Source organism: Litoribacter ruber (assembly GCF_018500185.1).
In the GTDB taxonomy this organism is placed as follows: Bacteria; Bacteroidota; Bacteroidia; order Cytophagales; family Cyclobacteriaceae; genus Litoribacter; species Litoribacter ruber.
In genome coordinates this window covers 112,367-170,037 of sequence record NZ_JAHBGI010000005.1, presented here as the reverse complement: position 1 = coordinate 170,037, position 57,671 = coordinate 112,367, and the positions used below count along the sequence as shown (strand labels likewise).

Here is a 57,671-nt window from a genome sequence, read left to right as displayed (position 1 = left end):
CCTTTGCTGGATATTTTCCTGCTGACAATCCGAAGTATTCAGCGATTGTGGTGATTGATAGCCCTAAAGGTTTCAATGCTTATGGTGGGGATGTTTCTGCACCTGTGTTTAAGGATATTGCCGATAAGATATTTGCTCAAGACCTGAGTTTGAATACAAAAAAATACAAAAATCTGGTGGAGGTAGACCAAAACCAGTTTCCGATGATACAGGCTGGTCTAGCCGAAGAGCTTCAGATGATCTGCTCCAAGTTTGGGCTGACCAACAAATATGAAGGTGGCGAGCGCTGGGTGAAATCTTCGGTGGCCAATTCAGCGATCTATTGGGCACCAAATAATGTAGATGAGCCGATTGTGCCGGACGTGACAGGGATGTCTTTGAGAGATGCGCTGTATGTGTTGGAGAACAAAGGGCTGCGGGTTCAATATTCAGGCAAGGGTAGGGTAAAAAGCCAGTCGCTTTTGGCTGGAGGCAACGTGCCCACAAATGGAATAATAAAATTGACACTGGGTTAATGAAAGTACTTAAGGACATATTATACAAAGCATCGCTTACTTCGGCCATAGGTGATATGGATGTGGAGATTAGCGAAATTGTATTTGACAGCCGCAAGGTTTCTCAAGATTGCGTTTTTGTGGCCATCAGAGGAACCCAGGTTGACGGACATGCCTTCATTGCAAAAGCCATTGATCAAGGGGCAAAAGCCATTGTGTGCCAAGAAATGCCTAGCGAGCATGCTGCCGGCATCACGTATGTGCAGGTGGCAGATTCTGCGAGAGCCCTTGGAGTGATGGCTGCCAACTATTATGAGAGTCCATCTGATAAGTTGAAGATAGTAGCTGTGACCGGTACCAATGGAAAAACCACCACAGCGACCCTTTTACACCAGCTTTTCATGGAGTTGGGCTATGTTACCGGATTGCTGTCAACAGTTGAAAATAAGATAAACGAGGAGGTAATACCATCTACCCATACCACTCCGGATGCCCTGGCCATTAATCAGCTTTTGGCCAAAATGGTGAAGGAGGGATGTACGCATTGCTTCATGGAGGCAAGCAGCCACGCGATTGTGCAGCATAGGATGACCGGGCTGAACTTGACCGGAGCTGTGTTTACCAACATTTCCCATGATCACTTGGATTATCACGGCTCATTTGATGAGTATATCAAGGCCAAAAAGCAGCTTTTTGATGAGTTGCCAAAAGGCGCTTTTGCGCTGACCAATGCTGATGACAAACGTGGTTTGGTGATGCTTCAAAATACAAAAGCAGAAAAGCATTCCTATGCATTGAAATACCCTGCTGAATTCAAGGCCAAAATCCTGAGCAACACGCTTCAGGGGCTTGAGCTGGATATAGATGGAAAGCAGGTATGGCTCAGGATGATTGGTGAGTTCAACGCCTACAATGTTCTGGCGGTGCTGGGTACAGCGGTATTGCTGGGAGAGGAGACGGATGAGGTGCTGATGCAGCTTTCCAAAGTGAGAGGCGCCACCGGGCGTTTCGATCAATTTATCCATAAGGGCATCACCGTAATTGTGGATTACGCCCATACGCCTGATGCGCTGGAAAATGTATTGAAGACCATCCAAGGTGTAAGAGATGGCGGAGAAAATGTAATCACAGTAGTGGGTTGTGGCGGAAACAGAGACAAGGCGAAAAGGCCAGAAATGGCCAAAATAGCCTGTCAGTTCAGCGATAAAGTTATCTTGACTTCTGACAACCCAAGGGATGAGGTTCCAATGGACATCATCCGTGATATGGAAAAAGGAGTCAATCCGATCAACTTCAAAAAAACCATGTTGATCGAAGATAGAAAAGAGGCCATTAAAACGGCTGCCATGTTTGCCGTAAAAGGTGACATTATTCTCATTGCCGGAAAGGGCCATGAAACTTATCAGGAGATTAAAGGCGTGAAATACCCATTTGATGATAGGGAGATCGCGGAAAATTTATTAAAACAGATACACCAAGATTAAGGAATGTTATACCATCTATTTGACTATTTCGACACAGCATTAGATCTACCGGGCGCAGGGGTGTTTCGGTACATCTCATTCCGTGCGGGTATGTCAGCGCTATTCTCATTGATCATCACGATTACCTTCGGACACCATATCATCAACTGGATCCGTAGGCAACAGATCGGAGAAAGCATCCGTGATTTGGGGCTTGAGGGACAGCAGGCCAAAAAAGGCACACCGACCATGGGTGGGTTGATGCTTATGGCCGCTATCATCGTTCCGACATTGCTTTTCGCCAATATTAACAACATTTATATCATTCTTTTGCTGATCACCACTGTGTGGCTGGGAACGATTGGATTCATTGATGACTACATTAAGGTCTTTCAGAAAAACAAGGATGGCCTTGCAGGCAAATTCAAAATCGCCGGCCAAATTGGTATCGGGGTGATTGTGGGAGCTACTCTTTTCTTCCATGAAGATGTGGTGGTTAGAGAGTTTGAAACACCTGTCTCCATTGAGGAAGGCGTGGTGGACACACCGGCTTTTAGAGATGTAAAAGTTGCCAAAACCACCATCCCATTTGTAAAAGGAAACGAGCTGAATTACGAAAGGCTTTTAGGTTTCCTTGGTGATGACCTTACCCCTTACCTATACATTTTGCTCGTGATTTTCATTATCACGGCAGTGTCTAACGGGGCAAACATTACCGATGGGATTGATGGTCTGGCCGCCGGGACCTCGGCCATAATAGGCCTAACCATCGCCATTTTTGCTTATATCAGTGGTAACGCCATTTTCTCACAGTACCTGAATGTGATGTTTATCCCTAACTCAGGCGAGTTGGTGATTTTCTGTGCGGCTTTTGTAGGGGCCTGTGTCGGCTTCCTTTGGTACAATGCTTATCCCGCCCAGGTTTTTATGGGAGATACGGGAAGTTTGATGCTGGGCGGAGTGATTGCGGTGCTATCACTGACCTTAAGAAAAGAGCTTTTGATTCCTGTGCTTTGCGGGATTTTCGTGATTGAAAACCTATCCGTGATCTTACAAGTGTCATATTTTAAATATACAAGAAAGAAATACGGTGAGGGAAGAAGGATATTGTTGATGTCCCCGCTTCACCACCATTATCAGAAAAAGGAAATCCACGAATCCAAGATCGTAACCCGTTTTTGGATTGTGGGGATATTATTGGCCATCATTACATTGGCAACTTTGAAGCTTAGATGATGAATAGGATAGCAATACTTGGAGCAGGTGAAAGCGGCATTGGCGCGGCTCTTTTGGCAAAAGCCAAAGGATACGAGGTCTTTGTATCCGAATTTGCCCTTATCAGCGAGGAGCGCAAGGCTCTGCTCGATGCGAAAGGTATTGCCTATGAGGATGGGGGACATTCTGCGGAAAAGCTCCTTACTTTCCCCGAAGTCATAAAAAGCCCAGGGATTCCTTATGCTGCTCCTATGGTGAAGCAGATTATGGAGAAAGGGATTTCACTTATTGATGAATTGGAGTTTGCTTCCAGGTTCAGCAATGGAAAAGTCATTGCCATCACCGGGACAAACGGAAAAACCACTACCACACTGCTTACTTACCACCTGATGAAAGAAGCGGGAATGGATGTGGGGCTGGCGGGAAATGTCGGAGATAGCTGGGCAAGACAGTTGGTGGATGGTGATCGTGCCTGGTGGGTTTTGGAAGTCAGCAGTTTTCAAATTGATGGATTCAAAAAGCTGAAGCCCCAAGTGGCGGTCATTCTTAATATCACGCCTGATCATTTGGACAGGTATGAGTATAGACTTGAAAATTACATCCATTCTAAGCTCAACTTGGTCAAAAACATGGATAACCAAGGGCATCTGATCTATTTTAAGGAAGATCAATATATTTGGAGAGGTCTAAAGGAGCTTTCTGTACAGGCCAATATCCATCAAATTTCCATTGCTCAAAAAGTGGAAAATGGTGCCTATTTCGATGGTAGCCAGATTCATTATTCCACAGGGAAGGGTTTTCAAATAATTGATACAGCATCTCTTCCCTTAAAAGGGCATCACAACATGGTTAACGTGATGGCTGCAGCTCAGGCGGTGATTGCCGCGGGAGCTGATGAAGAGCGGGCTATGAAGGGGTTGACTACCTTTAAGAATGCCGCCCACAGAATGGAAAAAGTAGCCGAGCTCAACGGGGTGGAATTCATCAATGACAGCAAGGGGACAAATGTAAATGCAACCTATTATACTCTTGCGGCCTACCAGTCAAAGCCAATTATCTGGATTGCTGGAGGTGTGGACAAGGGCAATGATTATAATGAATTGGCAGAAGTAGTGAAAAGCTCGGTAAAAGCTTTGATCTGCCTGGGCAAAGATAACGAGAAACTGAAGTTTGCTTTTGGGCAAATGGTACCTCAAGTTATGGAAACCCAAGAGATGCGCCAAGCCGTGCAAATGGCACAGCAAATAGCACAAGCAGGTGATGTGGTACTATTATCACCAGCCTGCTCCAGCTTCGATCTGTTCAAAAACTATATGGACAGAGGTGAGAAGTTTATTGAAGCGGTAAAGGAAATGGAAACGGTGAAGTGATGGGAACAGTAAAAACATGGATCGACAATAATTTGAAGGGTGACCCTATAATCTGGGGTATAGTAATCCTGTTGTCCATTATCAGTATTCTGGTAGTGTATTCCGCTACTGGTACCCTTGCCTACAAAAAAATGGGAGGCAACACAGAGGCTTACCTGATAAAGCATTCATCGTTGATTCTGGCCAGTTTGTTTGTTATGTGGGGTGCGCACAAGTTGCCATATAAATATTACGCCAAGCTTTCCCTGTTTGCTTTGTGGATATCCATTCCATTGCTAGCATTTACCTATTTCTTTGGCTCCAACGTGAATGAGGCTTCCAGATGGTTGACCATTCCGGTGATCAACCAGGCTTTCCAGCCATCTGATTTGGCCAAACTTGCTTTGATTGCGGCGGTAGCCAGAATGCTTGCCAAAAGGCAAAAAAATATTGAGGATTTCCAGAATACTTTCCTTCCCATCATGATTTGGATAGGAATAATCTGTATGCTGATTGCGATGGCTAACATGTCCACAGCGGTGCTTTTACTTTGTACTTGCCTTTTGTTAATGTTCATTGGCCGGGTGCCTATGAAGTTCATCATGGCGGTGCTTTTGATCGGGGGCTTGGCCCTTACATCGGCCATTTTCCTAGGTCAGAGGGGAAGTACGTTCTTCAGCAGGATTGAGAATTTCGTGACCGGGGATGAAGTTCCCTACCAAGCCGAGCAGTCCTACATAGCCATTGCAAATGGTGGGGTTTTCGGTCTTGGACCGGGTAACAGTGAGCAACGTAACAGACTGCCTCACCCTTACTCCGATTTTATCTTTGCGATCATTATCGAGGAGTACGGATTGGTAGGCGGTGCCGGGGTATTGTTTCTCTACTTGGCCTTGCTCTATAGAGGAATGCGGGTGGTAGCCATCTCTAACAGACCCTTTGGTGGCTTGTTGTCCGCAGGCTTGAGCTTCGCGCTTGTCCTTCAGGCCATGGTCAATATGGCTGTTGCGGTGGGTATTGGGCCGATTACAGGCCTTCCATTGCCACTGTTGAGTATGGGGGGGACATCATTGATATTTACAGGGATTTCCCTTGGAATTATATTGAGTGTAAGCCGTGGAGACCATGAGGATGCCTTCCCGGTAGAAATGAGTACAGCTAGAAATTTTGCCAAAGTAGCCTAAATGACAGAAGCAAGAACATATAGAATCATGATTAGCGGTGGTGGCACCGGCGGACATATCTACCCTGCCATTGCCATTGCCAATGCCTGGATGGAAAAGCATCCCGGGTCAGAGATTCTGTTTGTGGGTGCTGAAGGCAAAATGGAAATGGAGAAGGTGCCTCAGGCGGGATATAAAATCGAGGGCTTGAAGATAGCCGGTCTGCAGCGGACATTGACCTTGGCGAATCTGGCTTTCCCTTTCAAAGTGCTAGCTAGCCTCCAAAAAGCCAAGAAACTGGTGAAGGATTTCAATCCGGATGCGGTGATTGGAGTTGGGGGGTATGCCAGTGGGCCAGTTTTATATGCTGCCCAGGGCAAAGGTATCCCAACCTTGATTCAGGAACAGAACAGCTATGCTGGATTGACGAATAAGATCCTTGCCAAAAAAGCCAATACCATATGCGTGGCTTATCCTGAAATGGACAAGTTTTTCCCATCGGGAAAAATCACCTACACAGGAAACCCGGTAAGAAAAGATATACTCTCCTTGGAGGGAAAAAAAGATAAAGGACTGGAAAACTTCGGTCTCGAAAAAGGCAAGCCTGTAATCCTAGTATTGGGCGGTAGCCTTGGAGCCAGAACGATCAACCAATCGGTGCTTGGGTCTCTTCAGCAGTTTGAGGAACTTGGGTATCAGGTTTTGTGGCAGAGCGGGAAATTTTATTTCGAGGAGATGTCCAAGGCAGTAAAAGGTTCCAAGTTTAAAAATGTGAAGGTTTTTGCCTTTCTCAAGGAAATGGACCTCGCCTATGCTGCCGCAGATATCGTGATCTCCAGAGCGGGTGCGCTATCTGTGTCCGAATTGAGCTTGGTGGGCAAGCCGGTGATTTTTGTACCCTCTCCGAATGTGGCCGAAGATCACCAAACCAAAAATGCCATGGCCTATGTGTCGCAAAAAGCAGCCCTAATGCTGGCAGACAATGTAGCAGTGGAAAGACTTGGGGAAACGGTCGCCAACCTGATCGCCGATAAGGCTGAAATGGCACTCTTGGGGCAAAATATCAAGCGCTTGGCAAAGCCAGAGGCTACCAATACCATTGTAGAAGAAATTGAACAATTGATTAAATGAATTTGAAGAACCTACATAGCGTCTATTTCCTCGGCATAGGAGGTATCGGGATGAGCGCCATTGCCAGATGGTTTGCACATCAAGGTATTGCCGTGTCCGGATATGACCGCACCTCTTCGGCTTTGACCCAGCAGTTGGAGCAGGAGGGGATTAAGGTTCATTTTGAAGATAGCCAGGCCACTTTGCCAAGTGGATTGGATAAAGAAAACTCCTTGGTGGTTTGGACTCCGGCTATACCAGCCAACAGCTACCAGCTGAATTATTTCCGCCAAAACGGCTTCCAGTTGAAGAAGCGGTCTGAGGTATTGGGAATGATCACGGAGGGGTTCAAAACGGTGGCCGTGGCTGGCACGCACGGGAAAACTTCAACATCCGCACTTGTAGCCCATTTGCTGAAAGTCGGAGGGTTGAATGTGACGGCATTTTTGGGTGGGATCACCCAGAATTTCAATAGCAATCTGTTGCTTTCCGAAGGTGATTCCGATGCGCAGGTGATTGTGGTAGAGGCTGACGAATTTGATCGCTCTTTCCTTACCCTTCATCCAAATATTGCCATTGTGACTTCTTTGGATCCTGACCATTTGGATATTTATGGAGATGCCAACGAGCTTGAAAAATCATTTGCCGACTTCATTAATTTGATAGACAAAAAAGGTAAATTATTTATTCAAAAAAATGCTGTTGAAAGGTTAAATAGGAATAATTTTGGCTCTTTGGACCTAGAAATATATGGGTTGAATGGCGCGTCTATTCAAGCCCTTGATATTCAGTCCGGAATACGTTCTTTTGAGTTTACCTATTCAGGAAAAAATCAGAGTTTAGAGAATCTAGCTCTTCATGTACCGGGATTCCACAATGTGGAGAATGCCCTGGCTGCCATTTCTGTTGCTTTGGAATTGGGAATCGATGCCGATTCGATCAGAAAAGGACTGGAGAGCTATAAAGGAGTAAAGAGAAGATTTGAAATCAGGTATCAGCAAAATGGCCGGGTATACATTGACGACTATGCCCACCACCCCGAGGAGATTAAAGCCTTTCTTGGTTCGGTGAAAGCCATGTACCCAGACAACAAGCTGACCGCAATTTTCCAGCCTCACCTGTTTTCCAGAACCAAAGATTTTGCGAAGGAATTTTCAGAAAGCCTCTCCCTTGCGGAAGAAGTGCTGCTATTGGATATCTATCCTGCCAGAGAACTACCTATCGAGGGTGTGACTTCCCGGATGTTATTGCCGGGGATTACCTCTGGGAGCAAAGCTGTATTGGCAAGAGAAGATGTGATTCCGTTTTTGGAAAAAAACAAGCCGGAGGTCCTGGTGACTATTGGAGCCGGAGATATTGACCGGATGGTGGAACCGATCACTAAATGGATGGAGGGAAATGATGAGTAGGTTAAGAATTAAAAACAGCGTAGTGTTTACCCTGCTCGTGGCGGTGCTGCTGGGCTTTATTGCATTTGTGGAAAAGAAGGAAGACAGCAAGGTTTTCCATAAACTTGAAGTAATTGTTGCCAGCATAAGCGACGTATACTTTGTGGATGAAAAGGAAATCGTGAAGATTCTGGAAAATGAATTTTCTACCCTTAAGCCAGGTACGCCAATCCATGCTATTGACTTGAAAAGCGTGGAGAAAAAGGTGGGCAAGCATCCTTTTGTAAAGGACGCAGAAGCATTTAAGGACCTTAAAGGAAATGTGGTGGTGAAAATCAACCAGCACAAACCTATTGCGAGAGTGGTAAGACCGATGGCTGCCGATGGATATATTTCCTCAGAAGGAATTGTTTTGCCGACTTCCCAGAAATACACTTCAAGGGTGCTTTTGATTGATGGGCCAAATGGTGAAGCCTTGTTGGGCAAAAAGGATATCAGTAAGACTGATAAAGAGCTGCTTGAACTGATCCATTTTATCGTAAATGATAAGTTTTGGAACGCACAGATTTCCTCCATGGAAATCAATCAAAAGGGCGACATTACCCTATACCAGCAAGTAGGCAAGCAGACGATTGAGTTTGGCAAGCCTACTGAGATTGAGGAGAAGTTCAAAAAGATAGAGATTTTGTATAAGGAGATTTTACCCAAGCAAGGCTGGAATGCCTACGACAGGGTGAATGTCAAATATAAGGACCAGATTATTTGTGAATAATTGATTATAGCTATGGAAAATGACAAAATAGTAGTTGGGCTGGACATTGGGACCACCAAGATTTGCGCCATCATCGGCCGCAAAAATGAGTTTGGCAAGTTGGAAGTACTCGGTATGGGCAAGGCTGTTTCTGACGGCGTGATCCGCGGCATTGTGACCAACATTGACAAGACAGTGAGTGCTATTGAAAAAGCCGTAAACGAGGCTTCGGAAATGGCGAACGTGAATATCGGCGAGGTGATCGTGGGTATAGCAGGTCAGCACATCAGAAGTTCCATCCACCATGGCGTAATCATCAGAAATACTAAAGAAGATGAGATTACCATAGAGGACGTAAGAAGGCTTTCCAACGACATGGAAAACATCGTAGTGCCTCCGGGAAACACCATCATCCACGTGATGCCTCAGGATTACACTGTCGATTATGAAGATGGGATCAAAGATCCGGTAGGTATGTCTGGTGCCAAGCTTGAAGCTGATTTCCATATCATCACCGCCCAAACCACAGCTATAAACAACATCAACAGATGCGTGAAAAGAGCAGATCTTGTTTCCAGGGATTTGATTCTTGAACCATTGGCTAGTTCACTTTCGGTCCTGAGTGATTTAGACAAAGAAGCAGGGGTATGTCTTGTGGACATCGGAGGTGGTACTACCGATATAGCTATATTTTATGACAACATCATCCGACATACGGCTGTCATTCCGTTTGGTGGAAATATCATAACCACAGATATCAAGGAAGGATGCATGGTAATGCAGACTCAGGCGGAGTTGCTGAAAACCAAATTCGGTAGGGCAATCGCTGAGGATGCCAATCCAAATGAAATAGTATCCATCCCGGGCCTTAGAAACAGGCCTCCAAAAGAGATTTCCATCAAAAACCTGGCTTCCGTAATTGAGGCCAGAATGGAGGAAATTATTGAAATGGTACAATCAGAAATCATGGCCAGCGGTCTATATAAGAAATTGGCAGGCGGAATTGTGCTCACCGGCGGTGGGTCACAGCTCCAAGGTGTAAGCCAACTTTTTGAATACATGACTGGTCTGGATACGCGAATCGGTTACCCTAATGAACACCTGGGTAAGACAGTTGTAGAAGATGTAAAGAGCCCTATGTACGCTACTAGTGTGGGCTTGGTGCTAGCAGGTTTTAAAGCGCTGGACGACAGAGAGGATCTTTACAGACAGAGACAAACGGTATCCGTAACCCCACGCACACAGCCGAAAGTGGAAGCTGGCGCCAAAGACATCTTCGGTTCCATCCGAGACAGGCTCAAAGGGTTCATTACGGATGATATAGGCGACGACACTTGGAAGTAGTTCCATTTTACTAGGGCTTTATCAAATAGGGAGTCTTAAGGCCTTGCCTTAAGCTTCCCTCCCAAGTTCACTTTAACGATTACATATTTTTAGATTTTAAATTACAGTTCACCAAAAATTGAGGAAAAAATGTCAGACAACAAAGATTACAGATTTGACCTTCCGAAAAACCACAAGTCTATCATCAAAGTGATAGGAGTAGGAGGGGGTGGTTCTAACGCAGTGAACCACATGTTCAACCAAGGTATAAAGGATGTGGAGTTTGTGGTAGTCAATACCGACTCCCAGGCACTCAAATGCAGTCCTGTACCCTTGAAGGTGCAGATCGGCGCCAACCTTACAGAAGGTCTTGGAGCCGGTGCCAATCCTGAAAGAGGAAGAAACGCTGCTATTGAAAGCAAGGAAGAAATTAGGGAATTACTTTCCGATAATACCAAGATGGTATTTATCACTGCCGGTATGGGCGGTGGAACCGGTACAGGTGCCGCACCGGTGATTGCCAAGATTGCCAAGGAGATGGATATCCTTACCGTGGGTATCGTCACTGCTCCGTTTGGTTTTGAAGGCAGAAAGAAAATGGGAGCAGCCCAGCAGGGGATCGAAGCCCTTCGTGCAAGCTGCGACACCGTGCTTGTTATCCTAAATGACAAGTTGCGTGAAATATACGGCAACCTGGCCATCAGATCTGCTTTTGGAAAGGCCGACAACATCCTTTCTACTGCTGCCAAATCCATCGCTGAAATCATTACCGTACACCAGGATGTAAACGTCGATTTTGAAGATGTGAAAACTGTGATGTATGATGCTGGGGCAGCCGTGATGGGTTCTGCAACAGAGGAAGGCGAAGGCCGTGCCATCAAAGCCGCTGAGAAAGCCATCGCATCTCCATTGCTCAACAATGTGGACATTCGAGGTGCGCAGAAGATTTTACTTTCCATCATGTCTGGTGAGGAAGAGGAGCTTTCTATGGACGAATTGAGCGAAATCACTGAATTTATCCAAGAGAAAGCTGGAGAAGAGGCAGAGGTTATCTTCGGTCAGGGTATCGATCAGGATCTTAAGAAATGTATCCGTGTCACCGTGATCGCTACAGGTTTTGAAGCTGATTCATTAACTAAAGAAGAAGATGAGAAGCGTGCGAAGCTGGAGGCGGAGAAAAAGAAGCAGGAAGAGGAAGAGGCTGAAAAAGCTAGAATTGCAGCAGAAAAAGCCAAGTTAGAAGCGGAAAAGCAAAGATTGGAAGAAGAAGCCAATGCTACCAAGATCATTGATTTGGAGTCAGGCAAAACTTCTAAAGTGGAAGAGACTGCAGAAGCGGGGTCTACCTTTACTTTCCCAATCAACATTCCGGGTTCTCCAATTAATCCTGCCAGACAGGAAAATGTAAACTATGGTTACCAGCAGCCGCAAAGGCAGCAGGCGCCATCTGCTCCACAGCAACCTGAGAGAAAAGTATATACTTTGGATGGAACCGAAAAGGATACACCATCAAATAAATATACTTTCATCAAGCCTAATGATAACCAGCGTGATGAGCGTGAACCAGAGCCTCAGTCTAGATATCAAGAGACTAAGGAAGAAGAGGTGAGCGGTGCCTATACTACTGACCATTACGAGCAGTACAAGCAAAAGGCGATCAAAAGAGCCCACGAAAGATTTGAAAGATTAAGCCAGATGAGGTCTGTAAACCAGTCTCAGGAAGATTTCAAGGAAAAACTGGAGACTCCAGCTTACTTGAGAAAAAATGTGAAGCTTCAGGATGTTCAGCACAGTTCTGAGCAGAACATTTCTAAGTTTAACCTGAATGATGACAACGAAATACTTGGCAACAACAGGTTTTTGCATGACAATGTTGATTGATTAAAAATCAATCAACATTTCAGCTTGGGTTTGCAATAAGTCAATGTAGAATCTGTTGGTGAGCAGATTGTCAGACATATTTTCCTCAATTTTGGCCAGTTTTGGCTTGTTGGCTAATACATGCATTCCCAAATAATGGAAGATGTCGGTGAGGTGGCTCAAAGCGATGCCACCCCCGCCAATTCCTGAGGAAAGCCCCACCAAAGCGCACTTTTTGTTCCTAAAAGTGTTGGGATAACTCATTCCATCGATGAACGACTTCAGTATTCCCGGAAATGAGCCGTTGTATTCCGGTACGATAAATACAAATTTCATCCCTTCTTTGACCTGGTTGTGCACCCGGTTATACTCCTTGTTTTTGCCATTGTGCTCATATAGAGCCGTAAATATGAAATCATTTGGCAGGTCCATTAGGTCAATGATCTCAGCTTCCTGATTCAAGTCCTGCAGGATTTCCAAATACTGCTGGGCAATCTGGCTGGAAATGGAATTTCTCCTGTTTGTGCTTACTATAATTTTTATCATCTCAAAATGGTCCTGTTAGGATTATCTTGTTTATGGTTTGAAGTTTAAAGTTTAAAGCCTACGGATAGACTGCCTTGGTGTCCTTCTATTTAAGCTTGGTGCAATTTTGTGACCCGTTGCTAATATTGGTTTAATTCGGCTGAATTAAATACACCAAAAGCTACCTTTAAGTTTCTGGGCCCTGAATTTAGGCAATGCACAAATGATTCCTGTGGATTTTCTATTAAATTTGGGCAAAAACCAAGTTATCATGAGCGAAATTGACTATTCCAGCCGCATTGAGCAGGCGGTGAGCCATATAAAAAACCACATTCAATTTAATCCTCAAGTAGGGGTGATCCTCGGGACAGGCTTGGGCCGATTGATTGACGATATCGAAATCGAAGGGGAACTGAACTATGCGGATATCCCTCATTTTCCTGTTTCTACTGTGGAAAGCCATTCGGGCAAACTGATTTTTGGCAAGATCAATGGAAAGTCCATTGTGGCCATGAAAGGGCGCTTTCATTACTATGAGGGTTATGACATGAAGGAAGTGACTTTCCCTGTTCGTGTCATGAAGCAACTTGGGGTTTCCTGTCTGATTGTCTCCAATGCTGCAGGCGGGTTGAACCCTTCTTATAAAATCGGGGAAGTCATGATTTTGAATGACCACATCGACCTCTTTCCTGAAAACCCGTTGAGAGGGAAAAACCTAGACCAGTTCGGCGTGAGGTTCCCCGATATGAGCGAGCCTTATTCTTCTGAGTTGATCGAAAAAGCCAGGAAGATTACCCAGGAAGAAGGAGTAATGGCCCATGAGGGTGTATATGCTGGCGTGCAAGGTCCTAACTTGGAAACTAAGGCTGAATACAAATACCTGCGCACCATCGGCGCTGATGCCGTGGGGATGAGCACCATTCCCGAAGTGATTGTAGCTAGGCATATGGAATTGCCGACATTTGCGATTTCTGCCATCACAGATCTTTGCTCGCCGGGCAATATCAAGAAAGTAAGCATCGCCGAGGTACTTGCCGCAGCGGCCAAAGCTGAGCCGGGAATGGCGCTGATCATTAAAAAACTTATCGGACAACTTCCCTAAGATGGCTTTGATGAGAGAAAACTTTACCGAAACCTTGGATTTCCTCAGGTCCAAATTCCCCACATTACCTAAAGCCGGGATCATTCTTGGCTCGGGTTTGGGCAATTTCAGCAGCAGGATAGAAGGTCCGATTGAGATTCCCTATTCCGAAATCCCCAATTTTCCTCAATCCACCGTGGAGGGCCATTCTGGAACGTTGATATTTGGAACGCTCAAAAACATACCCGTGGTTGCCATGAGTGGGAGGTTTCACTTCTACGAAGGATATGAGATGGATAAGGTGACTTTTCCGGTCAGGGTGTTGAAGCTCTTAGGAATAGATTTTCTTGCAATCTCCAATGCTGCCGGAGGGCTGAATCCCAGTTTTCAGGTGGGTGACCTCATGATTATCCAGGATCATATTGATTTGTTCCCCTACAATCCACTTCGTGGAAAGAATGAAGATGACTTTGGTGTCAGATTTCCGGATTTGAGTGAACCCTTCGATATGGCGCTTCGCAAAAAGGCTCTGGAGATTGCAGTCAAAAACAATATTTTGGCCCATTCAGGTGTATATGCAGGTGTGCAAGGACCTAAACTAGAGACAAGGGCAGAAATGAGGTATTTGAGGATCATCGGTGCCGATGCCGTGGGGATGAGTACGGTGCCAGAAGTGATCGTAGCCAGGCACATGGACTTGCCGGTGATAGCCGTAAGTGCCATCACCAACCTCTGCATACCCCAAGAAAAGCAACACTTTTCTCATGATGGTGTGGTGGATGCTGCCCAAAAGGCTGAGGCTTCCCTGAGCAAATTGGTCGAGGAGCTGCTTCAGAGCTGATTCCCTTCCATGGCATATTTCTTGACAATTTTAGGTTGTTTTTAAACCCTAAATTGACAGAATATGGAAAAGGTATTAATTATAGGAGCCAATGGGCATACGGGAAGAATCATAGCAACCAAATTAAAGGATGCTGCTTCGTATATCCCGGTAGCCATGATACGGGATGCGGGTCAGAAGGATTATTTTGAGGAAATGGGCGTACAAACCTGCATGGGAGATCTAGAGGAAGAATTTGAAAGCTGCTATAAAACTGTGGATAAGGTCATCTTTGTCGCGGGGTCGGGATCTTCCACAGGCAAGGATAAAACCGAGTCGATTGATAAAGATGGCGCCCAGAAAAGTGTAGACTTAGCCAAAAAGCACGGGATTAAAAAGTATGTAATGCTCAGCTCTATGGGGGCTGAAGACCCGGATCCGGATTCCGGAATGCACCATTACCTTTCGGCAAAAAATCTTGCCGACGAGCATCTGAAAAAAAGCGGAGTGCCCTATGCCATCGTACGACCTGGCGCACTGACCCACAAAAACGGGACAGGTAAGATCAAAGCAGCTTTTCAATTGGAGGAGCAGGGAGAAATCCCACGGGAGGATGTGGCATCAGTGATGATTCACTGCTTGGATAGGGACTATGGTACAGGGTTGACTTTTGAGATTCTCTCTGGCGATCAGGATATTCCGACAGCTATTGAAGGATTGAGGCAGGTTTGAAAACCTGCTTTTTTTTATGGGTTTAGGTTGCTTTGTATTTGAAAAAAAGATTAAATTTAGTAACATTTAAACTTTTTTAATATGAAAATACTTTTTCAGGATTCCATCAAATCCTCCCTTAAGCGCAATCTTATTAATCTCGGTTTTCATTATGATTTTAAGCCTACTGTAGGGCAGATGAAATTCGGAGATTTCAAAAGATTAACTCCCATTAGCGATGTATTTGGTTATGATAGGGGAGGCCCTATTGACCGCTATTATATCGAGAATTTTTTAACAAACAACGCTGAATGCATTCAAGGGCGTTGTCTCGAAATTGGAGACAATGAATATACCATGCGGTTTGGCGGAGACAAGGTGCTGCGCAGTGATATCCTGCATGTTCATGAGCGGAATCCACAAGCGACAATCATTGGTGATATCTCGGATTTGCCGCAGGTGGAGGATGACAGTTTTGATTGTATTATTTTGACACAGACTCTTCACCTGATTTACGATTTCAAAAAAGCATTGCAAAGCACTATTCGGATATTAAAGCCAGGAGGATTCCTTTTGCTAACTGTACCCGGTATTACTCCAATTGCAAAAGATGAATGGGGGGAAAGCTGGTACTGGTCATTTACCTCCCGAGCGATGCAGAAGATCATGGAGGAAGTGTGTCCCCAAGGAAAAACTGAGGTTGAGAATTTTGGAAATGTGTTTTCGGCTTCCAGTTTTTTATATGGTTTGGGGTGGCAGGAACTTACGCATGAGCAGCTGGATTACCAGGACCCAGATTTTCAGGTGGTGGTGACCGTAAAGGTTCAGAAATTATGAGGAAGTTTATCAATAACCTACTTAAACCCTCCACAGCTATAGTATTGATGTACCATAAGATCGGCTCACCCAAGACCGACCCCTGGCTTCTTGCTGTTTCCGAGGAGAATTTTGATCAGCAAATGGCCTGGTTGTGCAACAATCTTCGGGTTGTTGCCCTTGGCCAGCTTATAGGGGAATTAAAGGCTGGAAAAATCATCCAAAACTCCGTAGCCGTTACTTTTGACGATGGGTATGAAGATAACTATATATTGGCTAAACCAATCTTGGAGAAGTACGGGATTCCAGCAACTTTTTTTATTACGGATAGAAACCTTGAGGATGGGAAAAGCTTTTGGTGGGATGATTTGGAAGAAATAGCCTTGCATTCCGGCCAGCTCCCCGCTTCCATACATGCCAATGGGTCGGAAATAGACCTTGGTGATGAAATGACAATTGCTGCCAACCATTGGGATGGAAATGCAAGGTTTTACGCCATGGAGCCGATTAACAAAAGATCAGAACTTTATTACATGCTATGGCAGGAATTTGGTCCCTTGAAATGGAGGGAGCAGGACATCCGACTCGCAGAGGTTAAAGCGTGGGCAAACAGAAACTCTTATGATGTAGACAAATGCATGAGTAAAGAGCAGCTAAAGGATTTGTCCAGTAATGAGCTTTTCACGATTGGGGCTCATACCCATTCACATCCCGCTCTTGAGGCCCATTCTATCGAGACTCAGTTTTTTGAAATCAAGCAAAACCTGGATTATCTATACAAACTGACTGGTTCCATCCCAGAATTTATAGCCTACCCATCAGGAAGTTACAACGAAAATACCCTTGAGGTAGTAGATAGACTTGGGCTGGAGGCTGGACTTACGACGGTTCCCGTGCCAATTTCCAAAAAGACTAAGCCTTTTGAAATGGGCAGGTTTCAGGTTATGGACTGGGGAAGGGAGGATTTTTCTTACAAATGTACCCAGTGGTTGGGTCAGTAATCAAAAAGGAAGCTTTATGAGACCATTGGTATCTGTTGTAATCTGCTTCTTTAATGAGGAGAGATATTTGGGCGAAGCAATCCAAAGTGTTTTGAGTCAATCTTATCCCAACCTTGAAATTATTCTAGTTGATGATGGCTCCACCGATGCAAGTCGCGGGATTGTGGAAAACTTTATGTTAGCCCACAAAAAAAAGATCAGGTTGGTGGAACACGCCAACGGTGAAAATAGAGGGTTGAGCGCCAGTAGAAACCGTGGGATTCATTTTGCCAGAGGGGAGTATGTTGCTTTTTTAGATGCAGATGATGTGTACCTTCCGAACTATGTCAGTACTCAGGTTGAAAAGATGCTGAACCATAAAGTATCCTATATATGTGAGGCCACATTGTATTGGGAGGGGAATGATAATGACCAAATTGTATACGTGGGAGCTCCAAGTGAGCAGGTTTATAATCCACAAGAATTGAATCAAATCCTATATCCCCTCAAAACCCATGCAGCTCCTTGTATGTGTGCCGTAATGGTGAAAAGGGAGTCTATATTAAGAAATGATGGTTTTGAGGAGTCCTTTACTGGAATGTATGAGGATCAAGTGTTTTTAAGCAAGTTATATTACAATGAGGTGGGATACATTTCCTCATCATGCAATAATTTTTACAGGCAGAGGAAAGATTCCATGATGTCCACAGTAGCGGATAGGGCTAAATATATAGACATCAGGAGGAAGTTTTTATATTGGTTTAAATCCTATTTAAAGGAAAAGAGAAATGAAAACAGAATCATTTCTACCCTTTTGAGAAAAGCAATCTTGTCCATAGATTATCCCCGCTTGTATTCGGCCTACAACAAGCTACAAGTGAAATTCAAATTGGCTTAACAAAAAAGGCTATCCCAATTTCTTGGATAGCCTTTTCGCTTAATTCTGCTCCATAAATTCCAAAGTCAAATACGCCAAGGTCCTCATGCCGAGCACAAAACCTCCTTCATCCAGGTAGAGGTCAGGCGTGTGGTGGGAGGCCACCTCGGTAGGGTCAGCGCCTTTGGGCATTCCGCCGAGAAAGAAAAACAGCCCCGGGGCCTCTCTTTGGTAATAGCTGAAATCTTCCGCTCCTGTGATGGGATCTGAATAGATCACATTTTCTTCACCTGCCACTTCTTTTAGGGTGGCTTCCATTCTAGAGGTCAGGTCAGGGTCATTTACCGTGGATGGATAGATTTTTTCAATGGTTACTTCTGCTTTTGCCCCTGCGCTTTCGGCGATCTTTTCGGCAATTTCTGCAATGCGCTTGTGCACCAATTCCTGCTGGTCGTCTCCAAAGGTTCTAACCGTCCCGATCATCTCCACTTCCTCGGGAATGATATTCTGGCGCACCCCGCCCTTGATCGCGCCTATGGTGACCACAGCTGGGCTTTCGGTGATGTTGACGTTTCGGCTCAGGATGGTCTGGAGGCCCGTCACAATCTGGGCTGAAGTCACGATGGGATCTACAGATGCCCAAGGAGCGGCCCCATGGGCCTGGCGGCCTTTGACCAGGATTTTTAAATTGTCGACCGCTGCCATGGCGGGACCTGAACGATAGCGGATCTTGCCAACCTCGGTCTGGGAGTTGATGTGCAAGCCAAAAATGGCGTCAACTCCTTCCATTACACCTCCTTCCACCATCTGTTTGGCTCCCCAAGTTTCCACGTCAGGTGAAAAAACACCTTCTTCTGCAGGCTGGAAGATGAACTTTACGGTTCCTTTCAGCTCATCCTTCATTTCAGCGAAAACTTTGGCAACCCCCATCAGCATGGCCACGTGGGTATCGTGACCACAGGCATGCATCACGCCGGTTTCCTGTCCGTTATATTCGGTTCTTACGGTAGATTTGAAGGGGACATCTGTCCTTTCCGTCACTGGAAGGGCATCCATGTCAGCCCGGAGGGCTACGGTTGGGCCAGGTTGCCCGCCTTTTAAGATGCCAACCACTCCGGTCACGGCCACCTCCTCCTGAACCTCCATCCCCAAAGACCTCAAGTGGTCGGCCACGATTTTGGCCGTGCGGGTTTCTTGATTACCTAGCTCAGGGTGTTGGTGAAAGTCGCGCCTCCATTCGATTACCTGGTCCTCGATAGAGCTTGTTTTTTCATCCACCGTGGACTTTAAATCACTCTGCCCCAAGGCTAAGTGGGACATCATGCAGAGTAAGATTGGTATTGCTTTCTTCATAATTTTGTTAGTTGTGTGATGGTTATTTTTTAAAAATACAAAATTTCCATTTCTTATTCATTGCAAATATAGGAATGGAATAAAGATTGCATGGTTAGACCAAACATCATTCTTAATGAGGTATTTCTTTTTGCTGATCTTTTTCATTTTTATAAGCAGCATTACTGGTTTAGCCCAAGAAAAAGACACCCTTTATATAAAGAACCAATCACCCCTTGTCGGCAAATTGGAGCGGATTCAATTTGGCGTGGTACGCTTCAATGCCGACAATGTGGGCCGGGTGGAAGTGGATGTTACCAATGTAAAAACCTTTCGAACTTACGGGTTCGGCTACCGCGTGCAGACTGCCAACAGGGAGTTTTACATCGGGATTTTCAAAACTCATGAAGAAGAGGGCCGGGTCAGGATTTTGACGGGGTTTGATGAAATTGATATTGCCATTAGGAATCTTAATGAGGTAAACCTGCTGAGAGAAAACTTTTTGGAAAGAGTGCAGGGAAGGGCAACTGCAGGGTATACCTTTTCCCGATCCAGTAACATTGGGCTTTGGAACGGTTCGCTCGAACTCGGATATGATACCGAAAGGCTCGACATTGACCTTACGGGTTCCATTATCGTCAGCCAAGAAGAAGGGGGATTCAGCCGGGATAGGGAAAATGTCCTGCTGATTGCTAATTATTATCTCAGCCCGAGTTGGCATGCCTGGGGGCTTGGGAATTATCAGCGGAATTTACAGTTGGGCATACTGAGGCGTTTGCAGCAGGGGGCAGGTTTGGGTATCTTTGCCATACAGGATAAGCGAACTATCAGCAGGTTGGCCAGTGGGCTTGTGATTAATCAGGAGGTCAATATTCAAAGGCAGGTCAATTCCCCACTCTATGAGGTGCCGGTGATTTTAGAATTCACCTTTTTCCGCCTTAGAAAACCCCAGCTGAACTTCAGAACGACACAAAGTCTTTTTGTCAGCCTAACCCAGCAGGGCAGGATCAGAAACGATGGGGATACCCGCTTGTCCTGGACGGTAATCAATAACTTTGAAATAAACTTGAACTTTTATAACAACTTTGACAACCAGCCCCCTTCAGAATTAGGTTCTACTTTTGACTACGGATTGGTGTTCGGTGTTGGATACAGATTTTAACAAACCATATGGAAATTGAAGGAAAATTAGCCATCGTGACGGGAGTCAGCAAGGGCATTGGTTACCAGGTGGTGACCCAACTTTTGGAAAAAGGTGTAAAAGTGGCCGGTTGGGGCAGGAGCCATCCCGACCTTTACCACGACAACTTTACCTTCTTCCCTTGCGATGTGTCCCGCGAAAGTTCTGTTGAGGAAGCCTATAAGTCTACCAAGGAAAAATATGGTAAAGAGATCCATATCCTGATCAACAACGCCGGGTATGGACAAGCTTCTCCGATTGATGAAATGAAATCAGAGGATTGGGAGAAAATGTTCCAGACCAATGTCCACGGGATATATTATGCCACCAAGAGAATAGTGCCCCATATGAAAAAAATGGAAGAGGGCCATGTTGTAAACATTTCCTCCATTGCCGGGCTGAATGGGCTGGCTAATTTTTCCGCCTATTGTGCTACCAAACATGCTGTGAGGGGTATTTCCCATTCACTTTATATGGAATTGAGGGATTTTGGGATCAAAGTCAGCACAATTTATCCAGGTTCTACCCAGACGCAGTTTTTTGATGATATCGATGGAATGGAATCGAGTGAAAACATGATGCGACCGGAAGATGTGGCCACCACCATTGTGCAAATGCTGGAAACCCACCCCAATTTCTTCATCGCCGACGTAGAGTGCCGCCCACTCCAGCCAAAAGGCAAGAAGAAGTAGGATTGAGGTTTCTTCGGTCTTCGGTCTCTCATTTGGGTATGTAAAGCATTCCCTGTATTTTTACGCACTAACCGCTGAACTATGTCTTTGGAAGTAATCAACCTTTCTAAAACTTACGGGGAGCAGAAGGTGCTCAACAAAATTTCCTTTGAAGCCAAGGCCGGACAGGTTCTGGGCTTTTTGGGGCCAAATGGTGCTGGAAAGTCTACGACCATGAAAATCGCCACCGGATACGTGCTTCCCGATGAGGGAGAAGTTAGGGTGAACGGGGTTTCAGTTTTGTCCGATCCCAAGGAAGTCAGCAGAATGATAGGTTATCTGCCTGAGCATAATCCTCTTTATCTGGATATGTATGTTAAGGAATTTCTTGCCTTTATAGCAGGACTATATTCCATGGGGAAAAGCCATCATGAAAGCAGGGCCAAAACAGTAATTGAACAGTGCGGCCTAGGCCCGGAGCAGCATAAAAAGATCGGGCAGCTTTCCAAAGGCTACCGCCAAAGGGTAGGGCTGGCCAAAGCGTTGATCCACGATCCTTCTGTGATTATCTTGGATGAGCCCACCACCGGGCTTGACCCCAATCAATTGGTAGATATCAGGAAGCTGATCAAAGACATCAGTTGGGATAAAACGCTTATCCTCAGTACCCACATCATGCAAGAGGTGGAGGCCATTTGTGAAAAGGTGGTCATCATTAATAAAGGTCAAATTGTCGCCCAAGACCTTTTGGCTAACCTCAAATCCGAAGCGGGTAAAAGCTCAATCTTGCTCCAGATAGAAGAAACCATGGATCTGGAGCTGTTTAAAAACCTGCCTTTGGTGAATAGCCATAAGCTGGTTGACCAGCATACGGCACTTTTTTATACTTCCGATCCAAAGCTTTTGAGAAAACAGCTCCTGCAGTTTGTCCAAGACAAAGACCTTACCTTGGTGCGGATACAGCAAGAAGAAAAAAACCTAGAATCCATTTTCCATCAGTTGACCAATCAGAATGGGTAGTTTATTAAAGAAAGAGATCAACAGCTTTTTCAACCAACTCACAGGATATTTAATTGTCATCATTTTCCTCATTTCTATAGGTCTAATAGTGTGGGTTTTTCCGGATACCTCAGTTTTGGAGTACGGTTATGCAGATTTGGACCCGCTTTTTACCTATACTCCCTTTGTGTTTGTGTTTTTGGTGCCGGCTATCACCATGAAAATGATCGCCGAGGAAAAGAAAACCGGGACATGGGAATTGCTCATGACCTCCCCCATTAATCCTTTTCAGATCGTATTAGCCAAGTACCTAGCCGCTGTGCTTTTGGTTTTGATAGCCGTTTTGCCCACCCTGATTTACCATTTTAGCATTTCCCAATTGGGGAGCCCGGTGGGGAATATAGATAGTGCAGGTTTTTTTGGGTCGTTCATAGGACTGGTTTTCATAGGTGCTGTCTTTTCCGCCATTGGGATTTTCAGTTCTGCTCTTACAGATAACCAGATCGTTGCATTTGTGATCGGGGTATTCCTAAGCTTTTTCCTTTATTTTGGTCTCACAGCCGTCACCGACCTGATGGCCTTGAGCCAATTTAGCCTTTGGCTGGAAAATGTGAGTCTGAGCTATCATTATCGCAGCCTAAACAGAGGGGTGATCGTATCATCCAACCTGCTGTACTTTTTTGCCTTGATCACGGTATTATTGGGTGCCACAGCTTTAATCATCCGCAGAAAATGAGAAACACCAACAAGAGCATATTCAAGTCTATCGGAATTCTTGCGGGATTGCTGGTGCTGTTTTTTATTTTGGAAAGTCTATTTCCATTTAGGATTGACCTGACTGAAGATAAAAAGTATTCCCTGCATCCCGCAACAAAGGAAACACTAAAAGAGCTCGACGAGCCGCTTGAAGTGGAAATTGTCCTTACCGGCAAACTACCCGGTGGTATGCGCCGACTTCAACTGGCCATCGAGGAGACGATAAGGACATTCAATGCCTACAGTTCTCATAGAATCACTTATCATTACCAGGACCCGCTAGAAATTGAAGGAGAAGAGCAGCGTGATTTTATCTATTCACTTTCCGAATATGGAATTAGCCCAACAAATCTTCATGCTACGGTAGACGGGGGGCAGTCTTCCAGACTTATATTTCCCGGTGTGGTGATTCGTGACAGTGAGTTTGAGACCGGAGTGCTGCTCCTAAGAGGAGAAAGAGGGATGGGCCCGGAGGAAATCCTCAACCTTTCGATTGAAAATCTGGAATATGAGCTTATCAATGGGATAAAAAAACTGATTACCAAACAGCAGTATGCAGTAGGTATGGTGATGGACCATGGGGAGCTGGATGATGATGACGGTTTTGGGATGGTGGAAGCCTTGGTGGAAGATTATGAGGTATATAAGGTGCCTTTGGCAGACGCCACCTCTGTGGAAGATATCCTGGGATTCGATGTAATGCTGGTGGCCGGTCCAAAGCAGGCGTATTCGGAAAGAAGCAAGTATCTGCTGGATCAGTACTTAATGAGAGGTGGGAACATTATATTCCTGATGGATCAGATGCAGGTGGATCTGACCGAAGCCGGAGGTGGTGGCACCACGGCTTTGCCGATGGAAAGCAATTTGGATGACCTGCTCTTCCGCTATGGAGTGCGCGTCAATCGGGATTTGATCCAGGATCTCAGCTTCGGCTATCATCCTGTAATGACCGGGCAGTTTGGGGATCAGCCGCAGATAACGCCTTTGCCATGGCCATTTTATGTAGTGGCGGGGAGAATGGAAAACCACCCCATCACCAAAGGATTGGATCAGGTTCAATTCCAGTTTATCAGCTCCATTGATACGGTAAAGGCTGAGGGGGTGACCAAAACTCCCCTGATTTTCTCAAGTGACAATAGCAGAGTGATGGCCTTCCCGGTTAGGGTGGCTTTTGAGGATATGGCTCAGGAGCCGGAGGTGGAGAGGTTTAACGAAAGGCATTTGCCTCTTGCATATCTTTTAGAAGGCAATTTCACTTCTTTTTACAAAAATAGGTTTCTCCCTGATGGGGCCAATAAGGAAGAGTTTATCGAGGAAGGCAGCCAAGGAAAAGTGGTGGTGATCGGGGATAGCCAGGTGTTTAAAAGCGACTTTGATCTCAATTCCAGAGAGCCTGTACCTTTGGGAATGGATCCTTTTACGGGCAGTGAGTATGCTAACCGATTGTTTCTTCAAAACATGGTCAGCTACCTCATCGAGCCCGACGGCATCATTGCCACTCGGACCAAACAGTTCCAGATTAGACCTTTGAATAAGGTAAAAATCCGCAATCAGAAAACTTTCTGGCAAGTGATGAATATTGGAGGTCCCGTGTTGTTGATCTGTTTGATTGGCTTGGTAAAAGTCTACCTGCGAAAAAAGCAGTATGGTTAACCCCAAAAAAATGAAGATTATTCGAAATATTTTGCCATAAATCTCCCAGCAAGGGGAGCTTTTATAATTTTATTTCTAAATTTACCCTGTTATAACTACAATAGAAAAATTAGTCGACCGTATGAAATTCATTGTTTCCTCTTCTGCACTTTTAAAGCAGCTTTCTGCTATCAATGGGGTAGTGACCACAAACCCGGTGGTGCCTATTCTTGAAAATTTTCTTTTTGAAATTAAAGAGGGTAAACTGACCATTACCGCCTCTGATCTTCAGACTTCGATGATGACTGAAATTGATGTGGAGGCAAAGGAAGATGGCAACATCGCCGTTCCTGCCAAAATTCTTATCGAAACCTTGAAAAACCTTCCGGAGCAGCCGGTGACATTCAGCATCGATAGTGAAACCTACAGCATTGAAATCAGCTCGGATAACGGTCGTTATAAACTGGCTGGTGAGAACGCTACCGACTTCCCAAAAATCCCTTCAGTAACCAATGCCACTACTGTGGATATGTCCACTGAGGTCCTTAGCAGTGCCATCAACAATACCATCTTTGCAACCAGCAACGACGAGTTGAGACCGGCGATGACTGGGGTGTATGTGAATCTAAGCAGTACCAATGCGACATTTGTGGCAACCGACGGCCACAGATTGATCAGATATAGAAGAGTGGATGTGGCTTCTCCTGATGCGGCAAGCATCATTATCCCTAGAAAAGCCCTAAACTTACTTAAATCAACCTTGCCTTCTGAAAATGTGCCGGTGTCAGTTGAATTCAACAGCAGCAATGCTTACTTCAACTTCAACAACATCAGGATGATCTGTAGGTTGATTGATGAGCGTTTCCCTGATTACGAAAACGTAATTCCAGTGGACAACAACAACGATATGACCATCGATAGAGTAGAATTTATGAGCTCTATGAAGCGTATCGCCATCTATGCAAATAAAACTACCCACCAGGTAAGATTGAAATTGGTAGGAAGCGAGCTTCAAATTTCTGCTGAGGATCTTGACTTCTCTAACGAAGCCAATGAGCGCCTATCTTGTGAGCATGAAGGAGAGGATATCGAAATCGGCTTCAACGCCAAGTTTTTGATCGAGATGTTGAATAACATTTCTGCCAAAGAAGTAACCTTGAAGTTCTCCGCTCCTAACAGAGCTGGTCTAATTGTTCCTTCTGATAAGGGAGAGAACGAAGATATCTTGATGTTGGTGATGCCTGTTATGTTGAATAACTACGTATAAGAAGTAGACATTAAAATTTATAATGAAAACGCCTCAATATTTAGTATTGGGGCGTTTTTTTTGTGGCCTAAAAATTATTCGATTGTACAAACAATGCAGGGTTACGCCTGTTTAGGAATAAACAGATAATTAAACCACAAAACCTAAAACACAATGTCTAATTTACAAGGTAAGAAAGTAGCTATATTAACCGAGACCGGATTTGAGGAGAGCGAATTGCTCAGCCCAAAGGAAGCCTTGGAGAAAGAGGGTGCCACTGTGCATGTAATATCCCCAGCCAAGGAAATCAAAGGCTGGAAAGATGGCAACTGGAGCAAAGAGGTGAAAATCGACTTGGCTCTAGATAACGCCAATGCTAACGACTACCATGCGCTGGTAGTGCCGGGTGGGGTGATCAACCCTGACAAACTAAGAATGAATGAAAAGGCAGTGAGCTTTATGAAAGCTTTCTTTGAAAAAGGTAAGCCGGTAGCAGCCATTTGTCACGGCCCACAGGCCTTGATCGAGACTGGTGCGCTGGAAGGCCGAGAGATGACTTCCTGGCCATCAATCAAAACAGATCTCAAAAACGCCGGTGTCAACTGGGTGGATGAAGAGTGTGTATGCGATTCAGGCCTCGTGACCTCCAGAAAGCCAGATGATCTTCCAGCTTTCAACAAAAAGCTGATTGAGGAAATCAAAGAGGGGGTTCACGAAGACCAGAAAACTGTCTAGTATAATTTTGCCATCTAATTAAAGGGCTGTTTCATTTAAATGAAGCGGCCCTTTTGAATTATAGCAGTCTAAGATCATCCTGTATAGAGATTGGATTCATTATAGCAATTTGGTAATACTTATACCAGTATTAAACCAATCTTTAACCAGTGTTAAGCCAGTGAAAAAACAATCTGATATTGGTTTAATATTGGTTTAAAACATGTTGATTGTAGGTTAATGACTAGTTTAATCTTTGGTGATAAGTGGAAGGTTGATTGTTTTAGTTCTGTTTTGAGATGTCGAAGTGTAGGGCTAACGCAGAAGCTTGTAACCAGCTTTGCAATATTGGTCAAAATGAACCAAAACGGCATCTTCCTGTTTTTTATTACGATGAAGAAATATGTGTCTTTAATAGCAATTACTCTTTTGATGGCCTGTAATGGCACAAGGGTAGACAGGTTTTTGGGTGAGAGAAGCCCGTATGAGAAGTATAAAAACGGACTGGAAACCTCTTCCTTGGAGCATAGTGCCATGGTCAGGGATTGGGTGAGGATCGGGGAGAAGGTGCTTTCTGACAGCCTTAGTATCAACCTGCCCTATCAAGAGGTGGGGTATTTTGATCCTAAGGAAGCATCTGCCTTGTTGCTTCGATATGAAGTGAAGGAGGGGCAGCGGATCAACGTGAAAGTGGAGCCTGTATCTCAAGTGGATTCCCAATATTTTGTAGATGTATTTGAAGTAGGCGCGGATGGGCAGCTTGCTCAGAGGCACTATGCGGAAGAGGAGCTGAGTATATCCTATGAGGTTAAAAAAGATGGCCTACATGCCGTGCGGGTGCAGCCAGAACTTTTTAGAGGGGGAGTGTTCTCGCTTCAAGTGAGCAACGAGGCTACATTAGCTTTTCCTATTCCTGAAAAAACTAGTAGAAACATAGCCAGCTTTTATGGAGATGGCCGTGATGCAGGCGCCAGAAAACATGAAGGCGTAGACATTTTTGCACCAAGAGGCACACCAGTGGTGGCCGTAAGGGATGGTAGAGTCAGACGAGTAGGAAACAATCGATTGGGTGGAAAAGTGGTAAACTTAAGTGGGCCTGGCTATTCCTATTATTATGCCCATTTGGACAGCCAATTGGTAGATGTGGGCCAAGCTATAAAACTCGGAGATACCTTAGGTTTGGTAGGCAATACAGGTAACGCCAGCACCACGGCGCCACATTTGCATTTTGGGATTTACAGAGCGGGAAGAGGGGCTGTTGATCCTTTTCATTTCCTGCACTCTCCCGATGAGCTGGCTGAAATGGAATTGCAGGATACTACCATGATCGGAAATTTCCATAGAGTGGCCAATGCAAGAATTAACCTTCGAAGCCTTCCATCAACCTCTGGGGATATAGTGCGGGAGCTTAGCCAACATGAGGTGCTGAGAGTGGAGGCACAAACCAAGGACTGGTATAGAGTGACCTTGCCGAATCAGGAAAAAGCCTATGTTTTTGCTTCACTTGTCGAACCAGTTGAAAACCCTCTGGAAACGGTAACCCTCAGCCAATCGGATTTGCTGAGGGAAGATAGAGAAGGGGCGGCTTATTTTGAAAACACTTTGGAGTCAGGTGAAGCGGAAAGGTTGGGCCATTTCGAAAACGAGCAACTTCTCCGGACAGCTTCAGGTAGACTGCTTTGGAAGGCACCCGTGGAGGATTAGACCTTTCCTATCCTAGCTAAGATAGGAAAGGAAACCTTAACTTCTTTTCTTTCACCAAATGCTTTTTTCAGTTCCTCAGTGACTTGTGGCATTATGTCTAACCCAGTTTGGTTTTTATAATTTTTGACGGCTGACCAAGTTTGGAGGTACCCGGTCAGCTGCTCTAGATTCCAAGAATAGGCTATGGTGTGGATGGAAAAGTCCACTTCCTTGAAAGGAAACGGAATGGTCTGGTAATTTTCATCGATCCATTTCCGCTCAGGGTCCCAATAATTGCCCAAAATGTCAGAATAGAAATGGCCAATTATCAACTCAACACTTGGCTCGCTTTGAATCAACCCGTATCCCAAGATCGCCAAAAGCCCATTTGGCTTCAGGAGCCTTCTTACCTCAGCATAGAAGCTATTGAAATCGAACCAGTGGACCGCTTGTCCGACCGTAATCAAATCAAAGGAATGATCTGCAAAACTGCTTTCTTCGGCAGGCTGAATGGAGTATTCAAGGTTTGATGCCTGGTACGCATTCTTGATTTGTTGCTTGCTGATGTCGGTTGCTTTGACCTGGCTGAATTTTCTCGCCAAATGCCGGGCAACTTGCCCATTGCCTGTGGCTACATCCAGAGCGGCATCGAAAGACACACATAGCCCAAAGAGCTCCTTAAATACGTTTTCGGGATAATGTGGTCGAAAATTAGCATAACCGGCGGAATCATGTGAAAACCTGTCTTTCATTGTAGGATATAAAAAAACACCTTCCGATAAAGAAGGTGTTTCATATATTTTAGTCGATTCTTACAATGTCAGCTCCCAAGGCATTAAGACGCTGGTCTATATATTGGTAGCCTCGATCAATTTGCTCAATATTGTCAATGACAGAGGTGCCTTCGGCGGAAAGGGCGGCGATAAGCAAAGATACGCCGGCTCTAATGTCCGGAGAGGTCATTCTGATGCCTCTCAGTGGATATTTCCTGTCCAAACCTATCACAGTAGCCCTGTGCGGATCGCATAGGATGATCTGTGCACCCATGTCGATCAGTTTATCGACAAAGAACAAGCGACTTTCAAACATCTTCTGGTGCACCAAGACAGTGCCTTTAGCCTGCGTGGCAGTTACCAACACAATACTCAAAAGGTCAGGCGTGAAGCCAGGCCAAATGGCATCGGCGATCGTCAATATTGACCCGTCGATGAATGTCTCGATCTCGTAATGTTCCTGGCTGGGGATATAGATATCGTCTCCTTTGATTTCAAGCTTGATACCCATGCGGCGGAAGGTTTCTGGGATGATACCCAGCTTTTCCACCTGTACGTTTTTGATGGTGATTTCAGATTTTGTCATGGCAGCTAGGCCAATGAAAGAACCGATCTCGATCATATCCGGCAGCAAAGTGTGCTCAGTTCCATTCAGCTTTTCCACTCCTTCGATATTCAGCAAATTGGAACCGACACCGGTGATCTTCGCGCCCATTCTGTTGAGCATATCGCAAAGCTGCTGTAAATAAGGCTCGCAGGCAGCATTGTAGATGGTGGTTTGGCCTTCTGCCATCACGGCGGCCATCAAAATATTGGCCGTACCGGTGACCGAAGCTTCGTCAAGAAGCATATAGGTCCCCTTAAGATTGGTGCCGTCGATTTTGTAGATTTCCTGCTTGCTGTCGTATTCGAACTTGGCGCCCAATTTTTGAAATCCAACGAAGTGGGTATCCAATCTTCTTCTTCCAATTTTGTCTCCTCCTGGCTTGGAAAGTCTTCCCGTTCCAAACCTGGCCAATAGTGGCCCTAGGATCATGACGGATCCCCTAAGGGCTGAAGCCTTCTTTAGAAAATCCTGTGTGTCAAGATAATTCAAATCCACCTCATCCGCTTGGAAGGTATAGCTCTCTGGGCCCACTTTTTCCACTTTTACACCCATGTCGGCCAATAGCTCTATCAGTTTATTGACATCCCGGATGTTGGGGATTTTGTTGATGGTGACTTTTTCTTCTGTTAGCAATACTGCACAAAGTATCTGCAACGCCTCGTTTTTGGCGCCCTGAGGAGTGATTTCACCTTTCAGTTTCAATCCCCCTTTTACTCTAAATGAAGACATTAATTTCTGCGTTTTTTGTAGTTTCCTCCGTTGTTTCTTCTCTTATGGCCATTGCCCCCGGAGTTTTGGGAGTAATTTCTGCGGCCACTGCTTTGGTTTTGGGAGTCATTGTTAGATTGGGAGCCGGGTTTGAAGTCCCGTCTCATGCTGGTTTCAAACAGGCCGTTTTCCTTCACTTTTTCCAGGTCAATATGAAGCCGACCTTTTGAAAGGGTCTTGATATCGTCCAAGATAATGCCGTCGTCGAAGTTTTCCTTGTTCCAGGTGGAATGGAAACTTCTCATCAGCTGACCGATAAAAATAATGGCCGCTTCCTGCTCTTCATCGTCCTCGATCTCAATGGCTTTTTCGATGAGCTTTTCGATGTTTCTGCCGTAGTGCTTATATTTCACCTCACCTTCCGGATAGCCGATCATCTGAGGTCTTTTTCCAAGCAGCTCTTTTTCCGGCATCGGAAAAGGGGCATCCACGTCCAGCTCAAAGTTGGACATAATGTAAAGATCATCCCAAAGCTTTTGATCACTTTCAGATTTCAACTGTGGATTGAGTTGTTTCATCAGGTCCACCAGGGTGTAAGCATAGTCGGTACGCTTCTGCTTATCGGGCACGGTCTGGACATAGTCCACCAGCTTCTGGATGTTTTTGCCGTATTCTTTCAAGATTACTGAGTGTTTGTTCTTTTCATTTATCTCCATACCTCTGCCTGCTTAGTTTGAAATGACACTATAATTTACAAAAAATATGTCACTTAACCGGAGAATTGATCAATGCATTTAACAGCAGGAGGTCAATATATTTATGGGGAAATAATGAATTAAGGAAATATTGAAATACTGGATTAAACCTCTATTTCACTATTTCTAATATTTCACTATTTCATTATACCTATTTTATTCTAATATTCTGAGCTTTGCAAAGCTAAGTAATAAAGTCTTTTCGCCAAAATTATCAAATTTTATTGAAGCTTTTCTATTTGCCCCTTCTGTTTCGATTTTCATCACGTCACCAAATCCAAATTTTGGATGCTCCACCTTTTGGCCTTCCTGTAGATTGTTGGTGTTGGAAGGCTTGAAGTCTGGGCTAGGTGTATGAATCTTGGCAGTGGTGCCTGTGCGCATTGCCGGCTTTTTGAGGCCTATAAACCCACTTTTACCCTCACTGCCATAGTCTCGGAAGCTGCTAGCAATGGCTGAGCTCATCCGTTTGTTAACCTTCACATAAGTGGAGTCGACTTCTTCCAGGAACCTGCTTTGCTCGCAATTTAATAGCCTACCAAATCTGTACCGAGATAGTGCGTAGGTCAAATAAAGTTTTTCCATTGCCCTTGTGGTGGCTACGTAAAAGAGCCTTCTCTCTTCTTCCAAATCCTCACGGCTCTGCATCATCATCTGCGAAGGGAAGAGGTCTTCTTCCATTCCAACCACAAAAACCTGCCTGAACTCAAGCCCTTTTGAGGAGTGGATGGTCATCAAGGTGACCGCATCGCTTTGGTCTTTGTCGCGGTCATTGTCGGTCAGCAGGGCGATCTCCTGCAGGAATGCCCCCAAGCTTTTGTCCTCATTTTCAGGATTGTCGACGTATTCCTTGATCGCATTCAGCAATTCCTGCACGTTTTCGTACCTGTTGAGTCCCTCAATGGTTTTGTCCTCATATAACTCTCGGAGCAATCCAGACTGCTTGGCGATTGAGGTAGCGGCCTCAAAGGCATCCTTTCTTTCCACCTCTAGTTTGAAGCTCTTGATCATGGTGGCAAAATCATCCACAGAGTTTGCCGCACGGCCAGCAAGGAAGCTGGAACCATTGGTCACCACTTCCCATAGCGGTATGTCGTGCTCATAGGCCGCAATCATCATCTTCTCCACTGAAGTGTCACCAATGCCACGTTTTGGATAATTGATGACCCTCTTGAAGGCCTCTTCGTCAGCCGGATTGACCGTAAACCTCATGTAGGCCATCAAGTCTTTGATTTCCTTCCTCTGATAAAACGACAATCCCCCCACAATCTTGTAAGGTATGTTCATCTTTCTCAGGGCCTCCTCCATCGCCCTGGATTGGGAGTTGGTTCTGTAGAGGATGGCAAAATCGCTATTGTTTAGTTTTTTGTTGTTTCGTTCCTCAAAGATGGTGGAGGCCACCAAACGCCCCTCTTCATTATCAGAGGCAGCCTTGATCAACTCGATGAGGTCCCCATTTTCATTTTGGGTCCACACATTCTTTTTTAACTGGGCTTTGTTTTTGGAAATAATGGAATTGGCTGCCTCTACGATCGTTTTGGTGGAGCGGTAGTTTTGTTCCAGTTTTACCACGAATAGATCCGGGTAGTCCTTTTCAAAATTAAGGATGTTTTGGATATCCGCTCCGCGGAAAGCATAGATACTCTGGGCATCGTCACCCACCACACAGATGTTTTGGTGCACTGCCGCCAGTTTTTTGGTAATCAGGTATTGGGATAGGTTGGTATCCTGAAACTCATCCACCATTACATATTTGAACCTCTGCTGATATTTATTCAGCACATCAAGGTGGTCCCTGAAAAGCACGTTGGTGTTGAAAAGCAAATCGTCAAAATCCATGGCTCCCGCCTTGAACAGCCTTTCCTGGTAAGTTTTGTAAATCTCCCCGATTTTGGGTTTCATGGCAGTTTCATCATCAGCCTTGATATAGGGGTCATTTTGATAAGTCTGCCAGGAGATCAGCCTGTTTTTTGCACCGGAGATTCTGGCCAATACCGTGTTTGGCTTATAAACTTTATCATCCAGTCTCTTTTCCTTCACAATAGTACGGATAAGCGACTTGCTATCATCCGTATCGTAAATGGTGAAGTTGGAAGGATAGCCCAACCGGTCGGCTTCCACCCTTAGGATCTTGGCAAAAGTGGAGTGGAAAGTTCCCATCCAGGTATTGCGGGCCTCCAGACCCACCACCTGCTCGATCCTGTGTTTCATCTCCGCAGCTGCCTTGTTGGTAAAGGTGAGCGAAAGAATGTTGAAAGCATCCACGCCTTTGGAATAAATCAGGTGGGCGATCCTATAGGTAAGTACCCTGGTTTTACCTGATCCTGCGCCGGCGATGATCATTACCGGACCTTCGGTTTGTTCTACAGCTTGTCTTTGTGGTGGGTTGAGTCCTTCTAAATAATCCATATTGCTTATAATCACCATGCCTGGGCGATGGTTCAATCCTTTGGTTCTTTGAATGTTTACAAAGGTAAGGAATTGAACAGGATATGCGTATTCGGACTCATAGATGTTTTTGGGAAATGAGGCTTTTAGGAAAAAATAGGTGAACAATGGACGGAAGACGGAAGACCGAATAATTGGAGCAATTGGTCGCTAAGGACACTAAGTGAAAAAGAAGTAGCACAAAGAATCTTTCAACTTAACAAAGAGCTAATCTTGCTTTTAGACGATATTACTCCATAGCGGCTATAACTAATGGGTTGTTAATTGTAAGTTTTGCTACTAGGTTTTTAATTTTTCTTGGTTAATTTTACTGGAAATGATACTAGCCGTCTGCGGTATACAGGTCCCATTAAAATGTGCAATTACACCAACCTTTTTATATGAAACACCTATTCACTCTCCTGATTGTTTTGATGGTCAGCAATGCCTTTGCCCAAGATGGGTTTGTAGAGACAAAGTACTCTCGCAATTTCAGTTTTGCAGGCACAAACCGGATTCAGCATAGTGTCAATGAAATTGATTTGGATGATGAAAGTTTAAGTGAGCTTTTTCAGGGGAACGCTCTTTCCTACAATCTTTTGGAAAATGGAAGAAGGGACAAAAGGATTGGGGTGCCATTGAATATTGTTGGAGGCGTTGGATTGATTGCAAGCTTGGTATTGATAAATCGAAACAATATAAATTCGAACGAGACCAGTTTTCAAACGCATGATTGGGTTTTCCTGTCTTCTGTTTTTGTGGAGACAATGGGCTCTCTTTATATCAATTCTTATTTGAGAAATAGGCTGCGAGCAGTTAATAATTATAACCGAACCCAATTTGAAGAAATGGGGGCGGGCAATATGGGGTCCTTCATCGAGCTGGAATATGGGCAAACCCCATTTCGTTATTTTTCTTATATCCAAGATGGCCACCGGATGAATAACCGTGAGCTTACTGATATTCTTGCAGAAGATGCCAATTTAAAAGACATAATATCAAAAGCCAACCGCCAAAGGGGAATAGGAGTAGGATTGGTAGCCACCGGTGGAGTTGGACTTGTTGCCGGTACAGTTTTGCTGTTTGAAAATGAGAGGGCAGGACTGGTTGTAGGCGGAGCTTCTTTTGTGTCATTGATCTCCGGATCCATCCTTCTCAATGCCTCCCGGGCCAATCGGCAAAGTGCAGTCAACCTCTATAACCGACAGCTGTTTCAATCCGCCTCCGGCATGAGTAATCTTCACCTAAACCTCAATCCCACAAACGGGGGACTGGTTATGAGTTTCTGATTGTTGAGAGGGAATTAGATTTCTTCTACTTCCTACCTCTCACCTTTCTCCCTCTTCTCCTTCCATCTATTATGGCTCCAAAGGTAAAGAGCTGGCTCCTGGCGGATGTTCTCTTCCGTGAGCTCCACAAACCGGTCTGTGATACTGTGGTCAGTGCTATCATGTGGGGCATCGGAGATTAGCTGGTAGGTGAAGGTATAATGCCCACGCTTCGGCTTGGTGGTAAAGCCAAAGATCACTGAGCTGTCAAACCTCTTGGCGATCTTTTCAGCCCCTTCGAAAAATGCAGTCTCTTGGTTCATAAAGCTTCTCCAATACCTGATATCCGAATGGGTGGGGCGCTGATCCGCGGCTAGGACGATCAGCCTGGGTTCGTTTCTTTTTTTGATGAAATTCCGCTGGAAATTGCCCCGTTCTACCAAGTCGCAGCCAAAACGGCTTCTGATTTGGTACATGAGGTTTTCGAAAAACGCTTCATTTACCTTCTGATATACAGTCTCCACTGGAATGGACCAAGTGGCGGTGCCGGCGAGCAAATGGGCCTCCCAGTTGAAGAAATGAGGGCACACCCCGATAACCAGTTTGCCGGCCTCGACTCTTTCTCGGATGATCTCATAATTGACCAGCTTGACCCTTTCCAAAAGCTCTTCCCTGGAAATAGTGAGGAACTTGACGGTTTCTACAATCGAATCGGTGAAGTTGCGGTAAAAATCTTTTTTGATTTTTTGGATTTCCTTTTCCGGTTTTTCCGGAAAGGCATTGCGGAGGTTGATCACGATGACTTCTTTTCTGTATTGCAATACATGGCAGGCCAGGAAATATAGAAAATCGGACAGGATATATAAAACCGACAGCGGAAGCCGGGAAATAAGCTTTATGATAAACATTCGGATGGGTTTTGCGTATTATTTCTCCAACACATTGGAGGGGCGCAGAAAATAATTTTCAAATTAAAGGAAATTGAGTGACTTTCTGGCCGAAAATTAGTTATAAATTAAGTCAATTAGTATTTTTGGAACTTATGTCTGAAGTACAGAAAAAAAAATATTCTGAAAAAGAAAAAACCAACATCTTCGACAACGAATTTATGCCCCACATAGATTCGATGTATAACTTTGGCTATAGGCTGACTTTTGATGAAGATGATGCAAAGGATTTGGTACAGGACACCTACCTGAAAGCCTACCGGTTCATTAATTCCTTTGAGCAGGGCACCAATGCCAAAGCTTGGTTGTTTAGAATACTGAAGAACAGTTTCATCAATGAGTACCGCAAGAAGAGCAAGCAGCCCGCAAAGGTAGATTATCAGGAAGTTGAAACTTATTATAACTCCGAGAGTGTTGACCATAGTATCACTTCAGATTTGAGGGTAGATGCCGTGAAGGACATGATCGGGGATGAGATTTCCAATGCCCTGAACAGCCTGGCGGTTGATTTCCGTACGGTTATAATTTTATGTGACCTGGAAGGCTTCACTTATGAGGAGATGGCCAAGATTTTGGACATCCCGATCGGCACTGTGCGATCAAGATTGCATAGGGCCAGGAACTTATTGAAAGACAAGCTGCGTTCCTACGCACAAGACATGGGATACGATACTGATAATGAGGACTAATTTGACTTAGTTATTGAATAAAATAAAGCAATGGAGAAAGATTTAACCCCTTCCGGAGAAAGAAAACTAGAATGTGATGATGTGAGTAAATGCTTCCAGCTTTTGGAAAGCATCTTAGATGGTGAAGTGAATTCCGAATCAAAGGAAACCCTGGACGGCAAACTTGCCAAGTGCCAGCCTTGCTTTGAATATTTTCATTTAGAACAAGCCATCAGAGAAGTACTCAAAACCAAATGCTCCAAGCAGCCGGTTCCCAGTGAATTAGCTTCCAGCATACGCCAAAAAATCGAAGAGATTAAATAATTAAGTTAATTCATGTCATCAGGAAAAGCGATTATTTTTTCGGCTCCATCGGGTTCCGGGAAAACCACAATTGTAAAACACCTCATTTCTAAAAACCCAAAGCTGGGTTTTTCTATTTCAGCCTGTACTAGGGACAAACGCGGTCGCTCCGAACAAAACGGTAAAGACTATTATTTTTTGACCCCTGAGGATTTCAAACAAAAAATTGACAAAGACGAATTTATCGAGTGGGAGGAAGTCTATGAAGGCAACTTCTACGGGACGCTCAAAGAAGAGATCCAACGGATCTGGGATGAGGGCCGCCATGTGATCTTCGATGTGGATGTTAAAGGAGGCCTTAACCTTAAGAAATATTTTGGAGATAAGGCTTTGGCGATTTTTGTGAAAGTCCCTTCTCTGGACGAACTCACCGAGAGACTCAAAGACAGAGGCACTGAATCGGAAGAGAGTCTTTCCAGAAGACTTTACAAAGCCAAGTTTGAAATGGGCTTCGAAAACAAATTCGACGTCACCTTGGTCAACGATGATATGGAAAAATCATTTGCCGAAGCAGAAAAGCTGGTCGGTGATTTTCTAAATAAATAATTTTGACCGAAGACCGAAGACCGAAGACGGAGGACGGGAGGCCGAATACCGGATACGGTAGAAAATAGGGTAAGACTTTTGTGCTTCAGTTGAAACTCTGTGAAACTCATTTTAAACTCTGTTTAACTCTGTGTCCCTTTTTCCATGAAAATCGGTTTATTTTTCGGCTCTTTTAATCCCATTCACATAGGTCATCTCATCATTGCTAACGTAATGGTGGATCAGACGGATTTGGATGAGGTATGGTTTGTCGTTTCTCCCCAGAACCCCTTCAAAAACCCCCGTTCTTTACTGCACGAACAGGATAGACTCCGAATGGTGGAGCTCGCCATTGCCGACCATTTTTCCTTCAAGGCCACCGATGTGGAATTCCACATGCCCAGGCCAAGCTATACCATTGATACCCTCACGTACCTTTCCGATAAACATCCCGGCCATGAGTTTAAGCTGATCATTGGGGGGGACAATCTCAACCATTTCCACAAGTGGAAAAACAGTGAGCAAATTCTAGAGCAGTATGGCTTGTATGTGTATCCCCGGCCGGGGAAAAATAAAGTGTTAGAGCATTCAAATGTGCGCTATGTAGATGCCCCGATGATTGACGTTTCTGCCACCTTTATCAGAAAATCTATCAAGTCAGGCTTTTCTGTAAAGTATCTACTTCACCCCAAAGTGGAGGAGTATATCTTGGATAGAAAGTTTTTCCTTTAGTATAAACCTACCTGCTCTCCGCCAAGTTTTCCTGGCGGGTTTTTACCTTTACAAGTAGGTGGTCGCCTACTTTTTGACCCTTTTTGGTGCCTTCCGTTATCGCTGGCCTATAGTGAATTCCTCCATATAGCCTACTGATGGCTGCTTCTTCGGCTGCTGCCCTAAAAGAAGGGAAGGTGCGTGTAGGAAGGCCGTAAGCTACCTCAGTAGAGTCCACAAATTCAAATGGCTCCCCAAATAGATGTGTCAATGTATTGGCTGCGGCTGTAGAAATTACGCTGTGGCCACTGGTGTACTCTGGGAATGGGGGAGTCTGCAACAAGGGTACCCAGTCTTCATCGATATGCTGATTGATGAAAGTTTCAGGCCTTACCAGTACACTTCGGTATTTTTCATCCCAGCAGGCGATAAATCCATCCATTAAAGTAATAGCGGTATAAGCCATGGCCTCAGCAGTGCCTTTCCAGTCTAGCTGTGCCTTCTTGGCTGCAATGCCTGCAATGCCCATCCAGTGCCCTCCAGGGGTGATTTTCTTCTCGGCAAACATCACATGGCCTTTGATATTCATCTTGTAGGGATTGCAATCCCAGAAAAAGGCAATATCCTTTTGCTCATCGGTCATGGTTTGATGAACATTGAACACTTCGTAGGCCTCTTTGTAAAACTGACTTTCTGGATCCTTGCTGTAGGCTGTTGGAGGTGTTGATTTGAATTGGGCGGCTGAATCCAAAAAGAATGGCCTGATTTTATTCCAATGCGGCTCTATACCTTCCATGTAAGCTGGAGGCGTGGGCTGCCAAGTCCCTTCTATGCCCGTCAACCCGTATTTCTCAAAAGACCTGCTTTGGTGGTAATTGTCCCCCTTGGAATAATCAAGTACGTGGGCGGCCACTTCTTTTCCCAAATCGATGGAATTGGAATAAGCTTTTGTGGACAATGCTGACCTAAATGATTTTAAAAGCTCTTTTTGGTGGTTTTCCAGCTGGTCTTCCGAAAAAACCAACGCAGTGGCCACTTGATAGTATGCAGTCAGTGCTGCCAATGGGTAAAATACATCTTCGGGGACATCATAGGTCTTTTCCTCAAAGCCATTGAGCTGCCCTGCAAGGGACTGTAGAGATGGGTCAGCCATAGCAGCCACTTCATAAGCTGCTATGGAGGGATAAGCGTAGATTCTGCTGGCCACGGGTGGGCTAAAAATGTCGTGAACAATCACTTGGGTAAGCTGTTCATTGGCATCTATAAGCAAATCTCCGGTATAAACCCGCTCATCCATTTCCTTAGGCTGGCATGCCCATCCCATAATCAGAAAGGTAAATGATACTATGGACAACTGAATTCTCATCCCGATAAAATTTGGTAATATTATTACTGTTTAAAATATAAAGTAAGATACTTCAAAATTGTATTTTTTCAAAGTCACTACTTCATTAGCTTTCCTTCTTCTGTCCCCCGTTTTCCGTCCTCTTCACCAATACCGGCGTATCATTATTCCTAATAAATAGATAATGCATTTCCCCTTCAATAATAATAGGAAGTATGCGCCTGGTTTCACCGGTGACTTTCAAACCGGATTCTTTTCCGGATAATGCTGTTAATTTGCCAGGATTGGAAGAGCCTTTCAAAGCCAGGCCATAGGAGGCGTCATAGCGTCCTCTTTGCACATTTACGGGGTAGAAGTTACCACCTAAGAGGGCCATTTTTTGCTCCGCATCGTAATAACCCGCTTGAATGGGGGAGATTTGAGCTTCAAACGGCAAGGTGTCAACCTCGAATTTATAATTGCCCAAATTTCTTACCCGTAGGGAATTAAGCTGATAGGCTTCCATTCTGGCCGATTCCTCAAGTTGTTTTTTGCCAAAGACCTGCTCCAAGGTAGCTTCAGCAAAAACGCTATAAGAAAGAAACTGCTTTTTCAGCGAAGGTACCTGCTTTGACAATTCATCTTTAGTATGGAAAGGGTACTCCCTTCCAGCCATAAAGTGGGAAAGAACCTGCTCCCTTGTCCCATTTTCATCAAAATCATTCACATACAGCCGCAGTGGCTGCTCCTTACTCGCTTTCAGTTTCGAATTGGTGCCCAGGTTGCCCATGATAAAATCCATTCTTCCGTCTCCATCGAAGTCTCCTTCCACGATGGTGTTCCACCAACCGTTTGTATAGGCAAGCGGGCTGTCAGCCACATCCAGCTGGGTGAGTTTGCCTTGCTCGTTTTTGATAATGGTAATAGGCTCCCATTCGGCGGCGATTACCAAGGCAGGGTAGGTCTTGTCTTCGAGAGGCAACCATTTGGCATCCTTCACCTTTCCGATTTGCTCTAGGAAAGGGGCTTTCTCGGCGGTAACAACTTCAAATTTCCCGTTGCCTTTGTTTTCCAAGAGATAGGACTGGGGTTTGCTTCCGTATTTCCAAGGTTCAGTACGGGCACCTATAAACAGATCCAGGTCACCATCTCCATCAAAATCTCCGGCAGCTACCACACTGCCTGTGAGGAAGAGAGTAGGGAAGTTTTCCGATTTACTGAAGTTGCCCTTTCCGTCATTAATATAAAGTCTAGGTTGATTGGCAGCATTCTTTCCATAAAATTCATTTCCACCGCTCACAACCAATAAGTCTTGGAAACCATTGCCGGCAAAATCTCCGAAGATAGCCGACACATCCTCATTCAGGCTGTCCAATTGAAATACCGGCTGAGTGCTGGGGCGGAATCTGCCACCTGAGGTTTGGAAATACAGCTTGCCTGCTTGATGTTTGGCTCCGCCGATATACAAATCCTCCAATCCATCCCCATTCACATCAGCCACCGCAGCCGCTGGACCTTCTGCCGAAAGCATGTGGGGGAGGAGGGGCTCTCGGGTAAATTCATTGAATGTGTTTTCCTTATGCTTGAAATCTATTCCCAAATCATCCTCAACCTGGACGGTGAAAGGCTTTTCTTGGTGAAACCTGCTGTAATCAAACTTTCCTGAAGCATTTGTCTGTTGTACCTCCAAGGTTTGGTTGAGAGAAACATCGGAGATAATCTGATAGCTGAAGTCCGGCCAAATTACAATTAGGGAATCAATTGGCTGTTCTTTGCTGAACCCAAAATTCACCCGATAATCAGATGAGCTCATGAAGCCTTTTACTGGACTGACTTCCTGGATCTGAAAATCATTTCCCTGATATACCAATACTTTGCTGCCTACACCGAAATTATTCCCAGGCTTCCCTTCTAAAAGGATTTTAACATAGTTTTTATCCGATTCTGAATCCTTTTGAATGCTTCTGTTTTCCAGTACAAATGCCTGGTCATTGATATTGTTGACCACAATGTCCAGATCCCCGTCATTGTCAAGGTCCACAAATACAGCCCCGTTTGAGTAGGAATCCAGGTTCAATCCCCAGTCTTTCGACATGTTTGTGAAAGTCATGTTGCCATTGTTGCGGTAGACATAATTGGGTAGTTTGATCGTGGGCATTTTCTCAATCAAGGCAAGCTCTTTTTCAGTGAGGTCATATTGCAACTGGTACTGTATGTCCTCATCCGTTATAAAGTTAATGTAATCGAGGTCATTGCTTCTTCGCAGGATTCCGTTGGCAACAAAAATGTCTTTGTACCCATCCAGATCAAGGTCAGCCAAAAATGTCGACCAGCTCCAATCCGTGGCATGTACACCGGCCATCATGCCCACCTCGCTGAAAGTGCCGTTACCATTGTTGAGCTGGAGGGTGTTGCGGGCAAACTGGTGGGTGAAACCGTAATTTAGCTTGAAGTTATATACATCATAAGGGTCTTCCGCAGCTGAGGCTTTTAAGATTTTGGGATCTTCAGGTAGCATGTCTAACGTGAAAAGCTCCGGAAATCCATCATTATTCAGATCCGCAAAATCCACTCCCATGGAAAAATGGCTGGTATGCATCATGGATTCATTCAGCTTATTGGTAAATGTCCCATCGCCATTATTGATATAGAGGTAGTCGTTTTCATGGAAGTCATTGCCAACAAAGATATCCGGGTACCCATTGAGGTTCACGTCACTGATTACCACGCCCAAGCCATAGCCGATTGCACTGCTAAATATGCCGGCCTCCTCGGTCACATCCACAAACCGGCCGTTATCATTTCTCAATAATTTGTCACCAGCCAAAGGATGGGTTTTATCCCTGAGGGTGCTGGGACCAAAGGTTCCGTTGTTGTGCACCGAATGGTTGAGCATAAACATGTCCAAGTCCCCATCTAGGTCGTAATCGAAAAAGACCGCTTGGGTAGAAAACCCGATTAGGTTGAGTCCATAATCGGCAGCCTCGTCCCGGAAGCTTGGAATGCCGTCTGCATCATTGCCTTGGTTTATGAATAGTTGATTTTGGCTTTTAAACTCCAAATGATCTCCTAAGTAACTGACATAAATATCCATCAATCCATCACCATTGACATCCGCCATGCTCACACCTGTAGTCCAACTGTTAAAGCCCGCCACGCCAGATTCCTCCGTGATGTCCCTAAACTTCAGGTTTCCTTCATTCAGGTAAAGTTTATTCTCGTTTTGGTTGGAGGTGAAATATACATCGAGCAAGCCGTCACCATTTACATCCCCCACAGCCACACCGCCGCCATTGTAAAAATACATGTAGGTGAATATGTTCATGTCTACGGTTTCCTCCAGTTCATTGCTGAAATGAATGCCGGATTCCTCTGCGCTAACTGATCTGAAGAGGGTGTCCTTATCCTCCTCTTTGCTGGAGCTACAGGATGCAAATAAGGATAGGCATATAAAAGCGGGTACTTGGTACTTCATCTTAATTCAATTTAAAAACTAGGGGTGTATTGTTATTGCGAACTGCAATCAGTTTGGGAGACGTGGATTGCAGCTTGCGCAAGTGCCTGGTTTCGCCTGGGACTTTAAAACCGGTGAAGTTCTGGGGTACAAAATTGCCTTTGCCGTCGCCAAGCAGGACCACGCCGTCGGATGCATCATATCTGCCCAACTCTGGCTTTACTCCATATAGATTTCCAGCCATGATGATGTCCAAATGTCCGTCATGGTTTACATCCATCACCTCTGCACTCCGCATGGTGGTAAACTGTGCCGCTAGTGGGAGGATTTCCATGGAATAGCTATCGTTGCCTCGGCTCATCAGAACGACACTTTCGCTAATAAAACTTCTCAAAACCTTTGCTCTTGAAAGCTGCTTGTCATCAAATATCTCCTCCATGCTTTTTTCAGCGTAGGAGTCATAAGTTTGAAACTTCTTTTTCAAGGAGCTCATTTGCTTTACCACATCGTGTCGGGTATGAATCGGGAGGTCCCTTCCATTTTGGTGATACGTGGTAATTTGTTCATACGATCCATTGTTGTCAAAATCATTCACATACAGGCTAATAGGGTTTTCAGGGGAAGTTTTCAAACGGGTGTTAAGGCCTGAATTGGTTAAAATGATATCCATTTTGCCATCCTTATTTAGGTCAGCAAGGGTGATGCTATTCCACCAGCCATCGGTATTGTCAATCCCCTCTATTTTTAATTCTTCACTAACCAAAGTTTGGTCTTCCACTGAAAGCAGTTTGATAGAGTTCCAGTCGCCTACGGCCAGGATTTTTGTTTTTCCATCGTGTTCAAATAAAGCCAGGTCTGTCAACATTCCTATATCTCTTAGGACCTGACCATTTTCTCTCGTTTTGTCCTGAAAGTTGCCATTGCCGTCATTGATGAGCAATTGGTGGGTGGGGTTGAGCCCATAGTATTGGTTGCTTTTTCGGCTGGCGATTAAGAGGTCCTGATGTCCATTTCCATTAAAATCAAATGCGACGGCCTTGCTGCCGATTTGGAAAGTATTAGGTAGAGCGTCTTCGGCATGTTCAAAGATTGGTTGGCCACTGCTATCTAGGCCTTTGTTGAGGTAAAGGCGATCTCTTAGCTGTGGAGAATTGGAGCTGAATTCACTCCCCCCGCTCACTACCAAAAGGTCTAATTTTCCATCATTGTCGGCATCAAAAAACAGGGCAGAGACATCTTCAGACCCGGAATGACTAGCGAACTTTTGCCCTGTCTGGAGGAATTCGCCTTCAGAAGTCTGAAGAAAGACAGCTCCTTCCTGATCCTTGGCCCCTCCGACAAAGAAATCTTCCAGCCCGTCACCATTGAGGTCTGCTACCGCAAATGCTGGCCCCTCTGTAGAAAGCATTTTGAAGGTAAGCCTTTCTCTGTCAAAATCATTAAAAGGGTTTTCCACATGTTGAAAATCCACTCTTGGTCCTTCTAGAAATAGCGGCTCAGCTTCCCTGCTATTCCATTCTCTATCATCCGCATCTGCCTGCTTCAAATGATAATGGGAGTTTAGCTCAAGGTCGGTCAGTTTTTGCACCTTGCCGTTTCTCCAATGCACAAGGACGCTATCAGGAATAAAGTCTCCAAGTCCCATTACCATCTTGTAATCCATGGATGACTGAAACCCTCTTATCGGCATGTTTTCAAAGCTGATGACCTCATTTCCTGCATAAGCCTGCACCTTGGCGCCTAGACCGAAACTGTTTTGGCCTTCTCCCTCAAAAGTGAAAGTCAGAAATTTGTTGTTAGGTTGAGTTTCTACGGTGTTGTTTTTATAAATGTAAAGCTCTTGATTCAGGTTGTTGATCACCAGGTCGAGGTCGCCATCGCCATCCAGGTCTCCATAAGCCGCCCCGTTGCTAAAAGTGGGCTCGCCAAATCCCCAATCATCGGCCACATTTTCAAATTGTAGCTTGGCCTTTTGGGTAAACATGTAATTAGTCAGTTTTTCGGAGGGCATTCGGTTGACGAAGTCTTGGAAATTGACCTTTTTACCTTCTACAGCTGCTTTCATATTTTCATTGGAGGCCAAGTATTCCACAAAATCCTGGTTTGTCACATCTTTATACACCCCATTGCTGACGAAAATCTCCTTGTTGCCATTATTGTTGAAATCTGCAATCAGCGCCCCCCAGCTCCAGTCGGTCGCAGCCACGTTGGCTAAGTATCCGATCTCGCTGAAATTCTGCCCTGCATTGTTGAGCTGTAGGGTATTGCGCATATATTGGTAAAAATAGTCCTGTTGAAGCCTGAGTTGGAGCACATCGTAGGTCTCGAACTGCGCCATTGTCTTCAGCCTCCGGTCCGATTCCGGCATCATGTCGGTAGTGAAGATTTCCGGATAACCATCGTTGTTGATGTCGGCGATATCGGCGCCCATGCTAAACATGCTGATATGCTGCATGTAGTCGGGTAGGGCCTCTTGGAAAGTACCATCGCCTTGATTAATGTAGAGATAATCTCTTTCGTAAAAGTCATTGGAAATGAAAATATCAGGATGCCCGTTTCCGGTTACATCCCCCACGCTTACCCCAAGTCCGAAACCGATAACACTTCCATGGATACCGGCCTCTTCGCTGACATCTATAAATTTCCCGTTTTCGTTTTTATAGAGTTTATCCCCGCCTTTTGCATCCCGTTGGGTTCTTAGATTTCGGAATCCCAAAGTTGAAATTGGGCGAAACGAGTTATTGAGTAAATAACAATCAAGGTCTCCATCCCCATCATAATCAAAAAACACCGCATGTGTAGAAAAACCTGGGTCAGCCAAGCCGTATTCGGCAGCTTTTTCCGTGAAGGTTCCATCTCCGTTGTTGACGAACAGCTCATTTTCCATGTTGTTGCCTTCAAGGTCTCCGGAATTGCACACATAAATATCGAGCAGGCCATCCCCATTGATGTCCACCATCGTCACGCCGGTGGACCAAGGCTTAGTGCCGGCCACCCCTGCCTTGTCGGTTATATCTTCAAACCGCATATCGCCTTGGTTGAGGTAGAGTTTATTTTGACCACGGTTGGCCGTCAGGAAAATGTCTGGCAGGCCGTCATTGTTGATGTCCCCTATGGCCACCCCGCCACCGTTGTAATAATTTCTATATCGGAATACGTCAAAATCCTCACTGTCTTCCAATTCGTTAGTGAAGTGAATGCCTGTCTGCTGGGGAGTAAGCCTCGTGAATAGTTTGCCTTGGGGAATATCGGTTTCAGGCTGGCTTTGACAACCTATCGTCAAAAGGATAATCGCAAAAAGATAATTGGGGTACTTCATGTACTAAAGATAATTAATTTAGTAATTGGAGAGGGCAAGAAATGAGGTTTTTGTGATTAGTAAGTATAGAAAAAAGCAGATATCGCTACCTGCTTTTATGTCAAAAAATATGAATTTAAATAAAGAGTTAATAGCCTGGGTTCTGGGTGAAGTTTGGATTGGTGTCCATGGCCCTTTGTGGGATGGGGAACAATACCACGTGGGGAGGGGTCACCGGCTTGTTTTGCCACTCTTGGAGAAACATGCCAAATCGGATTTGGTCATTTCTTCTCCAGCCTTCCCAGTATAGTTCAAAGCCTCTCTCATCAAGCAGACCCATTTCGGTCAAGCTGGCTAAAGGTTCTGCACCTCTTGCCTCTCTCAATCCATTAACCATTGCCAATGCCTCACCGGTATTGCCAGTTCTAAATAAAGCTTCTGCACGCATCAACCAAGCATCAGCATACCTGAAGAAGATGTAGTCAGTGCCGATTAAGTTGTCCGCAAGGTTATTGGGATCCGGAGGGTATTTGATTACCCTGACCCCTTGTCTCTCATTAGAGTAAAGCAAGCTAACCTCTGGAGTGAATACCAACGGGTTACCACCTCTGTCAGTAAGCGGATTGCCGGCCCCGTCAAACTGCTGGCCCTCTAAAAATCCAACCCTCAAACCGTGTCTATCTGTAAAGCCAGGCAATGCCTGCCCTTTCCTTACATCGTCAGTCTCTCCCCACTTGTTATAAAAGTCTGCCACTGTGGTGAAACCGTTCCAACCGCCTCCTGATCCAGGTACCTGGTTGTAGTGGATTGTCATTTTATAACGGTTCTGAACACTTGCCACGGCATTGCCAGTTTCGTTTCTTCTGGCAAAAATGATTTCCCTAGAAGTGGTTCTATTGTCCGGCACAAAGTTATCCCAATAGAAAGGAGTCAAACTTACAGAACTATTGAGCACCACATCAGTACTTTCAATCACTGCCTGCATATCTTCATTCGTAAAGTTATATGGACCAGCAGGTTCAGCTGCAGTAAATACAGCCCTGTTTAGATAAACTTTTGCTCTAAGAAAATGTGCAGCCTCTACTGTCGCCTGACCGGTGTTGGCGCCATTCAAGGACGGCAGGTTTGGAATCGCTGCATCCAAATCATCAATGATCAACTGGGTAGCCTCAGCTCTGCTAAGTACGGTTGGGATCTCATTTGGATCATCCAAGTCAAGTCTTATCGGTACTTGGCCGTATAGATCCACGATATTATAGATATAATACGATCTCAAAAACCTTGCTTCCGCAATTTGCTGGGCACTGGCGTTAGGCGCATCGATTACTTGTGTGGCTCTTAGCTGTCCGGTATTAAGAATGTTCCAGGCGTTGAATACAAATTCGTGGCTGGCATCCCAAGAATGCAGGTGTAACTGTCTCCAAACCCCAAAATCACTCCAGTCAGTACCTCTGGTGGGTCCCATCATCTCATCCGAGGGATGCTCCTGAAGGGCATAAATTCCCGCCTGATCCGAAAAAGCATTCAGCTGGTTGTAAGTACCTTGAAGGGCAGCCGCCGCCTCAGCTCCCTCGCCTGCTTCCGATGGCCTATTGAACGACTCCGCATCCAAGGCCGCATCATCTAATTCTGTACAAGCCATTCCCAAGGTAAGGGCAAGTGCAGGTAGATAATATTTATTCAATATTTTCATGTCCATGTCAATTAAAATCCAAAGTTCAAGTTAAGCGTATAGATTCTTGGTAAAGGGAAAGCTGTATAATCTATACCCAAGGAAGGAACCCCGTCCCTGGCTTTATTGGTGTTCACCTCTGGGTCAAAACCGCTATATCCTGTAAACAACAGCAGGTTTTGGCCAGTAAAGCCAACTCTCATCGATCTGATATAACGGCTGTCAGCCATATTGAAGGTGTAACCCAGGTTTAGGTTGGCTAACCTTACAAAGTCACTTGACTCCAAGAATCTGGAAGAAACTTCACCAAAGTTTGCGGGGTTTTCACCGGAATTGGCGATCTCACGGGTTACGTTTCTACCGTTGGCCAAGTTACCTCTCAAGAAGATGGCGTTAGCGGTGTTGTTGTAAATCAAACCGCCATTCTGTCCGTTGAAGAAGACGCTGGCGTCAAATCTGCCGATGGCGAAGTTGTTGGTAAGCCCCCACGTGAATGTTGGGAATGGAGAACCCAAGTAGAACAATTCTTCATTGTTTCTGTAAATACCCAAGCCGTCTTCAGTGAAACCTTCAAAATCCCTCATGTAGAACGAGTATAGCGGCTGTCCATCGGTGATTCTCTGGGCAAAAGCTCCCGTCAAACCTTGTCCGTCAATGTTACCGGTATTCAGGGTAGTACCTATGCCCTGAACGTCATTTCTCAGGAAAGTAGCATTTCCTAGTATGTTCCAAGAGAAGTTTTCTCTGTCTATGGCCAAATAATCCAAAGTAAATTCAACCCCTTCGTTAATTACGCGGCCCGGAAGGTTTTCCCATCTGGTGATGGCATTTGCCGGAGCCGGGAAATCCACAAGGATCAGCAGGTTTTCCGTTTGCTTGTTGAAATAGTCAATAGCACCGGTAAGCTTGGATTGCATGATGGCAAAATCAAAACCTACGTTGTACTGAACCGTTTCTTCCCATCTCAAGTTAGGGTTGAATTGGTTCGAGATAAAAGTACCGCCTTGGTTATCCGCTCTAAGTACTGTTACTGCCGCGTTTCTAGGGAATTCTTGGTTACCAGTGACACCCCAACCTGCTCTCAATTTCAAGTCGTTAAAAGTACTTCCACTCATGAAGTCCTCTTCGTTGATCCTCCAAGCTGCAGCAAGGGATGGGAATACACCGTATTTATTGTCCTCACCAAACTTTGAAGAGCCGTCAGCTCTCAATGTGGCAGTGATCAAATATTTGTCCCGGATGTTGTAATTTACCCTACCGAAGAAGGATTGCAGTTCATCTTGGCCTCTAAATGAATTTCCTAGGAATGCCCTAGCGGTTACGTTGTCCACACCACCCATGTTATCCACTGGAGGCACATTAGGTAAGGTGAAAAATTGCGATTGCAAGAAGTGACCGCGGCTTTCGAATTTCTGATAAGAGAAACCCAATAGGGCTTCTAGTCTGTTTTCTCCCAAAGTACCGTTGTAATTCAGGGTGTGCTCGATCAACTGGTTACGCTGGTAGGTATTGTTGATCACACCTCTACCGATATTTTCGATTCCGGGGAACACTAATCTTTGGTCCAAACTTGTTCTTCTAACCCCGGATGAATTATCCATACCGAAATTCATTTTGTAGAAGAAGTTGTCTGTGAAATTAAATGTAACACCGATGTTACCCAATACCCTGGTCGTCTCACCGCGATCATCGATATAAGCCAGCATGGCTACTGGGTTTCTAAAATCCTGAGATTGCTGGAAAGTGCCATCTGCATTTCTAATAGGGCGGGTAGGGTTAGCCTGAAGGGCCGCACCGATAAGGTTACCTTCAAAGCCCACATCTTCACCAAGAGGAGCATATGTGTCCTTGATGTCTGAGGCGGTTAATTGTAAGTCAAATCTCAGTCTGTCGTCAAAAACTTTGTGAGAAGCATTGATACGTCCGGTGATTCTTTCAAGTCCAGTGTTTCTGATAATACCATCTTGGTTCATGTAGCTGAGGGATACCCTATATTGGGTGTTTTCGGTGCCCCCACCATAACCAACATTGTAATTTTGGGTGATAGCAGTCCTGAATATTTCATCCTGCCAGTCGGTGGCTCCTCCAAAGTTGATGACGTTTTCATCAGCACCAGCGGCTACTGCCTGAGGAATGTAATCGTTTGCATCCAAAAGGTCAATTTTTCTGGCTCTGGTACTTACACTCGCGCTGGTAGAGAAAGTAAGGCTTTCCTGTCCAGCTTTTCCTTTCTTAGTAGTAATCAAAACCACACCATTGGAACCCCTTGAACCGTAAATCGCGGCAGCAGATGCATCCTTAAGAACAGAGATACTTTCGATATCGTCTGGGTTTAGGAAGTTAAGCGGGTTTCTTGGCTGTGAACCACCGGCTCCATAGTCAGCGCCACCAGCTTGTGTGGCTGCACCGTCCAAGGGAACGCCGTCAATTACGAAAAGCGGGTTGTTGTCAGATCTTACTGAAGAAGTACCCCGGATACGAATGTTGACCGCCGCACCTGGCTCACCACTACTCGGGGTCACCTGCACACCAGCAGCTCTACCTTGTAGCAACTGCTCAGGAGAGTTGATGATACCTTTGTTGAATTTTTCCTCACCAAGTGCAATCACCGCACCGGTAGCGTCTTGGGCCCTTTGCTGCCCGTAACCGATGACTACCGTCTCGCTTAAGCTTTGGATGTTTTCTTCAAGTGTAATTGTGAAAAGTGAAAGATTTCCAATTGAAACCTCTTGGGTAGTAAACCCAATAAAAGATACAACTAAGGTCGTTTCACCACCTTGTAAATCCAGACTGAACTTGCCATCCATGTCGGTGACGGTTCCCCTGGAAGTCCCTTTTACCTGGATTGCAACGCCGGGAAGCGGCTGCATATCCTCGCCGGAGATCACCGTACCGGTAATCTGCCTGCCCTGTGCATACACTGTCTCAGCCGTAATAAACAAGGCCAAAAACAGCAGCATGACTTTCATGCTGAGTAAATAGTTTTTCATAGGTTTATTCTGTTAAACTTCAAAAATTGGTAGAACATGCTAATTCTAATGTAAAATCGAATAATTAATTCATTTTTGCAAAATTTAACATTTTCAAAATTACCTGTTATTGAGATGGTTTGTTAAATATTAGTAGTCTATTTTGTAAAATTGATAGTATTATGTTGTATTATTTGCAAAAATGTTAATCGAAAACGATTGAATTTTATTAATACTTAAAATTTTACTGTTTTATTAAAAATGTTGTAAGATACTAACATTGGTAAAGATGTCGTAATGGCCAATTTTCTATTTTATGCTATGATTTGGTTTCGGATTGATTTGGTAAATATTACGTTTATTTTGTTTTTTGGCCTTATTGTATTATTTGGGTAAGTTTTTAAGTATTCCTTATGTCCTGCGATTTATCTAATTTACACCGATTATAAGGATTGAATAAGTTCGGCTTTTCAGCGCAATCATTTTATTATGAGAATAACAATATTGATGATTTTGGCCATTTCATTTTTCGGTGAAGGCCTTTACGCCCAAGGGGTGAGAGGCAAAGTGGTATCCGAATCTGGTGACCCCCTGGCTTATGCCTCGGTATATATCCGGAATCTGGGTGACGGAGTGCCTACAAATCAAAATGGGGAATTTGAGTATGCCCTAAAACCCGGCATGTATGATATATTGGTTCAATATATTGGATACACTTCTGTGCTCAAAACCGTAGAGGTCCAAGACCGATGGGTAGAGCTGAATGTGGAACTCAAAGAGCAGGTTTTTGGACTGCAAGAGGTGGTGGTAAGAAGCGGGCAAGAGGACCCAGCCCTCACTGTGATGAGAAAAGCTATTTCAAAAGCCAAATTTCACCGCCTACAAGTGCAGGAATATTCCATGCAGGTTTACCTAAAAGGCACTGGTAAATTGACTAACGCGCCTTTTTTTCTGAAGAAAAAACTTAAGGAAGAGGGGCTAAACCTGAATGAGGCCTATACATCAGAGTCGGTTTCTGAGGTTAAATTTTCCCAGCCTGATAAAATCGAGGAAAGAGTGATCAGTATCCGCTCAAGCGGTGACGACAACGCCACTTCACCGGCACCCTATATCGGCACCAGCTTTTATAATGAGAAAATCAATGGAGCCATTTCCCCTCTTTCAAGAAGCGCTTTTGCCTATTATAAATTTACCTTAATGGGTTCCTTTATGGAGGATGGCATCCTAATCAATAAGGTTAAGGTGACGCCACGCTCAAGGGGTGAAAATGTTTTCGAGGGGTTCATTTATATCATTGAAGACCTGTGGGCCATCCACAGCTTGGATCTCAAAACATCCATCATGGGATTCCAGGTCAATGTGAATCAAATCTACGCCCCGGTGAAGGATCAGGTTTGGATGCCTATCAGTCATACATATCTCTTTGGGGGAAAAATCTTTGGTTTTGCTGGGGAGTACAAATACCTAGCTTCGATCCGAGATTATGACATTAAGCTGAACCCGGATCTGGAGGTGGAGCCAGAAATAATCGATGAAAAGGTGCAGGAAGTGCCAGAGGACATTGTCAGGTTCGACAAGAAAAGTTCTTCCTTGGAAAAGCTTGAAGAAGGGGATAAGCTGACCCGAAAGGAATTTCGGAAAATGGTCAATCAATATGAAAAAGAGGCCTTGAAGCAGCGGGAAGATGTGGAGGTAGTAAGGGAGCGAAATTACAAAGTGGACAGCCTGGCTTCTAAGAGAAATGAAAATTATTGGGACAGCATAAGGCCGGTAAAGTTAACCGCTGACGAAATCAGGGGATACAAGCGGGATGACAGCCTTGCTGTAGTTGAGAAAGCAAAAGTTGATAAAAGCGACACCACTGCAAGGAAGAAAGTCAAAAAGAAATTTGACCCTTTATCTGTCATTACTGGGGGTAGCTACAGTTTTGGTGGAGGGAAATCTGCCGGCTTTGATGAAAACCTTTTCAAAACCGGGTTCAATACCGTGGAGGGGTGGAAGTTTGGTGTATCGGGCTACTTGAGATATGCCAAAGTGGATACGCTTGCTGACTCGGTCACCCGGAGGACAGTGGAATACCAAGTGCGGCCAGCTTTCCGCTATGGGTTTGCCAGCAAGAGGCCTTATCTCAAAACGGATATTTACAGGAATGTAAGAGCGGGCTCTATAAATTCCAGACTCGGGATAACAGGAGGCAGGTATATTGAACAGTTTAACAGTGATGAACCTATCACCGAATTTGTAAATATGCTGTATACCCTCGTAATGAGGCAGAATTTCATGAAGCTGTATGAGCAGGATTTTGTTCAAGTTTATCATTCCAGTCGTCTGAGTGACAAGTTCAGTTATGAAGGTAGCTTGAAATGGGCAGATAGGAGAGAGCTGTTTAACCAGTCGGACAATAGCTTCTTTTATGAGGAGACTCGGGAGTTTACGCCAAACCGCCCTGACAACTTGGAATCTAGCCCCACCAATTTTCAAAACCACCAGGCTTTGATCCTTAATGCGGCCTTCAGATGGAGGCCAGGGGTGAAATATGGAATAAGGAACGGGCGAAGGTATGCTATTTATGACCGGGCTCCGGAGTTCAATTTTGGCTACACCAAGGGGATTCCCAACTTCCGTGGTCAAACTACCACTGACTTTGACCTGCTAGAGGCCGGTGTGTCCCACAGCTTCCTGTTTGGGGTGAGTGGGCGTCTTGATTTCAATGTCAACGCTGGGACATTTCTGAATAATGACCGTATGTATTTTATGGATTACAAACATTTTGGCGGGAATAGGACAATTTTCAGCAACATGGGTGTGGCCTCAAATTATAGATTCTTGGACTATTATCGTTTCAGTACACAGACGGATTTTATCAGCTCCATTGTCCATTATCAATTTAGAAAATTCCTGTTTACACAACTGCCCATGCTGAGATACACGGGGCTGAGGGAAAATATTTTTCTTAATTATTTAAAAACAGCCAATTCTCCACATTATGTTGAAATCGGCTATTCCCTAGATCAATTATTCCGAATTTTCAGGCTCGAAGTCGGTGCAGGTTTTGAAAACGGGCGGTATAGTACCTCAGGGGTAAGGATAGGGGTGGCTTCATTTATCAATATTAATTGATCGTAATTGTTTTTTGTAAAAAACAATTGTAGTTTTTGTTTTCTGTAGAAAACAATCTATATCCGCATTTGTCTCAGTATGCTTGGCAACATAGCCTTTAACATTTCTACCATCCACGGATACCTAAATCCGGCAAAATCAAAACAACAATGTTTAAATCACTTTTACAGACAGACCACTCCAAAACCACCATCCTTATCCGCCTCATGGTAGGCGCAGTATTCCTTTCCGAAGGGATCCAAAAGTTCCTTTTTCCGGCAATTAGGGGAGCTGGGCGTTTTGAAAAGATCGGGCTGCCTAACCCGGAATTCTTGGGGAGCTTTGTTGGTGCGTTTGAAATCCTCTGTGGGATTTTGGTTCTGTTGGGCCTGTTTACACGTGTAGCCAGCCTTCCATTAATGGTTATCATGCTGGTAGCCATAGCCACCACCAAATCTGAGGTGCTGGCTCAAGACGGATTCTGGGAGATGATGCACGGCAGCCGTACGGATTGGTCCATGCTGCTGGGAAGCATTTTCCTTTTGATCAAAGGGGGAGGCTATTGGTCGGTGGACCATTCATTGATCAATAAGAATTGGTAGGGAAATATTTGACCATGCAGGAAAAATCTCCTATATTTATCCCTGTAAGGTTTAATAATGGAAAGAACTGGTTGTCAATGACGGCCAATTCTTTAGAGTCTGGGCTTCTTTGAAGCCTTTTTTATTTTTTGACGTTCTGGTTTAGGAGTTTAGTCGGCCTTCGGCCTCGGTTTAGGTGTTGTAGAGTGCTGGTTGAATGGTTGAGCATACCGAAATGGAATAGCTTCGCTGTATTCCATTCGGACCTGAATAAAGGATTAAGGAACAATAGCACTTTACGTTAATCCCTTAATCCCTCGGATGCGCAAAGCGCCATCCGACATCAACCTATCAACCGACCCGCGCTGTAAAACCATAGTCTCCTAACTACTTACCTCTTACCTTTGACTTCCCCCAAATCCCCTCTGCTACCTTTGTTGTTATATTTCCCTTCAATTCCCTTTGGTCTTTCTAGTTAGTTTTTAAATTTTTTCGATTCAAAATAGTAAACAAAACACTGATTTAATTTGCTAATATAATTTAATCAAGATATTTTTGGTATATAGATTGTTTGATGCTATTAGCAGTTTTTAAGAATATCGCTTTTTGGCGAAGTAGAGGGATTTTAGATGAAGAGATTTTTAACTTTTATAGCGTTTTTTAGCCTAATAGCTTGTCAATCCTACGAGGAACAGACCGCAGATGGGCAAGCCAGCTTTCTAATAGGGTATATGCCCCAATTTGGCAATGTGGGAATCAATGCGCGCCAGCTTAGAATTTCAGCCTGGGAGCACCAGATGGCCGCATCAATGGAGGTTCATATCCAGAGCACCGCCGATGGCAGCAGCCATGTGCTGAATTTTACCCTTTCCAATTCTAATTTGCCCCAAACCATCCTACTACCCTATGGGACCTATACCTATGAGGTCAATCTGGAGGGCGGGGAAATGGAGCGATACCTGCCCTTCAGGTCTGAAGGTACTTTTGAACTCCAAGGCCCTCAGGCCCAAATCAGCATGCAGGCAGAAAGCAGCCATGGACTCATCAGCGTGCTCAATGACCAGGTGGATGAGGTGAGCATTGATGGACAGGATTTTTTCCTGACTGATGATGAGGAGTTCTATTACTTATACGTGGCGGGGGGGAGTGCTGTCACGCTCACGGTCGATCCCACAGATGGACAGGATCCTATCAATCGGGAATTGACAGTTGGGACCTCTGAGCATTACCATTTTTACATCAATCCAAGCGGAGAGCCCAATTCGAGCTTGGTCGACTTGGTGATGGGGGAGTTTTCCTATACCGAGGAAGAGATAGCTTTGGATAACCTTGCCAATGTGGTGTATGATGCGGATGGAAACAGGTACCGCACCGTTCAGGTGGGCAACCAGGTTTGGATGGCCGAAAATCTCAGGACCTCCTCCTATTGCAATGGCGATCCTGTTAGGAGAGAGGCCAATCCTGATAATTGGGATGATGTAGAAGAAGGGCTATGGACCTACTATGATGACAATGAGGCCTATGGGCCGATTTACGGAAAACTTTACAACGGCTATGCTGCAACCGATGAGCGCAACATTTGCCCTTGCGACTGGCGGGTGCCTACTAAGGAGGATTTTGAAGAGCTTGGCCTATATTTGGACCTAGATCATACGGGGCCAGATAAGTTGAAAGATACCGGGTTTGAACATTGGAAATCGCCAAACACTGGGGCGACCAATGAAACGGGCATGACCATGAGAGGTGGCGGAATGTTGATCAGGCAGACTCCCCAGCGCGACAGGGAGGAAAATAGATGGCATTATCCCTTCCCCTTAAGGGTTGGCTACAATTGGTTGCATCTTGTGGGGAGTTGGTGGACTCAGACCGAGGGAGAATTCAGGTTTTGGTGGCATGCAACTGAACCTGAGCCACCGGGGTATAGATTCAATACCCTTTATGCTATGGAGCTTAGGTTTAACGGGGTTGGGTATGGAAATCCTGGAGTTCACGATGGGTATAAAACCGAAGGAATGTCCATCAGATGCATTAAAGAAAACCCCTAAGCCATGAAAAAACTGCTTTATATATTTTTATTATTGGGGCTTCTCAGTTGTACCCAAGAGGAGGAAATAATTCCTACTTCCACCCTGCAATTTACGGGAATCAATATTGCCGATTTTGGACAGAGTTCCATAAACGCTAGACAAGCGGATGCATCTGATTGGCAACATGTGCTACCCGATTACATTGAGATTTCAATAGTTAACCAACAGACCGGTGATGAATTACTTTTGCCCATAGATCCCAACGATTTCAGCACTCCTTACAGTGTGGACTTGCCTTTTGGGGATTATGTGTTTTCCTATGAGCCTTCAGCTGGAGTTTTTGAGGATTACCTGCCTTTCGAAACCCACGGTGCATTTGCCGTTAATGGCACTCCTGTTTCGATCACCATTGAAGCTTTCAGTGATTATGGTTTGGTTTCACTGAGGAATGAATATGTGGAGGCATCCCAAATAGTTTCCGGAGGAGATGAAAAGGAGCTGAGGAGATCGGCTGATCGCAACTTTTACTATCAATATGTGCGGGGTGGTACCAATGGCACATTGAGGGTAATAGAACATTTTGATAGGGAAGTTCTTGAAATGGAAGTGGCCGTGGAGGCTGCCAACCATTACCATTATTATTTGCAGCTTCCTGAGCAAGGTAATGCATATTTTCAATTAGTACTTACTGAATTTTCGCTGATTCAGGAGGGGCTGGACCTGACTCCTACAGTGGAGGGGGTAGTCAGGGATGCTGAGGGGAATGTATATAAGGTAGTCAAAATCGGCAATCAATATTGGATGGCCGAAAACCTGCGTAGCTCTACTTTCTGCAATGGTGATCCGCTGGAGGATGCCGGCCAGCCCAATTGGGATTGGGAATATGGCAATGACATCCCAGGTGCCTGGTCATTTGACAATCAGCCGGAATATGATATTCCATATGGCAAGCTTTATAACAATAGGGCTGTAGTCGATGATAGAAATATCTGTCCCTGTGGTTATAAAGTCCCAAGCCTAGATGACTGGAGAGAACTTCGCGATTACTTAGGAGGCAGTGAAGAAGCCCCAGAAAAAATGAGAAGTACCAACCCTAGATATTGGATCGAAGAGTTTCACCGAACAGCCACCAATGAGAGTGATTTCAATGCAGTAGGGGCAGGGTTGGTCTGGCTTGACCTTTTTGGCTATAATTTTCCGAGTTATTTCAGTAGGTTCAATGAAATGACTTCTTGGTGGACCAGTACGGTGGAGGAAATGGAGGACCCTTGGTTTCCCTATGATGTGGTTCATTCCGTATGGTTAAGTCAAACACTTCATGAATCAGGGTTTGATAATCCCGATAATGTATTTCTT

General features: G+C 44.9%; 45 protein-coding genes (2 of these 45 running past the window's edge). 33 read left to right on the top strand and 12 right to left on the bottom strand.

The genetic code is table 11. The annotated features are described in order from the left end of the window. The 10 genes from KIH41_RS09230 to ftsZ all read left to right on the top strand — a co-directional run. On the top strand, positions 1-515 hold the 3' end of the coding sequence (locus KIH41_RS09230; protein WP_214162202.1) for a penicillin-binding protein. It extends 1,588 nt beyond the left edge of the window; only the last 515 of its 2,103 coding nucleotides appear in the window; its start codon lies off the left edge, out of view; it ends in the stop codon at positions 513-515. Further along, on the top strand, positions 515-1,978 hold the full coding sequence (locus KIH41_RS09225) for a UDP-N-acetylmuramoyl-L-alanyl-D-glutamate--2,6-diaminopimelate ligase (protein ID WP_214162201.1): 1,464 nt from the start codon (positions 515-517) through the stop codon (positions 1,976-1,978). Before KIH41_RS09230 ends, KIH41_RS09225 begins: the two co-directional genes overlap by 1 nt. A gap of 3 nt (positions 1,979-1,981) precedes the next feature. Then, positions 1,982-3,193 (top strand): phospho-N-acetylmuramoyl-pentapeptide-transferase, encoded by a 1,212-nt coding sequence (mraY, locus tag KIH41_RS09220; RefSeq protein ID WP_213944818.1) that lies wholly within the window; start codon positions 1,982-1,984, stop codon positions 3,191-3,193. Beyond that, complete coding sequence (murD, locus tag KIH41_RS09215; RefSeq protein ID WP_214162200.1) at positions 3,190-4,542, top strand: UDP-N-acetylmuramoyl-L-alanine--D-glutamate ligase; 1,353 nt, start codon at positions 3,190-3,192, stop codon at positions 4,540-4,542. Before mraY ends, murD begins: the two co-directional genes overlap by 4 nt. Continuing rightward, positions 4,542-5,705, top strand: coding sequence for an FtsW/RodA/SpoVE family cell cycle protein (locus KIH41_RS09210; RefSeq protein ID WP_214162199.1), 1,164 nt, complete (start codon positions 4,542-4,544; stop codon positions 5,703-5,705). The genes murD and KIH41_RS09210 overlap by 1 nt, the downstream gene beginning before the upstream one ends. Positions 5,706-5,732: 27 nt before the next feature. After that, a complete protein-coding gene (murG, locus tag KIH41_RS09205) occupies positions 5,733-6,815 on the top strand; it encodes an undecaprenyldiphospho-muramoylpentapeptide beta-N-acetylglucosaminyltransferase (protein WP_214162324.1) in 1,083 nt (360 codons plus the stop codon). Next, positions 6,812-8,203 (top strand): UDP-N-acetylmuramate--L-alanine ligase, encoded by a 1,392-nt coding sequence (gene murC, locus KIH41_RS09200; RefSeq protein ID WP_213944821.1) that lies wholly within the window; start codon positions 6,812-6,814, stop codon positions 8,201-8,203. Before murG ends, murC begins: the two co-directional genes overlap by 4 nt. After that, on the top strand, positions 8,193-8,954 hold the full coding sequence (locus tag KIH41_RS09195; protein ID WP_317194933.1) for a cell division protein FtsQ/DivIB: 762 nt from the start codon (positions 8,193-8,195) through the stop codon (positions 8,952-8,954). The genes murC and KIH41_RS09195 overlap by 11 nt, the downstream gene beginning before the upstream one ends. Positions 8,955-8,966: 12 nt before the next feature. Then, positions 8,967-10,277, top strand: a complete 1,311-nt coding sequence (gene ftsA / locus KIH41_RS09190) for a cell division protein FtsA (protein ID WP_213944822.1) — start codon at positions 8,967-8,969, stop codon at positions 10,275-10,277. 129 nt (positions 10,278-10,406) lie between these two features. Next, positions 10,407-12,137 (top strand): cell division protein FtsZ, encoded by a 1,731-nt coding sequence (gene ftsZ / locus KIH41_RS09185; RefSeq protein WP_214162198.1) that lies wholly within the window; start codon positions 10,407-10,409, stop codon positions 12,135-12,137. On the opposite strand, the gene KIH41_RS09180 is transcribed toward ftsZ, so the two are convergent. Next, complete coding sequence (locus KIH41_RS09180) at positions 12,138-12,662, bottom strand: NADPH-dependent FMN reductase (protein ID WP_213944824.1); 525 nt, start codon at positions 12,660-12,662, stop codon at positions 12,138-12,140. It lies immediately after the preceding gene. 250 nt (positions 12,663-12,912) lie between these two features. Here KIH41_RS09180 and KIH41_RS09175 point away from each other — a divergent pair, with 250 nt between their 5' ends. The 6 genes from KIH41_RS09175 (at position 12,913) to KIH41_RS09150 (ending at position 17,947) form a co-directional block, all read left to right on the top strand. Next, positions 12,913-13,743, top strand: coding sequence for a purine-nucleoside phosphorylase (locus KIH41_RS09175; RefSeq protein WP_214162197.1), 831 nt, complete (start codon positions 12,913-12,915; stop codon positions 13,741-13,743). Between the two features lie 10 nt (positions 13,744-13,753). Next, the gene (locus KIH41_RS09170) at positions 13,754-14,563 is read left to right on the top strand and encodes a purine-nucleoside phosphorylase (RefSeq protein WP_214162196.1); all 810 of its coding nucleotides are present in this window, start codon (positions 13,754-13,756) and stop codon (positions 14,561-14,563) included. 63 nt (positions 14,564-14,626) lie between these two features. Then, positions 14,627-15,274 carry an SDR family oxidoreductase gene (locus KIH41_RS09165; protein WP_214162195.1) on the top strand — a complete coding sequence of 216 codons (648 nt, stop codon included), beginning with the start codon at positions 14,627-14,629 and terminating at the stop codon, positions 15,272-15,274. An 81-nt stretch (positions 15,275-15,355) separates the two neighbouring features. Next, the gene (locus KIH41_RS09160) at positions 15,356-16,090 is read left to right on the top strand and encodes a class I SAM-dependent methyltransferase (RefSeq protein ID WP_214162194.1); all 735 of its coding nucleotides are present in this window, start codon (positions 15,356-15,358) and stop codon (positions 16,088-16,090) included. After that, a complete protein-coding gene (locus tag KIH41_RS09155) occupies positions 16,087-17,070 on the top strand; it encodes a polysaccharide deacetylase family protein (protein ID WP_214162193.1) in 984 nt (327 codons plus the stop codon). The genes KIH41_RS09160 and KIH41_RS09155 overlap by 4 nt, the downstream gene beginning before the upstream one ends. 16 nt (positions 17,071-17,086) lie before the next feature. Continuing rightward, positions 17,087-17,947 carry a glycosyltransferase family 2 protein gene (locus KIH41_RS09150; RefSeq protein WP_214162192.1) on the top strand — a complete coding sequence of 287 codons (861 nt, stop codon included), beginning with the start codon at positions 17,087-17,089 and terminating at the stop codon, positions 17,945-17,947. 39 nt (positions 17,948-17,986) lie between these two features. Here the strand turns inward: KIH41_RS09150 and KIH41_RS09145 are convergent, their stop codons facing one another. After that, positions 17,987-19,279 carry an amidohydrolase gene (locus KIH41_RS09145; protein ID WP_214162191.1) on the bottom strand — a complete coding sequence of 431 codons (1,293 nt, stop codon included), beginning with the start codon at positions 19,277-19,279 and terminating at the stop codon, positions 17,987-17,989. A gap of 115 nt (positions 19,280-19,394) precedes the next feature. Between KIH41_RS09145 and KIH41_RS09140 the strand changes: the two genes are divergently transcribed. The 8 genes from KIH41_RS09140 (at position 19,395) to KIH41_RS09105 (ending at position 28,160) form a co-directional block, all read left to right on the top strand. Then, a complete protein-coding gene (locus KIH41_RS09140) occupies positions 19,395-20,420 on the top strand; it encodes a DUF481 domain-containing protein (protein WP_214162190.1) in 1,026 nt (341 codons plus the stop codon). Between the two features lie 8 nt (positions 20,421-20,428). Then, positions 20,429-21,130, top strand: a complete 702-nt coding sequence (locus KIH41_RS09135; protein WP_213944832.1) for an SDR family oxidoreductase — start codon at positions 20,429-20,431, stop codon at positions 21,128-21,130. An 81-nt stretch (positions 21,131-21,211) separates the two neighbouring features. Continuing rightward, positions 21,212-22,129: a gliding motility-associated ABC transporter ATP-binding subunit GldA gene (gene gldA / locus KIH41_RS09130; RefSeq protein ID WP_214162189.1), complete on the top strand. Its 918-nt coding sequence runs from the start codon at positions 21,212-21,214 to the stop codon at positions 22,127-22,129. Then, entirely contained in the window at positions 22,122-22,844 is a 723-nt protein-coding gene (gene gldF, locus KIH41_RS09125; RefSeq protein ID WP_214162188.1) for a gliding motility-associated ABC transporter permease subunit GldF, read from the top strand. The genes gldA and gldF overlap by 8 nt, the downstream gene beginning before the upstream one ends. Continuing rightward, the gene (gene gldG, locus KIH41_RS09120) at positions 22,841-24,517 is read left to right on the top strand and encodes a gliding motility-associated ABC transporter substrate-binding protein GldG (protein WP_214162187.1); all 1,677 of its coding nucleotides are present in this window, start codon (positions 22,841-22,843) and stop codon (positions 24,515-24,517) included. Before gldF ends, gldG begins: the two co-directional genes overlap by 4 nt. 121 nt (positions 24,518-24,638) lie before the next feature. Further along, positions 24,639-25,763 (top strand): DNA polymerase III subunit beta, encoded by a 1,125-nt coding sequence (dnaN, locus tag KIH41_RS09115; protein ID WP_213944836.1) that lies wholly within the window; start codon positions 24,639-24,641, stop codon positions 25,761-25,763. Between the two features lie 153 nt (positions 25,764-25,916). Further along, entirely contained in the window at positions 25,917-26,477 is a 561-nt protein-coding gene (locus KIH41_RS09110) for a type 1 glutamine amidotransferase domain-containing protein (RefSeq protein WP_213944837.1), read from the top strand. Positions 26,478-26,813: 336 nt separating this feature from the next. Continuing rightward, the gene (locus KIH41_RS09105; protein WP_214162186.1) at positions 26,814-28,160 is read left to right on the top strand and encodes a M23 family metallopeptidase; all 1,347 of its coding nucleotides are present in this window, start codon (positions 26,814-26,816) and stop codon (positions 28,158-28,160) included. On the opposite strand, the gene KIH41_RS09100 is transcribed toward KIH41_RS09105, so the two are convergent. From KIH41_RS09100 to KIH41_RS09085, 4 genes are all read right to left on the bottom strand, one after another. Then, entirely contained in the window at positions 28,157-28,891 is a 735-nt protein-coding gene (locus tag KIH41_RS09100) for a class I SAM-dependent methyltransferase (protein WP_214162185.1), read from the bottom strand. The genes KIH41_RS09105 and KIH41_RS09100 overlap by 4 nt on opposite strands. Positions 28,892-28,940: 49 nt before the next feature. After that, positions 28,941-30,248 carry a UDP-N-acetylglucosamine 1-carboxyvinyltransferase gene (gene murA, locus KIH41_RS09095; protein WP_213944840.1) on the bottom strand — a complete coding sequence of 436 codons (1,308 nt, stop codon included), beginning with the start codon at positions 30,246-30,248 and terminating at the stop codon, positions 28,941-28,943. Then, entirely contained in the window at positions 30,248-30,943 is a 696-nt protein-coding gene (locus KIH41_RS09090) for a DUF4290 domain-containing protein (RefSeq protein WP_213944841.1), read from the bottom strand. The genes murA and KIH41_RS09090 overlap by 1 nt, the downstream gene beginning before the upstream one ends. Before the next feature lie 195 nt (positions 30,944-31,138). Further along, a complete protein-coding gene (locus KIH41_RS09085) occupies positions 31,139-33,391 on the bottom strand; it encodes an ATP-dependent helicase (protein WP_213944842.1) in 2,253 nt (750 codons plus the stop codon). Between the two features lie 419 nt (positions 33,392-33,810). Between KIH41_RS09085 and KIH41_RS09080 the strand changes: the two genes are divergently transcribed. After that, complete coding sequence (locus KIH41_RS09080; RefSeq protein ID WP_214162184.1) at positions 33,811-34,698, top strand: hypothetical protein; 888 nt, start codon at positions 33,811-33,813, stop codon at positions 34,696-34,698. A 32-nt stretch (positions 34,699-34,730) separates the two neighbouring features. Here the strand turns inward: KIH41_RS09080 and KIH41_RS09075 are convergent, their stop codons facing one another. Next, positions 34,731-35,585, bottom strand: coding sequence for a lysophospholipid acyltransferase family protein (locus KIH41_RS09075; protein ID WP_214162183.1), 855 nt, complete (start codon positions 35,583-35,585; stop codon positions 34,731-34,733). Between the two features lie 134 nt (positions 35,586-35,719). On the opposite strand from KIH41_RS09075, the gene KIH41_RS09070 reads away from it, so the two are divergent. The 4 genes from KIH41_RS09070 to nadD all read left to right on the top strand — a co-directional run bounded on the left by KIH41_RS09070 (position 35,720) and on the right by nadD (position 37,912). Further along, a complete protein-coding gene (locus KIH41_RS09070) occupies positions 35,720-36,313 on the top strand; it encodes a sigma-70 family RNA polymerase sigma factor (protein WP_213944848.1) in 594 nt (197 codons plus the stop codon). 30 nt (positions 36,314-36,343) lie between these two features. Then, positions 36,344-36,616, top strand: coding sequence for a mycothiol system anti-sigma-R factor (locus tag KIH41_RS09065; RefSeq protein ID WP_143959970.1), 273 nt, complete (start codon positions 36,344-36,346; stop codon positions 36,614-36,616). A gap of 12 nt (positions 36,617-36,628) precedes the next feature. Beyond that, positions 36,629-37,201, top strand: coding sequence for a guanylate kinase (gene gmk / locus KIH41_RS09060; protein ID WP_213944849.1), 573 nt, complete (start codon positions 36,629-36,631; stop codon positions 37,199-37,201). A gap of 144 nt (positions 37,202-37,345) precedes the next feature. Then, the gene (nadD, locus tag KIH41_RS09055) at positions 37,346-37,912 is read left to right on the top strand and encodes a nicotinate (nicotinamide) nucleotide adenylyltransferase (protein WP_214162182.1); all 567 of its coding nucleotides are present in this window, start codon (positions 37,346-37,348) and stop codon (positions 37,910-37,912) included. 7 nt (positions 37,913-37,919) lie between these two features. On the opposite strand, the gene KIH41_RS09050 is transcribed toward nadD, so the two are convergent. The 5 genes from KIH41_RS09050 to KIH41_RS09030 form a co-directional block, all read right to left on the bottom strand. Then, on the bottom strand, positions 37,920-39,257 hold the full coding sequence (locus KIH41_RS09050; RefSeq protein ID WP_214162181.1) for a vanadium-dependent haloperoxidase: 1,338 nt from the start codon (positions 39,255-39,257) through the stop codon (positions 37,920-37,922). 85 nt (positions 39,258-39,342) lie between these two features. Beyond that, positions 39,343-42,690, bottom strand: coding sequence for a VCBS repeat-containing protein (locus KIH41_RS09045; RefSeq protein ID WP_214162180.1), 3,348 nt, complete (start codon positions 42,688-42,690; stop codon positions 39,343-39,345). 1 nt (position 42,691) lies between these two features. After that, entirely contained in the window at positions 42,692-45,988 is a 3,297-nt protein-coding gene (locus tag KIH41_RS09040) for a VCBS repeat-containing protein (protein WP_214162179.1), read from the bottom strand. Between the two features lie 127 nt (positions 45,989-46,115). After that, positions 46,116-47,660 (bottom strand): RagB/SusD family nutrient uptake outer membrane protein, encoded by a 1,545-nt coding sequence (locus KIH41_RS09035; protein WP_213944857.1) that lies wholly within the window; start codon positions 47,658-47,660, stop codon positions 46,116-46,118. Between the two features lie 11 nt (positions 47,661-47,671). After that, positions 47,672-50,629 (bottom strand): SusC/RagA family TonB-linked outer membrane protein, encoded by a 2,958-nt coding sequence (locus KIH41_RS09030; protein WP_214162178.1) that lies wholly within the window; start codon positions 50,627-50,629, stop codon positions 47,672-47,674. A gap of 468 nt (positions 50,630-51,097) precedes the next feature. On the opposite strand from KIH41_RS09030, the gene KIH41_RS09025 reads away from it, so the two are divergent. The 4 genes from KIH41_RS09025 to KIH41_RS09010 form a co-directional block, all read left to right on the top strand. Then, positions 51,098-53,728: a DUF5686 and carboxypeptidase regulatory-like domain-containing protein gene (locus KIH41_RS09025; RefSeq protein ID WP_214162177.1), complete on the top strand. Its 2,631-nt coding sequence runs from the start codon at positions 51,098-51,100 to the stop codon at positions 53,726-53,728. Positions 53,729-53,877: 149 nt separating this feature from the next. Continuing rightward, complete coding sequence (locus tag KIH41_RS09020) at positions 53,878-54,309, top strand: DoxX family protein (protein WP_214162176.1); 432 nt, start codon at positions 53,878-53,880, stop codon at positions 54,307-54,309. A 608-nt stretch (positions 54,310-54,917) separates the two neighbouring features. Beyond that, entirely contained in the window at positions 54,918-56,333 is a 1,416-nt protein-coding gene (locus tag KIH41_RS09015; protein ID WP_214162175.1) for a fibrobacter succinogenes major paralogous domain-containing protein, read from the top strand. 3 nt (positions 56,334-56,336) lie between these two features. Continuing rightward, positions 56,337-57,671 carry the 5' portion of a fibrobacter succinogenes major paralogous domain-containing protein gene (locus KIH41_RS09010; RefSeq protein WP_214162174.1) on the top strand. The gene runs 27 nt beyond the window's last position, so the window shows 1,335 of its 1,362 coding nt (coding positions 1-1,335); the start codon lies at positions 56,337-56,339; its stop codon lies off the right edge, out of view.

What these genes read in the sequence shown, in the direction of transcription:
- KIH41_RS09225 (WP_214162201.1), top strand. Translation starts at nt 515, where the DNA reads ATGAAAGTACTTAAGGACATATTATACAAAGCATCGCTTACTTCGGCC.
- mraY (WP_213944818.1), top strand. Translation starts at nt 1,982, where the DNA reads ATGTTATACCATCTATTTGACTATTTCGACACAGCATTAGATCTACCG.
- murD (WP_214162200.1), top strand. Translation starts at nt 3,190, where the DNA reads ATGATGAATAGGATAGCAATACTTGGAGCAGGTGAAAGCGGCATTGGC.
- KIH41_RS09210 (WP_214162199.1), top strand. Translation starts at nt 4,542, where the DNA reads ATGGGAACAGTAAAAACATGGATCGACAATAATTTGAAGGGTGACCCT.
- murG (WP_214162324.1), top strand. Translation starts at nt 5,733, where the DNA reads ATGATTAGCGGTGGTGGCACCGGCGGACATATCTACCCTGCCATTGCC.
- murC (WP_213944821.1), top strand. Translation starts at nt 6,812, where the DNA reads ATGAATTTGAAGAACCTACATAGCGTCTATTTCCTCGGCATAGGAGGT.
- KIH41_RS09195 (WP_317194933.1), top strand. Translation starts at nt 8,193, where the DNA reads ATGATGAGTAGGTTAAGAATTAAAAACAGCGTAGTGTTTACCCTGCTC.
- ftsA (WP_213944822.1), top strand. Translation starts at nt 8,967, where the DNA reads ATGGAAAATGACAAAATAGTAGTTGGGCTGGACATTGGGACCACCAAG.
- ftsZ (WP_214162198.1), top strand. Translation starts at nt 10,407, where the DNA reads ATGTCAGACAACAAAGATTACAGATTTGACCTTCCGAAAAACCACAAG.
- KIH41_RS09180 (WP_213944824.1), bottom strand. Translation starts at nt 12,662, where the DNA reads ATGATAAAAATTATAGTAAGCACAAACAGGAGAAATTCCATTTCCAGC.
- KIH41_RS09175 (WP_214162197.1), top strand. Translation starts at nt 12,913, where the DNA reads ATGAGCGAAATTGACTATTCCAGCCGCATTGAGCAGGCGGTGAGCCAT.
- KIH41_RS09170 (WP_214162196.1), top strand. Translation starts at nt 13,754, where the DNA reads ATGAGAGAAAACTTTACCGAAACCTTGGATTTCCTCAGGTCCAAATTC.
- KIH41_RS09165 (WP_214162195.1), top strand. Translation starts at nt 14,627, where the DNA reads ATGGAAAAGGTATTAATTATAGGAGCCAATGGGCATACGGGAAGAATC.
- KIH41_RS09160 (WP_214162194.1), top strand. Translation starts at nt 15,356, where the DNA reads ATGAAAATACTTTTTCAGGATTCCATCAAATCCTCCCTTAAGCGCAAT.
- KIH41_RS09155 (WP_214162193.1), top strand. Translation starts at nt 16,087, where the DNA reads ATGAGGAAGTTTATCAATAACCTACTTAAACCCTCCACAGCTATAGTA.
- KIH41_RS09150 (WP_214162192.1), top strand. Translation starts at nt 17,087, where the DNA reads ATGAGACCATTGGTATCTGTTGTAATCTGCTTCTTTAATGAGGAGAGA.
- KIH41_RS09145 (WP_214162191.1), bottom strand. Translation starts at nt 19,279, where the DNA reads ATGAAGAAAGCAATACCAATCTTACTCTGCATGATGTCCCACTTAGCC.
- KIH41_RS09140 (WP_214162190.1), top strand. Translation starts at nt 19,395, where the DNA reads ATGAGGTATTTCTTTTTGCTGATCTTTTTCATTTTTATAAGCAGCATT.
- KIH41_RS09135 (WP_213944832.1), top strand. Translation starts at nt 20,429, where the DNA reads ATGGAAATTGAAGGAAAATTAGCCATCGTGACGGGAGTCAGCAAGGGC.
- gldA (WP_214162189.1), top strand. Translation starts at nt 21,212, where the DNA reads ATGTCTTTGGAAGTAATCAACCTTTCTAAAACTTACGGGGAGCAGAAG.
- gldF (WP_214162188.1), top strand. Translation starts at nt 22,122, where the DNA reads ATGGGTAGTTTATTAAAGAAAGAGATCAACAGCTTTTTCAACCAACTC.
- gldG (WP_214162187.1), top strand. Translation starts at nt 22,841, where the DNA reads ATGAGAAACACCAACAAGAGCATATTCAAGTCTATCGGAATTCTTGCG.
- dnaN (WP_213944836.1), top strand. Translation starts at nt 24,639, where the DNA reads ATGAAATTCATTGTTTCCTCTTCTGCACTTTTAAAGCAGCTTTCTGCT.
- KIH41_RS09110 (WP_213944837.1), top strand. Translation starts at nt 25,917, where the DNA reads ATGTCTAATTTACAAGGTAAGAAAGTAGCTATATTAACCGAGACCGGA.
- KIH41_RS09105 (WP_214162186.1), top strand. Translation starts at nt 26,814, where the DNA reads ATGAACCAAAACGGCATCTTCCTGTTTTTTATTACGATGAAGAAATAT.
- KIH41_RS09100 (WP_214162185.1), bottom strand. Translation starts at nt 28,891, where the DNA reads ATGAAAGACAGGTTTTCACATGATTCCGCCGGTTATGCTAATTTTCGA.
- murA (WP_213944840.1), bottom strand. Translation starts at nt 30,248, where the DNA reads ATGTCTTCATTTAGAGTAAAAGGGGGATTGAAACTGAAAGGTGAAATC.
- KIH41_RS09090 (WP_213944841.1), bottom strand. Translation starts at nt 30,943, where the DNA reads ATGGAGATAAATGAAAAGAACAAACACTCAGTAATCTTGAAAGAATAC.
- KIH41_RS09085 (WP_213944842.1), bottom strand. Translation starts at nt 33,391, where the DNA reads ATGGATTATTTAGAAGGACTCAACCCACCACAAAGACAAGCTGTAGAA.
- KIH41_RS09080 (WP_214162184.1), top strand. Translation starts at nt 33,811, where the DNA reads ATGAAACACCTATTCACTCTCCTGATTGTTTTGATGGTCAGCAATGCC.
- KIH41_RS09075 (WP_214162183.1), bottom strand. Translation starts at nt 35,585, where the DNA reads ATGTTTATCATAAAGCTTATTTCCCGGCTTCCGCTGTCGGTTTTATAT.
- KIH41_RS09070 (WP_213944848.1), top strand. Translation starts at nt 35,720, where the DNA reads ATGTCTGAAGTACAGAAAAAAAAATATTCTGAAAAAGAAAAAACCAAC.
- KIH41_RS09065 (WP_143959970.1), top strand. Translation starts at nt 36,344, where the DNA reads ATGGAGAAAGATTTAACCCCTTCCGGAGAAAGAAAACTAGAATGTGAT.
- gmk (WP_213944849.1), top strand. Translation starts at nt 36,629, where the DNA reads ATGTCATCAGGAAAAGCGATTATTTTTTCGGCTCCATCGGGTTCCGGG.
- nadD (WP_214162182.1), top strand. Translation starts at nt 37,346, where the DNA reads ATGAAAATCGGTTTATTTTTCGGCTCTTTTAATCCCATTCACATAGGT.
- KIH41_RS09050 (WP_214162181.1), bottom strand. Translation starts at nt 39,257, where the DNA reads ATGAGAATTCAGTTGTCCATAGTATCATTTACCTTTCTGATTATGGGA.
- KIH41_RS09045 (WP_214162180.1), bottom strand. Translation starts at nt 42,690, where the DNA reads ATGAAGTACCAAGTACCCGCTTTTATATGCCTATCCTTATTTGCATCC.
- KIH41_RS09040 (WP_214162179.1), bottom strand. Translation starts at nt 45,988, where the DNA reads ATGAAGTACCCCAATTATCTTTTTGCGATTATCCTTTTGACGATAGGT.
- KIH41_RS09035 (WP_213944857.1), bottom strand. Translation starts at nt 47,660, where the DNA reads ATGAAAATATTGAATAAATATTATCTACCTGCACTTGCCCTTACCTTG.
- KIH41_RS09030 (WP_214162178.1), bottom strand. Translation starts at nt 50,629, where the DNA reads ATGAAAAACTATTTACTCAGCATGAAAGTCATGCTGCTGTTTTTGGCC.
- KIH41_RS09025 (WP_214162177.1), top strand. Translation starts at nt 51,098, where the DNA reads ATGAGAATAACAATATTGATGATTTTGGCCATTTCATTTTTCGGTGAA.
- KIH41_RS09020 (WP_214162176.1), top strand. Translation starts at nt 53,878, where the DNA reads ATGTTTAAATCACTTTTACAGACAGACCACTCCAAAACCACCATCCTT.
- KIH41_RS09015 (WP_214162175.1), top strand. Translation starts at nt 54,918, where the DNA reads ATGAAGAGATTTTTAACTTTTATAGCGTTTTTTAGCCTAATAGCTTGT.